At 62.6% G+C, this 48611-nt stretch carries 43 protein-coding genes, 1 tRNA gene and 1 pseudogene; 27 read left to right on the top strand and 18 right to left on the bottom strand.

Going from position 1 to position 48611, the window contains the following annotated elements; all coding sequences use genetic code 11:
- From glnA to B7Y49_RS07195, 5 genes and pseudogenes are all read left to right on the top strand, one after another.
- Window positions 1-309: pseudogene (gene glnA / locus B7Y49_RS07215) on the top strand (glutamine synthetase); the annotation flags it as partial.
- Window positions 310-422: 113 nt separating this feature from the next.
- Window positions 423-1535 (top strand): AraC family transcriptional regulator, encoded by a 1113-nt coding sequence (locus tag B7Y49_RS07210; RefSeq protein ID WP_374126902.1) that lies wholly within the window; start codon window positions 423-425, stop codon window positions 1533-1535.
- Between the two features lie 59 nt (window positions 1536-1594).
- A complete protein-coding gene (locus B7Y49_RS07205) occupies window positions 1595-3058 on the top strand; it encodes a S41 family peptidase (protein WP_374126901.1) in 1464 nt (487 codons plus the stop codon).
- Window positions 3059-3424: 366 nt separating this feature from the next.
- On the top strand, window positions 3425-4849 hold the full coding sequence (locus tag B7Y49_RS07200; protein ID WP_374126900.1) for an aldehyde dehydrogenase family protein: 1425 nt from the start codon (window positions 3425-3427) through the stop codon (window positions 4847-4849).
- Window positions 4850-4856: 7 nt separating this feature from the next.
- Window positions 4857-5720, top strand: coding sequence for a RimK family alpha-L-glutamate ligase (locus tag B7Y49_RS07195; protein ID WP_374126899.1), 864 nt, complete (start codon window positions 4857-4859; stop codon window positions 5718-5720).
- Window positions 5721-5882: 162 nt separating this feature from the next.
- Here B7Y49_RS07195 and B7Y49_RS07190 read toward each other — a convergent pair whose 3' ends face one another.
- The 3 genes from B7Y49_RS07190 to B7Y49_RS07180 form a co-directional block, all read right to left on the bottom strand.
- Window positions 5883-10049, bottom strand: coding sequence for a translocation/assembly module TamB domain-containing protein (locus B7Y49_RS07190; RefSeq protein WP_374126898.1), 4167 nt, complete (start codon window positions 10047-10049; stop codon window positions 5883-5885).
- The gene (locus tag B7Y49_RS07185; RefSeq protein ID WP_374126897.1) at window positions 10046-12004 is read right to left on the bottom strand and encodes an autotransporter assembly complex family protein; all 1959 of its coding nucleotides are present in this window, start codon (window positions 12002-12004) and stop codon (window positions 10046-10048) included. The genes B7Y49_RS07190 and B7Y49_RS07185 overlap by 4 nt, the downstream gene beginning before the upstream one ends.
- A gap of 144 nt (window positions 12005-12148) precedes the next feature.
- Complete coding sequence (locus tag B7Y49_RS07180) at window positions 12149-12397, bottom strand: hypothetical protein (RefSeq protein WP_374126905.1); 249 nt, start codon at window positions 12395-12397, stop codon at window positions 12149-12151.
- A gap of 130 nt (window positions 12398-12527) precedes the next feature.
- Here B7Y49_RS07180 and B7Y49_RS07175 point away from each other — a divergent pair, with 130 nt between their 5' ends.
- The gene (locus tag B7Y49_RS07175; RefSeq protein ID WP_374126896.1) at window positions 12528-12701 is read left to right on the top strand and encodes a hypothetical protein; all 174 of its coding nucleotides are present in this window, start codon (window positions 12528-12530) and stop codon (window positions 12699-12701) included.
- Between the two features lie 3 nt (window positions 12702-12704).
- On the opposite strand, the gene B7Y49_RS07170 is transcribed toward B7Y49_RS07175, so the two are convergent.
- Window positions 12705-13346, bottom strand: coding sequence for a helix-turn-helix transcriptional regulator (locus B7Y49_RS07170; protein ID WP_374126895.1), 642 nt, complete (start codon window positions 13344-13346; stop codon window positions 12705-12707).
- A gap of 88 nt (window positions 13347-13434) precedes the next feature.
- Here B7Y49_RS07170 and B7Y49_RS07165 point away from each other — a divergent pair, with 88 nt between their 5' ends.
- Both B7Y49_RS07165 and B7Y49_RS07160 read left to right on the top strand, forming a co-directional pair.
- Window positions 13435-13623, top strand: a complete 189-nt coding sequence (locus B7Y49_RS07165) for a hypothetical protein (protein WP_374126894.1) — start codon at window positions 13435-13437, stop codon at window positions 13621-13623.
- Complete coding sequence (locus B7Y49_RS07160; protein WP_374126893.1) at window positions 13620-13934, top strand: hypothetical protein; 315 nt, start codon at window positions 13620-13622, stop codon at window positions 13932-13934. The genes B7Y49_RS07165 and B7Y49_RS07160 overlap by 4 nt, the downstream gene beginning before the upstream one ends.
- On the opposite strand, the gene B7Y49_RS07155 is transcribed toward B7Y49_RS07160, so the two are convergent.
- Together B7Y49_RS07155 and B7Y49_RS07150 are read right to left on the bottom strand one after the other, a co-directional pair.
- On the bottom strand, window positions 13935-14867 hold the full coding sequence (locus tag B7Y49_RS07155; RefSeq protein WP_374126892.1) for a hypothetical protein: 933 nt from the start codon (window positions 14865-14867) through the stop codon (window positions 13935-13937).
- A complete protein-coding gene (locus B7Y49_RS07150; protein ID WP_374126891.1) occupies window positions 14837-16078 on the bottom strand; it encodes a TIGR04063 family PEP-CTERM/XrtA system glycosyltransferase in 1242 nt (413 codons plus the stop codon). Before B7Y49_RS07150 ends, B7Y49_RS07155 begins: the two co-directional genes overlap by 31 nt.
- 76 nt (window positions 16079-16154) lie before the next feature.
- On the opposite strand from B7Y49_RS07150, the gene B7Y49_RS07145 reads away from it, so the two are divergent.
- On the top strand, window positions 16155-16313 hold the full coding sequence (locus B7Y49_RS07145) for a hypothetical protein (protein ID WP_374126890.1): 159 nt from the start codon (window positions 16155-16157) through the stop codon (window positions 16311-16313).
- Window positions 16306-17703 (top strand): putative O-glycosylation ligase, exosortase A system-associated, encoded by a 1398-nt coding sequence (locus tag B7Y49_RS07140; RefSeq protein WP_374126889.1) that lies wholly within the window; start codon window positions 16306-16308, stop codon window positions 17701-17703. Before B7Y49_RS07145 ends, B7Y49_RS07140 begins: the two co-directional genes overlap by 8 nt.
- On the opposite strand, the gene B7Y49_RS07135 is transcribed toward B7Y49_RS07140, so the two are convergent.
- Complete coding sequence (locus B7Y49_RS07135) at window positions 17696-18241, bottom strand: type 1 glutamine amidotransferase domain-containing protein (protein WP_374126888.1); 546 nt, start codon at window positions 18239-18241, stop codon at window positions 17696-17698. The two genes, B7Y49_RS07140 and B7Y49_RS07135, sit on opposite strands and share 8 nt — an antisense overlap.
- A gap of 286 nt (window positions 18242-18527) precedes the next feature.
- On the opposite strand from B7Y49_RS07135, the gene B7Y49_RS07130 reads away from it, so the two are divergent.
- Window positions 18528-19685, top strand: a complete 1158-nt coding sequence (locus B7Y49_RS07130) for a mechanosensitive ion channel family protein (protein WP_374126887.1) — start codon at window positions 18528-18530, stop codon at window positions 19683-19685.
- On the opposite strand, the gene putA is transcribed toward B7Y49_RS07130, so the two are convergent.
- A complete protein-coding gene (gene putA / locus B7Y49_RS07125; protein ID WP_374126886.1) occupies window positions 19682-22690 on the bottom strand; it encodes a bifunctional proline dehydrogenase/L-glutamate gamma-semialdehyde dehydrogenase PutA in 3009 nt (1002 codons plus the stop codon). The two genes, B7Y49_RS07130 and putA, sit on opposite strands and share 4 nt — an antisense overlap.
- Before the next feature lie 120 nt (window positions 22691-22810).
- Here putA and B7Y49_RS07120 point away from each other — a divergent pair, with 120 nt between their 5' ends.
- From B7Y49_RS07120 to B7Y49_RS07110, 3 genes are read left to right on the top strand one after another with little or no spacing between them, the layout of a single operon-like run.
- The gene (locus tag B7Y49_RS07120; protein ID WP_374126904.1) at window positions 22811-23245 is read left to right on the top strand and encodes a MaoC family dehydratase; all 435 of its coding nucleotides are present in this window, start codon (window positions 22811-22813) and stop codon (window positions 23243-23245) included.
- An 11-nt stretch (window positions 23246-23256) separates the two neighbouring features.
- A complete protein-coding gene (locus tag B7Y49_RS07115) occupies window positions 23257-23811 on the top strand; it encodes a carboxymuconolactone decarboxylase family protein (RefSeq protein ID WP_374126885.1) in 555 nt (184 codons plus the stop codon).
- A 3-nt stretch (window positions 23812-23814) separates the two neighbouring features.
- A complete protein-coding gene (locus tag B7Y49_RS07110; protein WP_374126884.1) occupies window positions 23815-24993 on the top strand; it encodes an acetyl-CoA C-acyltransferase in 1179 nt (392 codons plus the stop codon).
- Between the two features lie 253 nt (window positions 24994-25246).
- Here the strand turns inward: B7Y49_RS07110 and soxR are convergent, their stop codons facing one another.
- Window positions 25247-25723 (bottom strand): redox-sensitive transcriptional activator SoxR, encoded by a 477-nt coding sequence (soxR, locus tag B7Y49_RS07105; protein WP_374126883.1) that lies wholly within the window; start codon window positions 25721-25723, stop codon window positions 25247-25249.
- Window positions 25724-25802: 79 nt separating this feature from the next.
- Between soxR and B7Y49_RS07100 the strand changes: the two genes are divergently transcribed.
- Together B7Y49_RS07100 and B7Y49_RS07095 are read left to right on the top strand one after the other, a co-directional pair.
- Window positions 25803-26204, top strand: a complete 402-nt coding sequence (locus tag B7Y49_RS07100) for a VOC family protein (protein ID WP_374126882.1) — start codon at window positions 25803-25805, stop codon at window positions 26202-26204.
- Complete coding sequence (locus B7Y49_RS07095; RefSeq protein ID WP_374126881.1) at window positions 26201-26728, top strand: hypothetical protein; 528 nt, start codon at window positions 26201-26203, stop codon at window positions 26726-26728. Before B7Y49_RS07100 ends, B7Y49_RS07095 begins: the two co-directional genes overlap by 4 nt.
- 24 nt (window positions 26729-26752) lie before the next feature.
- On the opposite strand, the gene B7Y49_RS07090 is transcribed toward B7Y49_RS07095, so the two are convergent.
- Window positions 26753-27985, bottom strand: a complete 1233-nt coding sequence (locus B7Y49_RS07090) for a polyhydroxyalkanoate depolymerase (protein WP_374126880.1) — start codon at window positions 27983-27985, stop codon at window positions 26753-26755.
- A 168-nt stretch (window positions 27986-28153) separates the two neighbouring features.
- Here B7Y49_RS07090 and B7Y49_RS07085 point away from each other — a divergent pair, with 168 nt between their 5' ends.
- Together B7Y49_RS07085 and B7Y49_RS07080 are read left to right on the top strand one after the other, a co-directional pair.
- Window positions 28154-29947 (top strand): ABC transporter transmembrane domain-containing protein, encoded by a 1794-nt coding sequence (locus tag B7Y49_RS07085; RefSeq protein WP_374126879.1) that lies wholly within the window; start codon window positions 28154-28156, stop codon window positions 29945-29947.
- Between the two features lie 49 nt (window positions 29948-29996).
- Window positions 29997-31166 carry a trans-acting enoyl reductase family protein gene (locus B7Y49_RS07080; protein ID WP_374126878.1) on the top strand — a complete coding sequence of 390 codons (1170 nt, stop codon included), beginning with the start codon at window positions 29997-29999 and terminating at the stop codon, window positions 31164-31166.
- Window positions 31167-31231: 65 nt separating this feature from the next.
- On the opposite strand, the gene B7Y49_RS07075 is transcribed toward B7Y49_RS07080, so the two are convergent.
- The 3 genes from B7Y49_RS07075 to B7Y49_RS07065 form a co-directional block, all read right to left on the bottom strand.
- A complete protein-coding gene (locus tag B7Y49_RS07075; RefSeq protein WP_374126877.1) occupies window positions 31232-31564 on the bottom strand; it encodes a hypothetical protein in 333 nt (110 codons plus the stop codon).
- A gap of 3 nt (window positions 31565-31567) precedes the next feature.
- A complete protein-coding gene (locus tag B7Y49_RS07070; RefSeq protein ID WP_374126876.1) occupies window positions 31568-31864 on the bottom strand; it encodes a hypothetical protein in 297 nt (98 codons plus the stop codon).
- 106 nt (window positions 31865-31970) lie between these two features.
- On the bottom strand, window positions 31971-34238 hold the full coding sequence (locus tag B7Y49_RS07065; RefSeq protein ID WP_374126875.1) for a ribonuclease R family protein: 2268 nt from the start codon (window positions 34236-34238) through the stop codon (window positions 31971-31973).
- A 93-nt stretch (window positions 34239-34331) separates the two neighbouring features.
- Between B7Y49_RS07065 and glpD the strand changes: the two genes are divergently transcribed.
- The 4 genes from glpD to B7Y49_RS07045 are packed head-to-tail and all read left to right on the top strand — an operon-like array spanning window position 34332 to window position 37280.
- On the top strand, window positions 34332-35792 hold the full coding sequence (gene glpD / locus B7Y49_RS07060) for a glycerol-3-phosphate dehydrogenase (RefSeq protein ID WP_374126874.1): 1461 nt from the start codon (window positions 34332-34334) through the stop codon (window positions 35790-35792).
- Window positions 35789-36715, top strand: a complete 927-nt coding sequence (locus B7Y49_RS07055) for a rhodanese domain-containing protein (protein ID WP_374126903.1) — start codon at window positions 35789-35791, stop codon at window positions 36713-36715. Before glpD ends, B7Y49_RS07055 begins: the two co-directional genes overlap by 4 nt.
- A complete protein-coding gene (locus B7Y49_RS07050; protein ID WP_374126873.1) occupies window positions 36712-37128 on the top strand; it encodes a DoxX family protein in 417 nt (138 codons plus the stop codon). Before B7Y49_RS07055 ends, B7Y49_RS07050 begins: the two co-directional genes overlap by 4 nt.
- Window positions 37125-37280: a hypothetical protein gene (locus B7Y49_RS07045; RefSeq protein ID WP_374126872.1), complete on the top strand. Its 156-nt coding sequence runs from the start codon at window positions 37125-37127 to the stop codon at window positions 37278-37280. Before B7Y49_RS07050 ends, B7Y49_RS07045 begins: the two co-directional genes overlap by 4 nt.
- Before the next feature lie 6 nt (window positions 37281-37286).
- Here B7Y49_RS07045 and B7Y49_RS07040 read toward each other — a convergent pair whose 3' ends face one another.
- On the bottom strand, window positions 37287-38255 hold the full coding sequence (locus tag B7Y49_RS07040; protein ID WP_374126871.1) for a hypothetical protein: 969 nt from the start codon (window positions 38253-38255) through the stop codon (window positions 37287-37289).
- 95 nt (window positions 38256-38350) lie between these two features.
- Window positions 38351-39613, bottom strand: coding sequence for a Coenzyme F420 hydrogenase/dehydrogenase, beta subunit C-terminal domain (locus B7Y49_RS07035; protein ID WP_374126870.1), 1263 nt, complete (start codon window positions 39611-39613; stop codon window positions 38351-38353).
- 157 nt (window positions 39614-39770) lie between these two features.
- On the opposite strand from B7Y49_RS07035, the gene B7Y49_RS07030 reads away from it, so the two are divergent.
- From B7Y49_RS07030 to B7Y49_RS07015, 4 genes are all read left to right on the top strand, one after another.
- On the top strand, window positions 39771-40709 hold the full coding sequence (locus tag B7Y49_RS07030; RefSeq protein ID WP_374126869.1) for a tetratricopeptide repeat protein: 939 nt from the start codon (window positions 39771-39773) through the stop codon (window positions 40707-40709).
- Window positions 40710-40775: 66 nt separating this feature from the next.
- Window positions 40776-42539 carry a DHH family phosphoesterase gene (recJ, locus tag B7Y49_RS07025; RefSeq protein ID WP_374126868.1) on the top strand — a complete coding sequence of 588 codons (1764 nt, stop codon included), beginning with the start codon at window positions 40776-40778 and terminating at the stop codon, window positions 42537-42539.
- Between the two features lie 9 nt (window positions 42540-42548).
- Window positions 42549-42935 carry a VOC family protein gene (locus B7Y49_RS07020; RefSeq protein WP_374126867.1) on the top strand — a complete coding sequence of 129 codons (387 nt, stop codon included), beginning with the start codon at window positions 42549-42551 and terminating at the stop codon, window positions 42933-42935.
- A 66-nt stretch (window positions 42936-43001) separates the two neighbouring features.
- A tRNA-Glu gene (locus B7Y49_RS07015) sits at window positions 43002-43076 on the top strand.
- A 250-nt stretch (window positions 43077-43326) separates the two neighbouring features.
- Here B7Y49_RS07015 and glsA read toward each other — a convergent pair.
- Window positions 43327-45198 carry a glutaminase A gene (glsA, locus tag B7Y49_RS07010; protein WP_374126866.1) on the bottom strand — a complete coding sequence of 624 codons (1872 nt, stop codon included), beginning with the start codon at window positions 45196-45198 and terminating at the stop codon, window positions 43327-43329.
- 517 nt (window positions 45199-45715) lie between these two features.
- Here glsA and B7Y49_RS07005 point away from each other — a divergent pair.
- On the top strand, window positions 45716-46420 hold the full coding sequence (locus tag B7Y49_RS07005; RefSeq protein WP_374126865.1) for a class I SAM-dependent methyltransferase: 705 nt from the start codon (window positions 45716-45718) through the stop codon (window positions 46418-46420).
- Between the two features lie 80 nt (window positions 46421-46500).
- Here B7Y49_RS07005 and B7Y49_RS07000 read toward each other — a convergent pair whose 3' ends face one another.
- Window positions 46501-47235 carry a hypothetical protein gene (locus tag B7Y49_RS07000; RefSeq protein ID WP_374126864.1) on the bottom strand — a complete coding sequence of 245 codons (735 nt, stop codon included), beginning with the start codon at window positions 47233-47235 and terminating at the stop codon, window positions 46501-46503.
- Between the two features lie 382 nt (window positions 47236-47617).
- Window positions 47618-48463 carry a hypothetical protein gene (locus tag B7Y49_RS06995; RefSeq protein ID WP_374126863.1) on the bottom strand — a complete coding sequence of 282 codons (846 nt, stop codon included), beginning with the start codon at window positions 48461-48463 and terminating at the stop codon, window positions 47618-47620.
- Window positions 48464-48611 lie beyond the last annotated feature (148 nt).

Raw genomic sequence — 48611 nt, 5'->3', positions numbered from 1 at the left:
CCGTATCTCGCTTATGCCGCGTTGTTCATGGCCGGCATCGACGGCATCCAGAACCGCATCCACCCGGGTGAGGCGATGGACAAGAACCTGTACGATCTGCCCCCCGCCGAACTCGCCGAAGTGCCCACCGTTTGTGGTTCGCTCCGCGAAGCGCTCGAAAGCCTGGCCGCCGATCATGATTATCTGCTGAAGGGCGATGTGTTCAGCAAGGACCAGATCGAAAGCTATATCGAACTGAAAATGAACGACGTCGCCCGCTGGGAAATGACGCCCAGCCCGGTCGAGTTCGACATGTATTACAGCTCATAAGGCTGACATCGGGACAGAAAAAGGGGGCGTCCGGCACGGGTCGGGCGCCCCCTTTTTTCATCCGGCGTGATCCGTCTTGCCATCCCGCCACGATCCCCGGCACAGCAGCGGTCATGCTCGATGATCTTTCCTTTGGCTGGCGATCTGCCGTGCTGGTGGTCGCTGAGGTGCAGCTGTTGATTGTGGCGGCGGCCCTGGCGCGCGCCATGGCCAATCGCACCGCCAACCGAACGCTCGCGCTGTTGCTGCTCGTGCTCGTCGGCATCGTGACGCCCTGGATGATCGGCTTTGCGGGCTTTTACGACAAATGGCGCTGGCTGAGTTTCGCGCCATTTCAGATCACGCTCGGTGTGGCACCACTCTTCTATTTCTATGTTCACGCGCTGGTGACCGGCACTTGGCCCGTGCCCGCCTGGCGCCACCTCGCCCCTCCGACGCTGCAATTCGCCTTCCTGACCGGCAGTTTTTTGCTGCCGATGCCCGCCAAAAATGCCTGGTCGGCGATCATCACGACGCCGTATGATATTGTTACCGGCATTGGAGCGATTGCGGGCATGCTGTTTTATGGCCGCGAGGCACTGGCGCTTTTGCACCGGTATCGCGGCTTGCTTGCGACGCAGCGCAGTGACGATCATCGCTTCGCTGCTACCTGGATCAGCCGGGCGATCGCCGCCGGTGCCGCATTGCTCGCGGTGTGGACGGTGTATGCGGTGTGGGATGCACTTTCGCCGCTGGGCTATACCGGCTTGATGGGGCTCTATGTGGCGATTGCCATCTTCGCGCTCTTCATCGCGATTGAGGGGTGGCGGCATGCGGCACTGCCCTTTCCGACAATCGAGTCGCTGGCCATCCCGGCTGATCCCACCCCGCCACCGCGCGATTGGCGTGCGCTTGGCGAAGCCTGGGCGGCGCAGGTCCGTGCCGAGCACTGGGCGCGCGATCCCGATTTGTCGCTTGCGACACTGGCGCGACGACTGGGCACCAACACCGGCCATTTGTCTCGCGCATTGAACGAGGGGCTCGGTGTGAACTTTTCGACCTTCATCAACCGGCTGCGTTGCGATGCGGTGGCTGAAGCAATCGCCGCCGGTAGCACCGCCGACTTGCTCGATCTCGCGCTTGATGCGGGGTTCAGTTCTAAGGCTAGCTTCAACCGGGCCTTCCAGGCCGCCTATGGCATGGCACCGTCAAGCTATCGCCGCGCCCACGGCTCAAAAGCCGAATAATCGCAGCGTTGCGCGAAAATGAGGCGCATGCCCCGCGCAAATCCGTCAGGCATTGCGCCATGAACCGCCGCCAGACCCTGTCCGCATTGGGCACCGCCGCCCTCACACCAATCGCGATGCCGTTTGCCGCACGCGCAGCCGATGCCCCCACCCCTGCCGATCTGAAAGGCGACATCGCGATCCTGCGAGAGGCGCTATCGCTGCATCCGGGCCTTCACCGCTATTCGACGCCCGCCCAAATCAGCGCGCGGATCGATCTGCTCCAGCGCGATTGGCTCGCGGCAACCGCGCTCGATACGCGTTATCTCGCGCTTGCCCGGTTTCTCGCGACCATCCGCTGCGGGCACAGCTACCCCAACTTTTTCAACCAGAAAAAGGCGGTAAAAGCCGATCTGTTCGATCGCCCCACCCGCCTGCCCTTCACCTTTCGCTGGATCGACGGAAAGATGATCGTGCTCGCCGATCAGCGCGACACAGCGACATTACAGCCCGGCACCGAAGTCCGCGCGATCAACGGCGTGCCGGCGCGCGCGATGCTGCAGCGCCTGATCGGCTATGTCCGCGCCGATGGGCATAATGATGCCAAACGAACCGCGCTGCTTGGCGTTTCGGGCAATGACTCGATCGAGACGTTCGATGTGTTTCACGGCCTTGTCTACGGCGCCCCGCCGGGCGGCATGCACCGCTTGCTGATCCGCACGCCAGATGGTCGCGATGCATCGATCAACATGGCCCCGATCAGCCTTGCCACCCGTCAGGCCAAATTGCCGCCGCAGCCCGAGGGTGACGGTGCGGTGTGGGACTGGACGATGCGACCTGACAGTGTCGCCGTGCTGACTATGCCCGGTTGGGCGCTGTACAACAGCAAATGGAACTGGCGTGGTTGGTTGAATGATCGGCTGGCGTCACTTGCTGGCGCGCGCGGGCTGATCATCGATCTGCGCGAGAATGAAGGCGGGGAGGATTGCGGCGATCCGATCCTCGCGCGACTGATCGATGCCCCGCTCAGCCCGCCGGGCTATATCCAGAAACTGCGGTTCGAACGCACGCCGCCATCGATCGATCGTTATCTCGACACATGGGATAATAGTTTTCGAACGATGGGCGTGGGCGGCAAGCCGCTTGGAGACGGTTTCATCGAACGCCCGGGCGGCGATGCCATTCTGACGATCGCGCCGGCGGGACCTCTTCTTACCCTGCCCGTCGCCACGCTGATCGGCCCGACCAACAGCTCGGCCACATTCCAGTTCGCGACGATGGCGCGCGCAAGCGGCAAGGTGCGGCTGTTCGGCGAAACGACCGGCGGCAACCGGCGCGGCATCAACGGCGGCGCCTTCTTCTTCGTGCGCCTGCCCGCCACCGGCCTCGAGTTCGATCTGCCGCCGGTCGGCTATTTCGCGCGCGCGCCGCAGCCCGATGCCGGGCTGGATCCTGACGTGCGGGTGGCGGCGCGTGCGGCCGACATCGCCGCAGGCCGCGATCCGGTACTGGCGAGGGCGATTGAGTGGATCGACCGGGGGTAGCTTGCACAAGCTAACGTAGCCAGGAAGCCCCGCTCGGTTCCTGCCGAGCATTGCTTATGTTCTTGTTTTGTACTAGTGTATTGCGATGCAAATGTTCGCCCAATGCTTCGCAAACAGCCCAGCCACCCCTATTTCCGGGCGCGCTCAAGTCCAAATGATCATCACCTTCCGCACCGTCACCGCAATTTTTGCGCCGGTTGCAGCAAACCGATGGAGACCCGCAACTTCCGCAACTTTACCCCGCAACTTCACCCCGCATCGCGCCCGCCCCGTCCGTTTCACCTTGCAACCCGTACGGGGCGCTGGCATCCCTCCCGGCCATATCCCAGCCTCGAATACCGGGCGGCCAATGATGGAGAGCAAGCCATGAACAGCTATCTGAAGCAGTATATCAACGGTGCCTGGGTCGAGAGCGAAGGCGGGACGGTCCATCATGTCATCAACCCCGCGACCGAAGCACCGTGCACCGAAATCACGCTGGGGTCGCAGGCCGATGTCGACAAGGCGGTCGCCGCCGCGCGCACCGCGTTTGACAGCTGGTCGCAGTCGAGCATTGCCGATCGCGCCGCCCTGCTCGGCCGCATTATCGAGGAATATAAGGCGCGCATGCCCGATCTCGCCAAGGCGGTGAGCGAGGAAATGGGCGCACCGATCGGTTTTGCGAGCGCCGCGCAGGTGCCCGCCGGGCTCGGCCATTTCATCTCGACGCTTAAGGCGCTGAACGACTTTCCGTTCGAGGAACGGCTCGGCCGCGCCCGCGTGGTGCATGAGCCTTTGGGCGTCGTCGCGATGATCACGCCGTGGAACTGGCCGCTCAACCAGATCACCGCCAAGGTCGCACCCGCGCTCGCCGCCGGTGACACGATCATCCTGAAGCCATCCGAAGAAGCGCCGAGCTGCGCGGTGATCCTTGCTGAAATCCTCGACAAGGCGGGCGTGCCGGCAGGTGTGTTCAACCTCGTCAATGGCGATGGCCCCGGCGTTGGTTCGGCGCTGTCGAGCCACCGCGATGTCGATATGGTGAGCTTCACCGGTTCGACCCGCGCGGGCATTGCCGTCGCACAGGCGGCGGCCGCCACCGTCAAGCGCGTGCATCAGGAACTGGGCGGCAAGGCGCCGAATCTGGTACTCGAAGGCGCTGATCTCGGCGCGGTGCTGCCGCCGACGCTGATGGGCGTGATCGCCAATTCGGGGCAAAGCTGCATCGCCCCTACCCGGTTGCTCGTGCACAAGAGCCAGGTCGGCGATGCCACCGCGATCGCCAAGACGATCATGGAATCGGTCGTCGTCGGCGATCCGGCGGAAATGGGCGCGCATATCGGCCCGGTCGTCAACAAGGCGCAGTTCGAGAAGATTCAGGGCCTGATCCAGTCGGCGATCGACGAAGGCGCGACCTTGGTGACGGGCGGCGTCGGTCGCCCCGATGGCCGCAATTCGGGCTATTACATTCGCCCCACCCTGTTCGCTGACGTGACGCCCGACATGAAGATCGCGCAGGAGGAAACCTTCGGTCCCGTCGCGACGATCACCAGCTATGACACGCTGGAAGACGGCATCCGGATCGCCAATGATACGCCCTATGGCCTGTCCGCGACGATCTCCGGCGATCCGGCGGCGGCGGCAAAAGTCGCACCGCGGCTGCGCGCAGGTCTGGTGACGATCAACAGCTGGAGCCCCGATGGCGCAGCGCCGTTCGGCGGCTACAAACAATCCGGCAATGGCCGCGAAAACGGCAAGTTCGGCCTGGTCGATTTCATGGAAGTGAAGACAATCGTCGGCGAACCGGCCTGAACCAGTCATGCCGGTATTCATCGATGTCCTGATGCCGGCAACGGGCGATGATTATGCCGATATGGCGGCGGATGAGCTTGAGCCCTATCACCAGCCCTTTGCACAAGCGGGGCTGGTGATCAGGCCTCGGCCCTGGGATTTGGGGCCGGGAGACGCGGACGCAACGCTCGCGTTTTTCGCCTGGGGGTATCACACACAGGTCGATCGCTGGCTGGAAATGCTGGCGGCGTGGCCGACCGATAGACTGCTGCTCAATCCGCCCGCCTTGCTCGCTTGGAACACCCGCAAGACCTATCTCGCCGAGCTGGCGGCGCAGGGGATCCCCATCGTCCCGAGCCGGTTCGGCGATGCAGATCAAGCCAGCGTCGACGCGGCCTTCGATCAATTTGGCGTCGATACGCTGGTCGTAAAGCCGCAAATCTCAGCGGGCAGCTATCAGACCATCCGAGTGTCGCGCGGCGACCGGGTAGAGCCGCTCGCAGCGGCAATCATCCAGCCGTTCATCGCCTCGGTGGGGGATGAGGGCGAGCTGTCGCTCTTCTTCATCGACGGTGCTTTCAGCCATGCCGCGCGCAAGGTAGCAAAGGCGGGCGACTTTCGCGTCCAGCCGCAATTTGGCGGGGTGTTCACACCGCTCGACCCCGCCCCCGAAGCAGTGGCACTCGCCGAACGCGCGGTAAACGCCCTGCCCGTCGCCCCGCTCTACGCACGGGTCGATCTGCTCCGGCTCGCTGAGGGGACATTGGCGCTGATCGAAGTGGAGGCAATCGAGCCTGATCTTTACCCCGATATCGACCCCGGCGTCCCCGCCCGGTTAGCAGCGGCGGTGCTGGTGGCGATTGCTGCGCGTTCGGATTATCGCCGACGTTAGTTGTCTCAATCCTCCCCCAATCCGTTCGCCCTGAGCGAAGTCGAAGCCTGTCCTGAGCGACTGCCGCAGGCAGGCAGTCGAAGGGGGCATGCGCAGCGCTTGGGCTTCGACTTCGCTCAGCCCGAACGGAAGATGGGGGGGCTTCTGTAAACAGAAAGCGGATCAATAATCCTTCGACACCCGCACGTTAACGCTCTGCCGCCCGAGCGTTGAAATCGTCGACAGGATCGACAGCCAGCGCGTCACTTGGAACTCAACCTGCGTCGCCGAATAGCCCTGCCCGTCGCTGATGATCTCAGCATAGAGTTTGCGAGTGATGAACTTGCCCGCCGCGACGGACGTGGTGCGGCCAACACTGGTATCGGCGGGCAGGATGCGCAGCCGGTCAAGCCCCGCCACGCGGCGCAGCGCGTTGATGGGATTCAGGCCAAAGCCGCCATCTTTTTGCAGCGAGGCGACGGCGGCGGCCAGCTGCAACGCTTCGGCTGCCGACAGGTTTGTGATCGAGGTGCCGAACAGCAACCGCGACAGCAACTCGTCCTGCGGTAGGCTTGGCACGCTGGCGAAGCCGATTTGCGGGCGCGTCGCCGGACCAGTGACGCGGATGGTGGCAGACAGGCCGGTGGTGTCGGCATTGGCGGCAATGTCGATCGCGGGGTTGGCAGGCGTTTCGCCAGCAAAGCGGATGATGCCGCGGTCGATTTCAAACTCGCGCCCAGAAAACTCGTAATAGCCGCGGATGATGTCGGCGCGGCCCGTTATCGCCGGATTGTCGGGCGCGCCGCCGATCTGCAGGTCGGCAGACCATTCGCTGGTGAGCCCCAGCCCGGTTACCCGCACGCCGCTCGCCGCGCGTGCCCGCACGTCGAGCCGCCAGGGGGTGGCGTGGCGATCATCGCCGTCATCCATACCGTCACGCAAGTTGATCTCCCGGATGTTGAGCACGGGAACCGCATTCGCCGCCACTGCCTGGCCGAGCCGGTAACGGCTGGCGTTGAGCACGACATCGCCACCAATCACACCGCCCGCCCCATCCGACCGAATCGTCAGCGGGCCAGTGACGGTAGCGCCAATATCGTCGCGGTTGATCATCACGGCCTTGTCGGCCTGCAGCTTCAAATCAATGCCATAGCCATTGACCGCTGCGAAATCGAAGCTGCCGCTGCCCGTCACCCGCCCGCCCTTCCCGGCGTCGGCGGAAAAGCTGCTGAAGCTCAGCTGCGATCCATTGAAGGTGCCCGCCGCTTCGACCCCGGTCAGCACTGTACCAGTCGATGCACTTTCCAGCCGAGCGCCCTTGGCGCGCAGCACACCGCGAATGCGCGGATCGTTCACTTTGCCGCCCAGATCGGCGGCGATAGCAACCGGGCCGGACAGGTCGAACAGCTCAAGGCCGGTTAGCCGCCAAAGCGTATCGGCGGGGCCGTCATAGCGAAGCTGCCCAAACAGCTGGGCATTGGCCAGGCGCGCGCGCAAGCTGCCGCTGCCAAGCGGCGCGAGCCGGGCCTGGGCGCGACCGATCGTCTTGCCGCCGCTTGCCATCACTGCGCGCATCGCGGCCTTGTCAGGTTGGAGCACACCGACCAGCCCGACATCGATCGGCCGCGATGATAGCACCAGCCCCGATCGGCTGAGGCCCCGGATCGTCATGTCGATTTTCCCGACTGGCGCTGCCCCCGCCCCTTCGGCAAAGCTCAGCTTGCCCGATGCGCTGCCTGCCAAGCCAAGGCCGGGATAGGCGATATCAAGAATCGTCAGCGGCATCCGCGTCATATCGGCATCGATCGCAGCAGAATCGCTGGTGAAGCGCCCGCCGAGTTCGGCATTGCCACCTGCAAAATCGAGCTTTGTCGGCTCCAGCCGCCAGCCATCGCCCGCGCGTGTGACGATCGCGGGTTCGAGCAGCTTGATCGGCTTGCGATCGATCGTGCCCGCGGCCGTAATACGGTAGCGATCAGGCGTCACATCGGCTTCGCCGCGAATGTCGAATGCGCGGCCACGAGAACCGGCGATCGATCCCTTGATTGTGCCCACCCCGCCGCGCAGCGACGCCATGCCTTCAAGTCGTGCCAGACCCAGCGAGCCTTGCCGCAGGCCCGCCCCCCTCGCGGTCCCTTCTACCGAGGCACCTTGGGGATAGAGCATCGTCACCAGATCGAGCTTGCCACGCCGCAGCACTGCATCGCCGAACACGCGGGCATTGGAAGCATCGAGATGCACCTCGATCCGCTGTACGCCGTTCACCGGGGCAAAGCCGATCGCGCCACTTACGCCTCCGCCGCCACCGACAGTCAACGTCCCGTCAAAGCCGCCCTCGGCTGCAAGCAGCGATCCGCTGCCCTTGATTCCGCCCACGTCGAGTGCCGCGATCACCACCGTCGCCTGCCCGCCCTTGGGCAACAGGATCCGTCCGTTGCCCACGAAATCGCCGAGCGTCGAGCCGCCGTTCGCGGTGAAGCTGTAGCCCTCCGGCGTCGGATCAAGATGCGCGCGCACCTTGTTTACGCCAAGCGCTTCATTGGGCCGCGCAAAGGTGAGGTCGAGCATTGGCCGTTCGAGCCGCCCGACCAGCTTGAGCGTCAACGGGCCATAGGTGCGCTGCGTGCCGCTGCCTTCGAAGGTGACGCTACCGTTGCGCTGCCGGAAGCCCGACCCCGTGATCCGAATATCGGGCGCGGTGAGCACCAGATTGCGCAAGTGAAGAATACCATCGGTCGATTGTTCGAGGTTACTCGTCAGACGCGGCAAGCCGCCGGCAAGCGTTCGAAAGAAACTATTGTCGAGCCGGACGAACTGCGCGGTCGCCGTGCCGATGATCCGCGCACCTTTGCCGCCCGGCGCGGGCACCACCTGCAGTTTCGACATGACATCAACGATGCCGAGCCCCGGGATAAGATACCGCGCCAGCCCGCCATTCAGGCCAACATCGAAGCGACCATTTTTCAAGTCGACAAGCAGGTTGAAGCTGCCCTTCAGCTTGTCAGACTGAAACTTCAGATCAGCGCCGGTAATGAACGCTGACGTGACCCGCAACGTACCCTCCAAAAGAAGGTTGCGCAGGATCGCTCCCGCTACGGCATCGACGCCCGTCACCCGCGAAACGCTGAGTTGCAGCGGAACGATGATCGGTTGCGGCGACAAGCGACCTCGCCCGCCAGCGCGGACATTCTCGAAGCCTTCCTTACCGAACGACGCGAAATCGGCGCTCAGCCGGTACTCGAACGCAGCGGCATCGAACGCGCCGTCAAGGATCGCGCGCAACTCGACTTTGCGCCCCACCATCTTCGTGACCAGCGCTTTGGGCTGCAGCAATTGCGTGCGGATGCGCAGATCGCGAAACGCGCTCTTCGCCAGATCGAGCCCGCCCATGGTCTCGATCGCCAGCGCCGATGATCGCAGCGATAGTCGCCCATCGAGCTGCCGCGCCACCAATGTTGCAGCACCATTGATCGACAGCCGGGGCATCGCCAGCCGGACGATCTTGTCGGTCGACATCCGCGACGGGGTCAGGCTGCCCAGCAGCGTATAGGCACCCGAGACGTTGCCGAGTGACAGATCGACCACCTGGGCACCGCCGACATCGGCGCGCGCGGTGCCGCGCCAGCGCGTCCAGCTGCCCTTGCCTTCGACCACGGCACTGACCGCCTTGTTCACACGGACCAGCTTCGCAAGCACGCCCTTGGCCACGCCCACCGCACGCAGATCGATATCGAATCGGTTGCGGTCGGGCTCGGCATCGAGCTTCAGGAGCAGTCGGTCGCTTCCTGCCACCACTGCGCGCAGATCGACGAGCGCCCGCCCGTCATGGATATCCGCCTTACCTGCCAGGCTGCCGACCCGGGTGGTGCCCGTCACGACGCGATCGATGACCAGCCGATCGACCGTCAATTCGCCGATCAGAATATCGAAGCTCGGCAGCGCAGGGCTTGGTTTGCCGGTCCTCACGGTTTCCGGCAGTTTGGCGAGCCGCGCCTGCGGGATGGCGAGGCGCTTGATCTCCAGCCGGTTCGCAATCCATGCCAGCGGCGACCAGCGCAGAGTTGCGCGCGGCACTTCGAGCACCAGCCCCTTCGGATCACTCACCCGAACGTCGATCAGGATCATCTCGCCATAGATTGATCCGTTAATCCGCCCGACCGTATACCGCAGCCCGTTCGAGGGGCGGAGAGCAGCGACCTGGTCTGCGATGAAGCGGTGGCCGAAGCTGGAATCTGCGAGGAGCAGCGCGGCGAGGACGAAGGCCACAAACCCGCCCAGCCCGATGGCGACCCAGCGGTGCCAGCGCCGCTGCCGAAGCTTGGGCGCAGCAACGGGCTCGCCCTTGCTCAAAACGCTTGCCCCAGCGACACATAGACGGCCACCCGCGGATCACCCGGCTGCGGGTTGATCGGCGTGCCGACATCGATCCGGATCGGACCGAAATTCGAATAATAACGCAGGCCGACACCCGCGCCATATTGCAGCCCCGTAAACTTCGGCAGCGCCGATGTGTAGATGTTGCCGGCATCGAAAAAGGGCACCAGGCCGAACGGCCCGAACAGCTTCAACCGCGCCTCGACCGCAAATTCGGTCAAACTGCGCCCGCCGATCGGATCATTGTTTGGATCGCGCGGGCCGATATCCTGAAAGCCATAACCGCGCACCGATGCACCACCACCGGCATAGAAGCGTCGTGATGGCGCAATGGCATCTCGCGGCGCCCCGGCGATCGTCCCCAGCCGCACGCGCGCCGCCAACGTGATGCGATCCCCGAATGACCGATAAGCGCTGCCATCGATCTGGATGCGCGCATAGCCAAAGGCCGCACCCTGCAACGATAGTTCAGGCGAAACGCGGCCGCCCAGCCGGAACCCCTTGGTGGGATTAAGCAGATCGTCCGATCCGTCATAATTCAGGCTGGTCGGCAATGCGGCGATGAAGAAGGTTCGCCGCCGGGGATCGCCGGTCGATACGATCACGTCGCGCTCGTCCGATGCAGAGAGCTCGGTACCGAGCGACCAGGTCCAGGCTTTCTGAAAGAAGATTGTTGTCTGGCGTTCGAGCGAGCCGCTGAGCGTGAACGTCGTCGCCTGGAACGCGGCACGATTGACGTTAGAGGCGGTTGCCTGCGCGATCAGCACCCGATCGCGACCTTCGAAATTGTTGCGCCGAAAAATGAGACCGCCCGATTGCTCCTGCGTACCGGCCACCGCGCGCACGGTGAGCGCGCCTTCCGGCGGGAACAGGTTGCGGTGCGTCCAGCTGAGCGCAGCGCGCACGCCTTCGCCTGTGCCATAGCCCAGTTCGGCGGCGACGGTGCGCGGCGGCGCCGGCAGTAGCGCGACATCGATGTCGACGGTGCCCGGTAGCTTGCCCTCGACCGGCTTTACTTCGGCCGATGAGACGATTCCGGTCTGGATCAATGCCCGACGAAGATCATCAAGCGCACTTTCATCAAAGCGATCGCCAGCCTTGAATCGAGCGATTTTTTCGATGTGGCGCGCCCCCATCAGCCGATTGGGCGCAGTGATCACCCGACCAAAAACGCGCGCACCACCGGGCGTTACCGGCAATTCGAGCGTGGCCGTCTGGGTGGCATGATCGATCACGACGGTCGACTGGCCAACCGTGGCAAAGGGGAAACCCTGTTCGGTGATCTGGGTTCGCAGTTCGGCCTCACCGATGGCGATCGCATCGGCGTTGACGGGATCGTTCGCCGCCACACCAAACGCCTTACGCAACGGCGCTTCCTTGTCGCCCGCTGCCGCAAGCCCGGGCAATTCAACGCCTTCCAGCTTATACTGCACGCCTGGTTCAACCGTGAGCACAACGAGCGGGCTGGCGGCACTCGTCTCGACGCTGCTGCTGATCTGCGCGTCATAATAGCCCGCGCCGCGCATCAGCGTCTGGAGCAGCGCACCATCCTCGCGTGCACGCCGTTCGATCTGCGCAGCATTCGATGGCTCGCCGCGATGCATGCGAAGTGCGGAAAGGCTGTCGAACCGCGCTTTGAATACGGCATCTGCAACCGCATCAATCCCATCGATCCGGTAATCATAGCTGGTCAGTTCGGCGAGGTCGGCCTTTGGCGCATCAGGATCGGCACTGTCGGGCATCGTCGCCAGATCGGGCCAGGCGACGCCGAGATCGGGCAAGTCTGCCATTGGCGAATCGGGATCGAGGTCATCGGATAACGGCCGATCGGCTGGAGCCTCAGGTGGGGGTATGCGTTGATCGTTGGGCGTAACGACCGGCGCATTCTGGGCGTGTGCGTCGATCGGTGCAGCAGCCACCAGCAAAACCATCGCAATGGCAATCAAGCTGCTGCTGAAAATGAAACGCCGAACCATCGCCCCGCTCTAGCGTCGACGGTTGGATAGGGACAGCACCAGCTTTGCAGCAAGGCAGAGAATCACCGTGGCAATGGATCGGTTCGCCGAACAATCATTCTAGTGAATCGTGCCGAAAGGCCGCCCGGTACTGAGTATCACAATCAACCGTTCGATCTGGCGCCAGCGGCAAAAGCCGATCGCATTGCCCAGGTTGCGGCTGCGTTCGGCCAGGGCCGCCGCTTCAAAACCGGCGTCGTCGCCAAAGCGCGCAATCAAGCCGGCAGCATCATCAAATGCAGCGCGATCATGCAGATAGGGAGGTTGCGGCGCGGCATCTTCAGCCGGGTCATCAAATGCAAAGGACATGGCAGGTGGATAGCGAGCAAAGCTGGCGCGACGATTACGGGCAATGGTAAACATGATGGGGACAATTGCGTTGGCAGCAGGGAACCAGGAACACTGGCGGTGCGCACCATCCCGTGGCAGGGCATAGCGGATGAATGATACGCCTCCCCGTAATCCTGCCGCCGGCGGCTTCCTGATCGCGATGGGCGCGATTGCTGGCGCGTTTGGCGGCGTTTTCTTTGGCGAATCGACCCGCGGCCTGATTGGCGGCTTGATTCTCGGCTGTCTGCTCGCGCTGCTTATCTGGTGGCGCGATCGCCACTGACGGTTACTTCAACAACCGCGTGATCCGAACGACCCGGCCGATAACATCCAGTGCAGCATCGTCTGGTGTGACTGTGATGATGGGAAATGCGGGATTGTCACTGATCACATCGATCGACCCGCCGCGCGTCATGAGCCGCTTGACCACCAGCACGCCCTGCAACCGCAATACATAGATCCCGCCGCGCGCGCCGACGCGCTGGTCGCCGCGATCGACCAGCATGTCGTCACCATCGGCAATTGTCGGCAACATCGATTCGCCCTGCGCGGTGATAATCGACAGTTCGGCTGGGCGCACGCCCCATTGCCGCAGTAACGCCGGATCGATTGCCTCGCCCTGGATCGCCCGGTCATCCGCCAGCACTCCGCCTGGCCCTGCGGATGCAACGGCGTCGATGCGGGGCACATACACCAAGCGGGACGGCGGCCCTGCAGCGTCAGGCGCCCCCAGATCATGCTCTGACATGCCGAGATAGTCCGACAGGATCCGTCGCTCGCGTTCGCCAAGCGCCCGCGGCGATCCTCGCTTCACGAATTGCTGGAGATAAGCTTCGTTGCGTCCGAGCAGTCGCGACAGCGCGGCCAGGCTCTCGCCCCGGCGCGCGGCCATGTCGGTCAGATTGGCGCAAACGCGAGCATGATCCATTTCCCACCAATAGCCATAGGATTTTTCCTAGACAAGTTGGAAATGACGGAACAAAAATAGAACATTAGCAGCGAATCAGGAGCGATTCATGTCAGTTCTATGCAAGGTTGAACGGTTTCTGCGGCAAACATCGATGCCGGCGACCAAATTCGGGCGCTTGTCGCTGAACGACCCCCGCCTGGTCGAGGATTTGCGACGCGGTCGCGAACCCCGGCCCCGCACTGCCGCACTGATCGAGGCGAAGATCGCCGAACTTGACCGCGAGATCAGACCATGAGCGGTGGGCCCGATATTGGCACGCTGCTGACGCGCGCACTTGAGCATCAGGCTCGCCATGCCGGTTGCCCGATCGAAATCAACGGCGCTGATTGGGATCGCTGGGCGAGCGCTACATTTACAGGGGCGCGGCACCGTATCGCCATCTCAACGCTCCCCTGCCCCGCAACCGAGGCGTGGCTGGCGGGATTGAGTGAGGCCGACTTCGATCTGCGTGGCCATCTGGTTGCTGATCTGGCGGTGGGGTCGGTGCGGCGGACGGCCACAAACGTAACGGCTGAACTGGAAGTCCTGACTGTCGAGATCCGCTAGTTACCCGCGCGTCGCCATTCGGCGCAATGTGCCGAGCGTATCCTGCAGGCCATCCTGTGATTCCGTGTCGCGCTTGACAGCGGGCGCTGGTGGGCGGCCATGACGATCGGTAACGCCACGTTCGAGCCGTTCGAGCAGGGCAGTGATCGTCGCCTGGGTATCGCGGGGGTCGCGCGGTTCGCGACGCGGTTCGGGCGGCGATACGGGCTCTGCGCGCACCATCGGCGTCAATTCAAATGTCTCGAACCGCTCGCTTGGCTCAAAAATCTGCTGGCGTGATGGCGACGAAACGAGTGAAGGGGCAACAAGCGGCTGCGCTTGGTGCTGAGACAATGGTTCAGGGACGAACGGCATGGCCTGCCCGATCGCCGCAGGATCATAGGCAGACAATGGCATGTCCAGATCGACCGGCAAGTCGATCGGCCCATCCGCAATGGGCGGCGTCATCGGCACAGATGACATCGGCAGCGCCTGACGGGCGGTTTGTTCATTGTCGCTGGGATGCCGCGCACGGACTTCCAGAAACGGCGTACCAAGATCGCGATTGGCAAATACCGGTCGGCGTGACGGCGCATCGGGATGAGCATCGGCACGGCGCAGCACAGGTGCCGCTTCGCCGGTTTCGAGATCACTCTGTGCTGCCGTCTCGCGACCGAACATCAGGGTGCGCGAACCAAGGACAAGGAACACCGCAAACCAGCCGAGCAAGGCAATCGTCCCACCACCCAACAGCGCGAGCGCAATCCGCGCCGTCATGCCCAATGGCGGCTCGGCGGCGGCGATCACCGCGGGAATGCCACTACGCAGGATGATGCGACCTAGGATATCACCGGGCACCAGCGCAAAACCAATCGCCGTCACCAGCCCCATTGCCGCGCCGCCAAGTGGTGCGACCGGCAGGATCAGGCGTTGACGGCGGGGCTCTTCAACCATGGCGATAGTCTATCGGTGGATTCGATTAGTTTTTGGTAAACAGGAACATAACGCGCGACATTATTGGCCCAGTTGCGTTCCGCCTCGACAAAAGCACGGGCTCGCGCCCGGCGTGCGGGCCAGGTCTCGCGATCGGCGAATAATGACGAGATGGCACGCGCCATCGCCTTGGGATCATCGGGCGCGAACAAGGTACCGGTATCGCCATCGCGAATCAGTTCCCGATGGCCGCCAACATCGGACGCCGCCACAAGCCGCCCCTGGGCCATTGCCTCCAATGGCTTGAGCGGCGTGACAAGATCAGTGAGCCGCATCCGCTTGCGCGGGTAAACCAGCACGTCGATGACGCTGTAGTAGCGCTCAACCTGTTGATGCGGCACACGGCCGACGAAATGGATATGTTCGGCCACCGCGCTTTCGGCCGCTTGCGCGCGGAGCGCTTCCTCGCACGGTCCACCGCCGACGAGCACCAGCTTTATCCGTGGACGGGCGGACACCAGCCGGGGCATCGCCGCGATCAGGTCCGCCAGCCCTTCATAGGCATAAAAGCTGCCGATAAAGCCAATGACTTCATCGCCGACAATACCCAACTGCTGGGCGAGCATCGCATCATAGGCCATCGGCGCGCCGAACAAGGTCATGTCGACACCATTGGGGGAAACCATGATCTGCCCCGGATTGATCCCCCGCGCCACCAGATCGCTCTTCAACCCCTCGCAGATCACAGCAACGCCATCGACCTTTCGCACCATCCGGGTTTCGAGCGCGCGGGTTGCGCGGTAGCGCCAGGAACCTTCGGTGCCCGTTTCGTTGCCGACGGCGGCATCCTCCCAAAATGCCCGGATTTCATAGAGTAGCGGCACTTTGTAGCGGCGGCTCGCGCGGCGCGCGGCAATCGCGTCGAGCACTGGTGAATGGGCGTGGAGAACATCAGGCTCAAAATCACGGACCACTTGTTTGATTCGGCGCGAAAAGGCGCTGATCTCACGCAACTCGCCGAACGGGCTGGCCAATGGTTTCGGCGGTTCGGTCCGATAGAAATCGATGCCGTCGACGGTTTCGCGTTCGGCATCGAACCCGCCGTGCCGAGGCCCGGTAACCGCCGCCACCGCAAAGCCGCGCGCCATCTGCGCCTTCAAGATGGCGCGGGTGCGAAAGGTATAGCCGCTCTGCAAAGGCAGGCCGTGATCGAGGATATGAAGAATACGCATCGTGGCACCGTTGATGCCACGGCAGTGTTTAACGCCGCGTCAACTGGACCCGGCGTATCGCGAATTTGCAAAGGGCATGATTTCCGGCCCGGCAGAAAGGGAACGCGGGATGATAGACAATTTTGCGCTCCTGCTGTCGCACGGGCTGATGATTCTTGCCGCTTTACTGCTGTTGCGCCGCCCCGATCTAGATCGCGAGCCAACCAACCGCCCCGAGGATGAGCCGGGTGCGTGATCTGGCGTTTATCGCTTTCCTGATCGCATTGTTCGGGCTGGGATTCCGGCGACCGTTCGTGTTCGTGCTGGCTTATGTTTATATCGACATCGTCTCGCCCCAGCGGCTGACCTATCTGCTGTTGAACAGCGTACCGATTTCATTGATTGCCGTTGTGGCCGCCGTGGGGACCTGGTTCGCTTTTGACGACAAGCGCGACACGCGGGTTGCGCCGCGCCAGTTCCTGCTGCTGCTGCTGCTGATTTACTGCGCGATCACCACCAGGAATGCCGATTTTCCGGTGGAGGCGCTGGGCAAATGGGATTGGGTATGGAAGGCGCTGGCCTTTGCGATCTTTCTGCCGCTGACGCTTCGCACCAAATTGCGGATCGAATCGCTGCTGCTGTTCATGGTGCTTTCGGCATCGTCGATCATCATCGTCGGCGGCATCAAAACGCTGGCATCGGGCGGTGGCTATGGTTCGCTCAACCTGATGGTCGCCAACAATAGCGGCCTGTATGAAGGCAGCATCATTTCCACCGTCGCCGTGGCCATCGTGCCGCTGGTGCTGTGGTTCAGCAAGCACGGTACGATTTTCCCGCCCGACTGGAAGGTGAAGGGGTTTTGCTACGCCCTTGCCTTTGCGTGCCTGCTGATCCCGGTTGGCACTTCGGCGCGGACCGGGCTGGTATGCATCGGCCTGCTGGCGCTGCTGATGCTGCGTGATGCGAAGCGGCGCTTGATGTACCTGGCGCTGATGGCGGCGGTGCCCGTGGTGTCGCTGCCGTTCCTGCCTGAGTCCTTCCTCGAACGGATGCAAACGATTCAGAACCACCAAAGCGATACGTCTGCGTCCACGCGCGTTGCGGTGTGGAAATGGACGATGGAATACGCCAAAACGCATCCGTTCGGCGGTGGGTTCGACGCATATTTGCAAAACGAACTACGCTTCGAAACGGTGAAGGTAGAGGGCAGCGGCAGCAATATCTCGATCCAGCGCACGCCGGAACAGGATCGCGCCCGCGCCTATCACAGCAGCTATTTCGAAATGCTCGGCGAACAGGGCTATCCTGGCCTGGCGCTATGGCTGATCATCAATCTTGGCGGCATTTTCCGGATGGAGGTGCTGCGCCAGCGCTATCGCAGAGCTGGCCCAGACGAAGCGTGGATCGCCCCGCTCGCCAGCGCGCTGCAAAGCGCCCATATCGTCTATCTGCTCGGCGCGGCCTTTGTCGGCATCGCGTTCCAGCCGTTCATCTACATGCTGATCGGCGCACAGATCGGGCTGGACACCTATGTCGGGCGCAGGCGTGCCGAGGCAGGATGGCGTCCGTTTCGCAAGGCGAGCGCCGCCCCCCGGACAACCATCCCGCCGCTAGCGGCCGCAAAGGCGACTATGCCGCCTAGCTAACCTGCGTGCTGATCATCTCGATCAGCGCGGCATTGAAGGCGGGCAGATCATCAGGTTTGCGACTGGTGATAAGGTTGCCGTCGATTACCACCTCCTTATCGACATAATCGGCACCGGCATTTTCCAGATCAGTGCGCAGCGACGGCCAGCTGGTGATTTGTCGACCATCGAGAACGTCGGCCTCAACCAACAGCCACGGGGCGTGGCAGATCGCCGCAACGGTCTTGTCAGCATCGAAAAATGCCTGGATCAACGCGATCGCCTGCGGCTCCAGCCGCAACGCATCAGGATTGGCAAGCCCGCCCGGCAACACCAGCGCATCGAAATCATCGGCATCGACCTGATCGATCGTTGTGTCCGGGGTGATCGTCAGACCCTTCTCGGCGTGAAGCATCCCCTGGATCGGTTCAAGAGCGATCGAGGCAAGGGTCACTTGAGCACCGGCATCCATCAGCGCCTCTCGCGGGCTGAAAAGTTCTGATTGTTCGAAACCATCGGTGGCGAGGATCAGGACACGGGCTTGGGTAATGTCGGGCATCGGAAATCTCCTCCAGAAACTCCAACACCAACCCCTGAGCCTACCCCCGCGTTCCGGAACGAAGCGATGCGATGCGCATTACTACCGACGAACGGAATGCTAGCGCCCCCGGGACTCGTTTTTCGCTTTAGGAACCGTTCCCCCGCACATGCGCGGGTCCAGAACCGCAAGCGCTGCGCTCGGTTACCCTCGACCCCCGCGTTCGCGGGGGAACGACGGATCTGAAAATCACCAAGGGCTGGCCTTGCACGCCCGAGTGCGGCATCGGAGCCCACAAGGAGCAACCATGACGACCGCCAACCAGGCTGCGCCGATCATCGGCACCCCGCGCTACGACATCGATCTTGTCACCTTCTATACGGACAGCGTGATGTGGCTGCAGAGCCACTGGGCGCGAATCCTGATTGCGGCGGCGATTGCGGGCGTCGTTATCGTGCTGTTGCATCTGCTGCGCAGCTTCAGCGTCAAGCTGTGCGAGCGCGAACGCCCGGGCAAGATTGGCTGGTGGAAGGTCGCCGGACGCACATTGGGGCGTACCGGCAGCCTGTTCATCATCATTGCGGCGATCCGACTGGTCGCGGACCTGGCCGATCCGCCGCTGATCGTGATCACCACAATCCGCACGCTGTTCACCGTCGCGGCGGTTTTTCAGGGTGCCATCTGGCTGCGCGAACTCGTGCTCGGCGCGGTCGAGCAGCATACCGGCACCGGGCGCGCGAGCGGCGAGGCGCTGAGCAGTGCGCTGGGCATCATCCGGCTGCTGGTTACCTTTGCGGTTTTCGCCGTCGCGCTGATCGTGGTGCTCGACAATCTGGGCGTGAACATCACGGGGCTGGTCGCGGGCCTTGGCGTGGGCGGCATCGCGATCGGCCTGGCAGCGCAGGGCATTTTTGCCGATCTGTTTGCAGCACTCGCGATCATCTTCGATCGGCCATTCCGGCGTGGCGACGTGATCGCTTATGATACCACGACGGGCACGGTCGAGGACATCGGCCTGAAATCGACGCGCATCCGCTCCGGCACGGGCGAGGAACGCATCATCGCCAACAAGCAATTGCTCGACAAGGAAATCCAGAACATTACCCAGCGCAGCTATCGCCGGGTGAGCTTCACGCTGTCGATTGCGGCCTACACCCCCGCCGATCGGTTGCGCGCCATTCCCGCCATGATGCAAGTAGTGATTGAACAGGGTGGGCATCATTTCGTGCATGCAGGCTTTTCGACCTTTGCGGCCAGCAGCTTCGATTTCCTCGTCGAATTCGACTCGCTCTCCCCCGATCTCGCGCCGTTTTTCGAGGCCCGCCATGCCATCGGCATCACCATCATCGAAAAACTCGCCGCGGAAGGAATCGCCCTCGCCTACCCCACGCAGCTCGCCTTCACCGCTGCGCCGGATGGCAGTTATGTGATGCCCTATCCAGATGCGGCAGGCGCGAAGGACTAAGCCGCACCCTCATCAAGGCTCAACAACGTCGCATTGCCGCCCGCGCTGGTCGTGTCCACCGACACCGCACGTTCGACGCAAAAGCGCTGGAGGTAATGCGGGCCGCCGGCCTTGGGGCCGGTGCCGGACAACCCTTCACCGCCAAAGGGCTGGCTGCCCACCACCGCGCCGATCATCGACCGATTGATGTAGAGATTGCCGACCTTCGCGGTCGCTTCGACCAACTCGCCGGCGCGGGCGATGCGGCTGTGGAGACCCATCGTGAGGCCATAGCCCTTTGCGTTGACTGCCGCGATCGTCTCGGCGAGCTTGCCGGCGGGCCAGGTTGCGACGTGAAGGATGGGGCCAAACCATTCGCGATCAAGTGCATCGAGAGCACCAAGTCGCACCAAAGTCGGCGGCACGAATAGCCCGGTGTCGGGCACCGGCAGGGTCTTCAGGATCGCGCTGCCGAGCCCGCCGCGATACGCCATCAGCCGATCATAGGCCGCCTGATCGATCACGGGGCCGACATCGGTGCGCGGATCGGCGGGGTCGCCAACGATCAATAGGTCCATCGCGCCTTTCAGCATCTCGATCACGCCGTCAGCGATCTCCTCCTGCAGCAGCAGCAGCCGGAGCGCCGAGCAACGCTGTCCGGCCGAACGAAACGCACTGGTGACGACATCGGCGACGACCTGTTCGGGCAATGCGGTCGAATCGACGATCATCGCGTTGATGCCGCCGGTTTCGGCGATCAGCGGGACGATCGGGCGGTTGTCGTCCTCGAGCAGGCTGCGCGCGATCTTGCGCGCGGTAGCGGTCGAGCCGGTAAAGGCGACACCCATGATCCGCGGATCGGCGGTGAGCGCGGCGCCAACTTCGGGGCCACCGGGGACGAGGACCAGCGCGTCTTTGGGCACCCCGGCGTCATGCGCCAAGCGGACAGCGAATTCGGCGATGCGCGGGGTCTGTGGGGCTGGCTTGGCGACAACAGTGTTGCCCGCGACCAAGGCGGCGACGGTTTGGCCAAGAAAAATCGCCAGCGGGAAGTTCCACGGCGCGATGGTTGCCCACACCCCGCGCCCTTCAAACCGCAGGGTGTTGCGCTCACCCGTGGGGCCGGGGAGGTCGATGGGGTGCAGGCCATCGCGCGTCTGTTGGGCATAGTAACGGCAAAAATCGACCGCCTCACGCACCTCGCCGAGCGCATCGGGAATGGTTTTGAAGGCCTCGGCTACGCAAATCGCCATCAGCTCCTCGCGGTTTTCCTCCAATAGGTCGGCAAGGGCATCGAGGCTCGCGGCGCGGGTGTCGACCGGCGTGGCTGACCATGCCGGAAAGGCGGCGGCGGCACGGGTGATTGCCCCGGTAACTTCCGTACCCCCGCGCACGCGGGGGTCCAGGGCCACGGGCGGTAACGATTGTGACGCTGGACTCCCGCTTTCGCGGGAGCACTGGGTGGCGGTTTGCAGCAATATCTCCCGATCCGCCAAATCCAGCCCGCTCGAATTCCGCCGAGCCGCGCCGAACAAATCCACCGGCAGCGGAATATTCGGATGCCGTGTGCCTCCGACGCTCGCGATCTTCACCACCGGATCGGCGAGGATTTCCTCCTCGCTCAGCCGCTCATCAGCGAGTTGGTGCACGAACGACGAGTTCGCGCCATTTTCCAGCAATCGCCGCACCAGATAGGCCAGCAGGTCGCGGTGCCCGCCGACGGGGGCATAGATGCGGCAATGATAGCCATGCTCGCGCACCAGCCGTTCGTATAGCCCGTCCCCCATGCCGTGGAGGCGCTGAAATTCGAAGTCTCGGGCATTGCCCGCCCACTCCACGATCGTCGCGACGGTCAACGCATTATGGCTGGCAAAGGCCGGGCGGATATGCGGCGCATCGAGCATGTCGCGCGCGCAGGCGAGGTAGGATACGTCGGTCGCCGCCTTGCGGGTGAACAGCGGATAGTCACTGAGCCCCTCGACCTGGGTGCGCTTGATCTCGCTGTCCCAATAGGCACCCTTGACGAGGCGGACGTTCATCTCACGACCCAGCGCGCCCGCCCAGGCGATCACGGGTCGCGCGCGCTTGCCATAGGCCTGCACTGCCATGCCGAACCCGTCCCAGCCCTTCAGCGCTGGCAACCCGGCGACGGTGCCGATGATGTCGAGGCTCATCTCCAGCCGCTCGCTCTCCTCGGCATCGACTGTCAACGCGATGCCCTTGCCCGCCGCTTGTACCGCCAGCGCCTCCAGCATTTCGGTGAGTGCGGGTACGCAGTCATCCCATTGCGCCACTTCGTAGCGCGCGTGGAGCGCGGAGAGCTTGACGGAGATAGAGTGTCCGGCTGCTGGATCGGCCCCCACTGCATCGATCGCGTCGACATAAGCACGGAAATAACGGTCAGCATCCGCTTTGGTGCGCGCAGCCTCGCCCAGCATGTCGAAGCTGGCAGTAAAGCCCTCATGCTCGGGCTTTTTCATGCGGCGCGCGGCTTCGTCGATGGTTCGGCCCATGACGAAGATTTCGCCCATCATCCGCATCGCCGCCCCAACCGCCTGACGGACGAACGGCTCACCCGCGCGTGAGATCAAGCGTCGAAGTGCGCTAGGCTGCTCGCCTTCGCCCACCAAGGCGCGGCCAACAACCAGCCCCCAAGTCGCAGAGTTGACCAGCGTTGAGTTGGATTTGCCCGTGTGCGCCCGCCAATCGGCATCGCCCAATTTGTCGGCAATCAGCAGATCGGCGGTTTCCGGATCGGGAACGCGAAGAAACGCCTCGGCCAGCGAGAGCAGCGCGACACCTTCGGACGAGTTAAGCCGATATTCCTGCAGGAACTGGTTTACCCAGCCTTTGCCCTGGGCGGCCCGCAAATCCGCGAGCAGTGTGAGCGACTCCGACATGATCCGATCGCGCGACTCGCGCGACACCGTTGCCCGCTCCAATAGCGGTTTTAGAACATCGGGTTCGGGCGCGCGGTGCAGGGCAGCCATGGATTTGCGGGCTTGCGACGCTACGTCAGGTGTCATCTTCCGGTTTCCGGTCTAGTTGGGCTTGGCAAGGGGCACCCCCAAGGCCTATTTGAGGCCCGCGCTATGCGACGATTTGGACCGGAGGGAAATGCCGTGACGACAATCACCATCCAGGAAATGGCGACGCGAGTCGGCACCGAGCAGGTTTCTGACTGGGTCGAAGTGAGCCAGGAGATGATCAACAAGTTCGCGGACGCGACCGGTGATCACCAGTTCATCCATATCAACCCGGAAATGGCGGCGATGACGCCGTTCGGCGGCACGATCGCACATGGTTTTCTGACTTTGTCGCTGATGCCGCTGCTATCGTCAAAGATCGTGGACGCGCCCAAGATCGAGGGAGTGAAGATGGGCGTCAATTACGGTGGCAACAAAGTCCGCTTCTTGCAGCCGGTCCGCTCGGGCAAGCGCGTGCGCGGGCGGTTCAAGCTCATGGAGCTGGTCGAAAAGCGCCCCGGCCAGTGGCAGCAGACCAATGAATTCTCGGTCGAAATCGAAGGCGAGGATAAGCCCGCGATGATCGCCGAATGGATCAGCCAGATCTTCGTTTGAGGACGGCAGCCATGCCTCGCATCACCCCCTTCGCCAAACCCTATCCGCCCGAATTCGACGCGCGGATGAAGGTGCTGATGCGCGGTGCCGAGCCGCTCGTGTTGTTCACCACGCTGGCCACCAACGACCGCGCCTGGACCAAGTTCAGCGGCGGCTCCCTGCTCGACAAGGCTAGCCCGCTGTCGATGCGGCATCGCGAAATCGTGATCGACCGCACCTGTGCGAAATGCGGCAACGAATATGAGTGGGGCGTCCATATCGCCGGGTTCGCGCCACATATCGGCATGAACGACGCGCAGATTTACGCGACCGTCCACGGCGAGGCGACCGACCCGGTCTGGTCACCCGAAGAAGCGACGCTCATCGCTACCGTCGATGCGCTGATTGATCACAAAAAGTTGACCGATGCCGAATGGACGTCGCTCAAGACCCATTTTGACGAACCACAGGCGCTGGAGATCATCCAGCTTGTCGGATTTTATCACGGCGTGTCGCTGATCTGCGGCGCGCTCGACCTGCCCCTCGAAACCAATGCGGCGCGCTTTCCCGCCGCCAAAGGAGACTAAGCCATGCGTTCAGCCGTCATCGTATCCACCGCCCGCACCCCCATTGGCCGCGCTTATCGCGGCGGATTCAACAACCTGCCTTCGCCGACGCTCTCCAGCCACGCCATCAAGGCCGCCGTCGAGCGTGCCGGCATCGACGGGGCCGAAGTGCAGGACGTCGTCTGGGGCGCAGCGCTTCAGCAGGGCGTGCAGGGCGGCAATATCGCCCGCAACGCGTTGCTGCGCTCGGGCCTGCCGATCAGCGTGCCCGGCCAGTCGATCGATCGCCAGTGCGCCAGCGGCCTGATGGCAATCGCCACCGCCGCCAAGCAGATCATCGTCGACAATATGGACGTCACGATCGGCGGCGGCGTCGAATCGATCTCGATGGTGCAAACCCCCGAAATGCGCGTCGCCGGCGACAAGGAACTGCTGGCAATGCATCCCGACGTTTATATGTCGATGCTTCAGACTGCCGAGGTCGTGGCAAAGCGCTACAATGTCAGCCGCGAGGCGATGGACGAATATAGCTATCAGTCGCAGATGCGCACGGCAGCCGCTCAGGCCGCGGGCAAGTTCAACGATGAGATTGTGCCCGTGACGGCAACGATGGCGATGACCAACAAGGAAACCAAGGAAGTCACGCACCACGAAGTGACGGTGACGCAGGACGAAGGCAACCGCGCCGACACCACGCTGGTCGGACTCGACGGCCTGAAGCCGGTGCTGGGGCCGGACATGACGATCACGGCGGGCAATGCCAGCCAGCTGTCGGACGGCGCCTCAGCCAGCGTGCTGATGGAAGAAAAGCTTGCGGAGAAGCGCGGCCTCACCCCGCTCGGCCGGTATATCGGCATGGCAGCGGCCGGCACCAAGCCCGACGAGATGGGCATTGGCCCCGTTTATGCCATCCCCGCGCTGCTCGAGCGCTTCAATCTGAAGATGGACGATATCGGCCTGTGGGAGCTGAACGAGGCGTTTGCAGTGCAGGTGCTGTATTGCCGCGATCAGCTCGGCATTCCGAACGAGTTGCTCAACGTAAACGGCGGCGCGATCTCGATCGGCCATCCTTACGGCATGTCTGGTGCACGGATGACCGGCCACGCGCTGATCGAAGGCAAGCGTCGCGGCGCGAAGTATGTCGTCGTGACGATGTGCGTCGGCGGCGGCATGGGCGCAGCCGGGTTGTTCGAGGTGTTGTGAGGTTGTGTTTTTTGCCGCAATTCTTAATTTAGCGGCTGCGAATGACATTGTGACTTTCGATGTGAGCCTCGACCGTTGCCGCGGTCGGGGCTCAATTCATTTGGGAATGCTATCCAACAACCTTGAACTGACTTGCCCCACCACCGTTCGCCCTGAGCGAAGTCGAAGGGCAAGCGCAGCGCTTGGGCTTCGACTTCGCTCAGCCCGAACGGGTGGGGGATGAGTTTTGACGGGTTGAGCAGCGCTCTTCGATTCAGGTCACGCCGTTCTCCACCGCATCTCCCAGCACATATCTCGGCCCCACCCCGCGTTTTGCGGCCCGGTCGCCCGGATTGTACAGCGCGCAGCGATCGAGCGACAAACACCCGCAGCCGATGCATCCGTCGAGCAGATCGCGAGTGCGCGTGAGTGTCGCGATCTTGTCGTCAATCAGCGTGCGGATCTCGGCGCTCATCCGGGTCCAGTCCTTTGCGGTTGGGGTTCGCCCACCGGGCAGCTTCGCCAGTTCGGCTCGGATCGCTTCAATCGACAGCCCCAGTTGCTGCGCGATTAGGATGAACGACAGCCGTCGGATATCCGATCGCAGGAACCGCCGCTGGCCGCCGCTGTTGCGAAACGGCGTCAACAAACCCCGCGCCTCATAAAACCGGATCGACGATACCGATACGCCCGCGCGTGCCGCCAGATCGCCGATGGCAATCACATCACTCGCCTTCACACGCGCCCTCACAAATAGCTTGACCTCACCTTAAGTTGAGGTTGCAAAAGTCTCGACGTCAACCCGAATCGGCAAGCAGGAGGCCAGTTTCATGACGTCGGCAATCATCGAACATATCAACATTAACGTCAGCAATCCGGAGCGCGCTGCTGCCACGGCCGCAACATTGTTCGGCTGGGCCGAGCGGTGGCGCGGCATCGGCATGGATGGCCGACTGACGATCCATGTCGGCAGCGCCGCGCACTATATCGCCTATCACCAAAGGCGCGACACCGGCCCCGCCGGACGCTTCGAAAAGGGCGTGCCGTTCAATCATGTCGGCGTGCAGGTCGACGATCTCGACGCCGTCGAAGCTGGTGTCGTTGCGCTGGGCCTTACCCCCTTCTCTCAAGACGACTACGAACCAGGGCGGCGCTTTTACTTTTTCGATGATGACGGGATCGAATATGAGATCGTCAGCTACGCGCCTCAGCGTCAACGTCGCTCAGCATGAACGCGGTGATCAGGATTGGCGGAGGTGCCGCTCTGATCGGCGGGTTGCTGCGGTTCTGCGCTGCCTTCGTACCATATGCGCCCAACTCCCCATGGCTCGAAGCATTCTATGCCGTCATCGACGCCAATCTGCTCGTGGGCCTGATCGGTATCTTCATGGCGTGGTGCGACAGGGCTAGGGGGTGGGGTCTGGCGGGGTTTGTGATTGCCCTAATCGGCCAGGGATCGATCATCGGCCCCGATGCTACGCAATTCGGAATCGATTTCTATGTCGTCGGATCGCTTATCCTGTTGGCAGGGCTCACGCTGATGTCGATCGACATGATGCGGGCGGAAGTTATGTGGCCGGTCGCCGCACTGTGGCTGGTTGCCGTCGGCATGGCCGGGGCATCGCCAATTGCTGGAGAAACAGCCATTTTTGCGGCAGGCGCCGCATTTGGTGCGGCTTTCTTTTATGCTGGTGCGATCATGCTCGCTCGACCATCGGCCGGTATCCAGGACCCGGCGACATCGATCGCCGACTAAACGGCGATCAATACTGCCGATCTATCACTGATGTGCTGAAATCCATTGTTCAACGACCGGGGCGATCTTGTTGCGCCATTTGCTGCCGTTGAAAATGCCGTAATGCCCGGCACCTTCAGCCATCAGGTACTTCTTCTTGGCCGGTGCAAGCTTGCTCGCCAGCTTGAGCGCGGCCTTGGTTTGCCCCAGCCCGGAAATATCATCGCGTTCGCCCTCAATCGCGAGCAGCGCAATATCGGTGATGGCCGCCGGATCAACCGGACGGCCGCGATGCGTATAGGTGCCGTTGGCGATGGCGTGCTTCTGGAACACCACTTCGATCGTCTGCAGGTAGAATTCGGAGGTCATGTCGCAGACGGAGCGATACTCCTCATAGAAATCCTTGGTCAGATCGGCGCTATCGTCGTCGCCCTGGACGAGATGCTTGAACATTTCCCAATGCGAAATCATGTGGTTACCAAGGTTCATCGACATGAAACCGGCAAGTTGCAGAAAGCCCGGGTACACGGTGCGGCCAGCACCCGGATAGGTCATTGGCACGGTTGCGATTACGTTCTGGCTGAACCAGCTGTGCGGCCGTTCGGTCGCCAGTGTGTTGACCGCGGTTGGCGCTTCGCGCGTGTCGATCGGCCCGCCCATCAGCGTAAGCGTCTTAGGGCGGCAGGGGTGCTTGTCCGCGCTCATCAGGCAGGCAGCAGCATAGCAGGGCACCGATGGCTGACAAACGGCGAGCATGTGCGTGCCCCCCTGCCCCTCATTCGCGCCAATCACTTCCATGAATTCAATGATATAATCGATGTAATCGTCGAGATCGAACTTGCCATCTGCCAGCGGTACCAGCTTCGCATCGCGCCAATCGGTAATGTAGACATCGGCGAAGGGCAGCATTCGCTCAACGGTGCCGCGCAGTAGCGTGGCATAATGGCCCGACATCGGCGCGACGATTAGCAGCTTGGGGCCGCCGGTGACACCCTCGCGCGCAAACCGCTTGAGCTGACCGAACGGCTTGCGAAGGACCACCTGCTCATCGATCGCGACCGTCTTGCCGTCGATCACGGTCGAATCGAGCCCAAATTCCGGCTTACCGCGCGGGGCGGCGGCATGCGCAAACACCTCCAGCGCCGAACCGAGCACCGGTCCGCCACCGAAATATGCGAACGGATTAGCGGGGTTCTGCAGCATGCTCGCGCCAAAATCGGCCATGGCGCTGGCTCCGGCGAGCATCGAGCGCTGCATTTCATAGGCGTTGTACAGCATGAACGTCCCTTATCCCTTAACCGGTTACCGTACCGTCAAGCATCGGCGCATTAGCATGCTGCACTGCAGTAGCAAATGCCCTGTAGCCAAAGTGACGGCACGTGCAGTGCCAAATCGAGCGCGATTGCCGTTGAGGGTCAGGGATGTGCCTGCTAGACGCCTGCGATCATGACCGAGCCGAACCCCACCCCGCCCGCCGCCGCCACCGAGCCGCGTCGCAAACTTTCCAGCCTGGTGATGGTGTGGGGATTCGCCTCAAAATATCCCGTCCAGATCGCCATCGCGGTAGTCGCGCTGATCTTCGCCGCCGGGGCGACGCTTTACATTCCGGCGACGTTCAAGCTGGTCGTCGATAACGGGTTCAGCGGCAACGGCGATGCCAAGTCGATCGCGCCCTATTTTCAAGGGCTCGGGGTTGTCGTGATCGTGCTCGCGATCTCCACGGCAGTGCGGTTTTATTTCGTGTCTTGGCTGGGTGAACGCACCGTGGCCGATGTGCGAGTCGCGGTGCACCGCAATCTACTGCGGCTCGATCCGAAATGGTTCGAGGAAAATCGGCCGTCCGAAATAGCCTCTCGCCTGACGGCTGATACCGCCATCATCGAACAGATCGTCGGCACGACCGTGTCTGTCGCGCTGCGTAACGCTGTGATCGGCGTTGGCGGCGTGATTTACCTGTTCGCGCTCGCGCCAAAGCTGGCCGCATCGCTGCTGATCGGCATTCCCGTCGTTATCCTCCCGATCGTGTTCCTCGGTCGCCGCGTGCGGCAATATTCGCGGACTAGCCAGGACCGGGTGGCGGATATTGGCTCGATCGCCGTTGAAACGCTCGGGGCGATGAAGATCGTTCAAGCGTTTGGACAGGAACAGCGCGAGGGCGACCGGTTCGAAAAGGCCGTGGGCAACAGCTTCGCGACCGCCAAGCGCCGCTTCCGCCTCCGCGCGATCATGACGGCCGCCGTCATCGGCCTGTTGTTCGGCGCGATCGTACTGATCATGTGGGATGCGGTTCGGGACGTCGCCAATGGCACGCTGACGGGCGGATCGATCACCGCCTTCGTGCTCACCGGTGGCTTCGTGGCCGGAGCCTTCGGGGCGCTGACCGAGGTGTATGGCGATTTGCTGCGCGCGTCTGGCGCCGCGGCACGTCTGAACGAACTGCTCGCCGAAGAACCGGAGATCCGCGCACCGCAGCATCCTGTTGCCTTACCGGTGCCGCCGCTGGGCGAAGTGGCGTTTGAAAACGTCACCTTCCGTTATCCGACCCGTCAGGAAGTGTCCGCGCTCGACAATTTCTCGCTAACGGTCGCGCCTGGCGAGACCGTGGCGATTGTCGGCCCATCGGGCGCGGGCAAATCGACCTTATTCCAGCTGATCCAGCGTTTCTACGATCCCGATTCAGGCATGGTCCGTATCGACGGTGTCGGCTTGCCGAGCGCGGACCCGGCCGAAATCCGCAAGCGCATCGCCATGGTGCCGCAGGATACGGTGATTTTCGGGTCGAGCGCGCGAGACAATCTGCGCTACGGTGACTGGTCGGCAAGCGACGACGCGCTTTGGGCGGCTGCTGAGGCCGCCAATGCCGCCGAATTCCTCCGTAAGCTACCCGAGGGCCTCGATACCTTCCTTGGCGAAGGCGGGGCGCGCTTGTCGGGCGGCCAACGCCAGCGGGTGGCCATTGCCCGCGCGCTGCTCCGCAATGCGCCGATCTTGCTGCTCGACGAGGCGACGAGCGCGCTCGATGCCGAAAGCGAACGGCTGGTGCAGCAGGCGCTGGAGCGGCTGATGGAAGATCGCACCACCTTGGTGATCGCCCACCGGCTCGCCACGGTGCGTTCAGCGTCACGGATTATCGTGATGGACGACGGCCGCATCGTCGAGACCGGCACGCATAGCCAGTTGATCGGCCAGAACGGGCTGTATGCGCGGCTCGCGAGCCTGCAATTCAGCCAGGCGGCTTAAAAGATACACCTCTCCCTGAACGGAGAGGAAGGATTTGGGAGAGACGATCATGCCATGCGAGTTCGACATCATCATTTATGGCGCTACCGGCTATACCGGGCGTCTGGTCGCCGAATATCTCGTCCAGGCCTATGCAGGCGCTGACAAGCCGAGCTGGGCGATGGCCGGGCGGTCGCTCGCCAAGCTGGAGGAAGTTCGCGACCTGATCGGCGCGCCATCGGATACGCCCCTCGTCGTCGCCGACGCCGAAGACCCCGCCAGCATCCGCGCGATGTGTGACCGGGCGACCGTGATCCTCACCACCGTTGGGCCCTACCAGCTTTACGGAAGCGATTTGGTCGCGGCATGCGCCGAAACTGGCACCGCCTATGTCGATCTGTGCGGCGAACCCGGCTGGATGAACGAGATGATCGCCGCCCACCACGAAACCGCGCAGAAAACCGGCGCGCGGATCGTGTTTTCGTGCGGGTTCGATTCGATTCCGTTCGATCTGGGCGTGCTAACGCTGCAGGAAGCGGCCAAGGCGAAGTTCGGCATGCCCGCCCCGCGGGTGAAGTGCCGGGTGCGTACGATGAAGGGTACCTTCTCCGGCGGCACCGCCGCCAGCCTGAAAGCAACGATGGCCGCCGCCGCGCGCAACCCGATGCTGATCGGCGTGCTGACCGATCCCTTCGCGCTGACCCCTGGCTTCAAGGGCCCAAGCCAGCCCAAGGGAATGCTGCCTGAATATGACAAGGCGATCGACAGCTGGGTCGCGCCGTTCATCATGGCGGCGATCAACACCAAGAATGTCCACCGCACCAATTTCCTGCTGGGTCAGGCCTATGGTGCCGATTTCGTTTATGACGAAATGGTCGTCGCGGGTCTCGGCGAGATGGGCAAGGCCGCAGCCGAAGCACTTGCCAAGATGAACCCGTTTTCGGGCGACAAAGGGCCCAAGCCCGGCGAAGGCCCGTCAAAGGAAGAGCGGGAGGCCGGCCATTATGACGTGCTGTTCATCGGCGAGATGGCCGATGGCCAGCGGATCGATGCTGTGGTGACGGGAGATCGCGATCCCGGCTATGGCTCCACCAGCAAGATGATCGCCGAGAGTGCGCTGTGCCTGGTGCGTGACGTGCCCGATGCGAAGGGTGGCATTTGGACGCCGGGCGCAATCATGGGCCCACCGCTGCGTCAGCGCTTGATCGACAAGGCGGGGCTGACTTTCGCGGCCGAGTGAATCCCCCAATGTGGTCGGCATTGATCGTCGCACGGCGCTGATAGCGGTTGGGCGGTATAAGTCGCTTAAACGTAGAACACGGTGGCCAGAAAGGCGACGGTCAGGGCGAGCACGATCGTAATCACGGCGTTCAGTCGCTGCCGACGGTTGATCTGCGAGTGATAGGCCTGAAGATCGAGAAAGTAGCGGTTCCGCCCCGCGTGGCAAACCATGCCCGTACGGATCATCCGCGCGAATATTTTTTCATCGGCATCGGTCGTGGTGCTGAAGGGGATCGCATCCTCGGCAGACAGCGCATGATTGGCCATGAACACCTGTGCCAAGCGGCGACGGGTTCGATCAAGCGCAGCGGTTTCGATCGTTGAGCGCCGCGTACCGGACATCGGGGCCATGGCCATCGCTTACCCCAAGATCCCGACAGCAACACCGCCCGCCAGCGCCAGTAACGCCATCGCCACACCGACGTTGCGTTTGCGGTTGTTGCGATAGGCATCATAGGTCGGCACATCGATGTAATAGGCGGACGTCGATGTCGGTACGATTACGCCTGCACGGATATAGCGGTCGAGAATGCGGCGTTCGATGCTGCGCGACGGGGTGAAACTAACCGCCTTTTCAGTCGAAACAGCGTTGCAGGACATGAAATGCGAGATGACATTGCGCCGCGCCCGCGCGACCATCGCTGCTGCTGCTCCCACACCACCCTCCAAGGCTCTTTTTTTGTTTATGGCACGCGTTGGTTTGCGCGTCATGCGCGAATACGTATCATTTGGTTGCTGATCGGCAATGGGGCCAAAGCCCATATCAGCGCTTTTTCCCCTGATGCCGGATATTGGCGGGACGACCGCGATGCTTGATGATGCGCTTGGGGCGATCGCCAGTCGGCCGCGCATCGCCGCCGCCAATGCCCTTCCCGTCGACCATTTCGAACCGCAGCGCGCCCGATACCGGGTTGGCCTCCGCCAGCCGCAATTGCAGCCGCATCCCGCTGGAGTAGGTTTCGCCGCTATGCTCGCCGATCAGCGCCTTGGCGGCTTCGTCATAGCGGAAATATTCGCGGCCAATATCGCGCACCGGCATCAGGCCATCGCCGCCGATCCCCTCTACGGTCGCGAAGAACCCGAAATTCTGCACGCCCGTGATCCTCACATCGACCACCTCGCCCACGCGCTCGCCGAGATAGGCGGCGACATAGCGATCGATCGTATCGCGCTCCGCCTCCATCGCGCGGCGTTCGAGCATCGAGATGCTCTCGCCGATCTTGTCCATCGACGCGGCCTCGCCCTCGGTGAGCCCGCCGTGGCCGAGCTTGTACGCCGCGACGAGCGAACGGTGGACGACCAAGTCGGCGTAACGGCGGATCGGCGACGTGAAGTGCGCGTAGCTGCCGAGCGCCAATCCGAAATGACCGTGATTGCCGGGCGCGTAATAGGCTTGGGTCTGGGTACGCAGGATCTGCTCCATCACTTGCGGTCGGAAATCGCTCTCGCCGATCCTGTCGATCACGTGATTGAACGTGGATGGTTTCACCACCTGCCCCAGCGCAAATTCGACCCCGAACGTCTTGAGATAATCCTTGAGCGCGACCAGCTTTTCGCGCGCTGGCGGTTCGTGATCGCGGTACATGACTGGCGCCTTCTTCTTCTCCAACGCTTTCGCCGCCGCGACATTGGCGGCGATCATATATTCCTCGATCAGCTTGTGCGCATCGAGCCGCTCGCGCGGCGCGACTGACATGATCCGTCCCTTCTCGTCGAGCACGACGCGGCGTTCGGGCAGATCGAGATCGAGCGGCGCGCGTTTGGCGCGGGCATCGGCCAGCGCGCGCCAGCAGAACCAAAGGGGCAGAAGCGCGCTCTCGACCAATCCGTCATCCCAGCGAAGACCCAGCGGAGGCGCTTTTTGGGTATGCGCGTCGATCGCCGCCTGTGCCTCTTCATACGCGATGTTCGCCGCAATCCGCACCACCGCGCGGGTGAAGTGCCAGCTTTTGAGCGCGCCGCCTTTGCTGATCTGCAGGTGGCAGACGAGTGCAGCCCGGTCTTCGCCCGATTTCAGCGAGCACACATCGGCCGAGAGCAATTCGGGCAGCATCGGCACGACACGATCAGGGAAATAGACGCTGTTGCCGCGCCGTCGCGCTTCCTTGTCGATCGCCGAACCCGGTCGGACATAAAAACTCACATCGGCAATCGCGACAATCGCGCGCCAACCGCCGGCATTGTCGGGATCATCATCGGGCGTCGCCCAGACGGCATCGTCATGGTCGCGCGCATCCTCGGGATCGATCGCGACGATCGGCAGGTGGCGCAAATCCTCGCGGCCGTCGCCCAGCGCTTGGCGGGCCACGTCGCCCGCTTCCTCGATCGCCTCGGGCGCGAACTCGTTTGGGATGCCGAGCTTGTGGATCGCGATCATCGAAAAGCTGCGCGGCGCGAACGGATCACCCAGCACCTGCGTCACCCGCGCGGTGATACGCGGCGGGCGGCCTGCCTTTTCGGCCAGCACCAGATCGCCAGGGTTCGCGCCGCCTGCGTCGGATACCTGATGTTCCCGCCGCTCGCGCTTGTCGACGCCGATCAGCCACAGCTTGCCGCCCTCCTCGCGCAGCACGCCCAAGATCAGCTCCTCACCCTTGGCGAGCGATTTCAGCGGATGCGCGATCCAGCCATTCCCGGCTTCCTCAGTGCGCGCCAATATCCGGTCGCCGATGCCGAGCGCGCCACGCCGCCCCTTCTCCCGCACGCGCAATCGCGGTGCGGGGGTATCGGCCTGCCAGCTTTCCGGCACCGCCCAGCATTGCCCGTCATCGCCGACATCGGTGATGCGCAGCACAGTCACCTTCGGCACGCCACCCATCTGGTGGAACGCGCGGCCGGGGGAACTGTCGATCAGGCCTTCATCGGCCATGTCCTTCAGCAGCGCCTTGAGCGCGATCTTCTCTGCGCCATGCAGGCCGAATGCCTTGGCGATCTCGCGCTTGCCGACCGAGGTTTCGGCGGTGGCGATGAAATCGAGAATTTGCTTGGGGGTCGGCAGGCCGCCGGTCGGCTTGGGGGTAAATTTGGGCATCGCCCAAGGGATAGGCGGTTGCGCGCAATCTACCAAATTTCTTCTGGCAAATTCCTTCTGTGCGAAGCCGGACCGTCACGCTATCGGACAACGGTGACATATGACCTTCTCATCATCGGCGGTGGCATCAACGGCGCGGCGATTGCGCGTGAGGCGGCGCTGAACGGGCTGAAGGTGGTGCTGGTCGAGAAGGGCGATCTGGCCGGCGCGACGTCGTCGGCGTCGACCAAGCTGATCCATGGCGGGCTGCGCTACCTGGAGTATTACGAGTTCAAGCTGGTAGCGGAGGCGCTGCGCGAGCGCGAGCGGCTGGTGAAGGCGGCACCGCACATCATCTATCCGCTGCAATTCGTGCTGCCGCATGAAAATGCAGTTCGGCCCTGGTTTCTGGTGCGGCTGGGGCTGCTGCTGTATGATTTTCTGGGTGGGCGCATGTCCCTCCCCCGGTCGCGCGGGCTGCGGGCCAGCGACACGGCGTTCACCGCGCCGCTGAAAGGTGGGAGCAAGGGTTTCGTCTATTCGGATGCATGGGTCGACGATGCGCGGCTGACGGTGCTGAATGCGGTTGATGCCGCCGCGAATGGCGCGGAGATCATCGTCCAAACCGCGATCGTTTCTGCCCGGCGCGAAGGCGATGCGTGGCGGGCGATCCTTTCCGACGGGCGCGAACTGACCACGCGGGCGATGGTCAATGCGGCAGGGCCGTGGGTGCATCAGATGCTCGGCAAACTGGGGGTCAACGCAGCCAGCGGCATTCGACTGATCAAGGGCAGCCACATCGTCGTGCCGACACTCTTCGACGGCGATCAGGCCTATATCCTGCAACAGCCCGACCGGCGGATCGTGTTCGCCATCCCCTATGAAAACGGCTCGACCGAAATCGGCACGACCGATGTGCCCGTCGACGCGCCCGAGGACGCAGTGATCGATGCGGACGAAATCGCCTATCTGTGCGACGCGGTGAACCGGCATTTCGTCCGCCAGGTGACGCCGGCCGACGTCACCTCGACCTGGTCCGGCGTGCGCCCGCTGTACGATGACGGTGCGAGCGAGGCGAAGGCAGTGACGCGGGACTATGTGCTCGAACTCGACACGCATGGCCCGGCTTTGCTGTCGATCTTCGGCGGCAAGATCACCACCGCGCGCCATCTGGCCGAGGAAGCGGTGGGCAAGCTGGCGCGCCCGATGGGATTCACAGCGCGTGCCACCACGCGAACCCGACCATTTCCGGGTGGCGATATCGGCGATTTCACCGCGTTCCTCGCCAAGGTTCGTGCGACATGGCCGTTTCTGGGGGAAGCGCGTTCATACCGTATGGCCCGCGCTTATGGATCGATGCTGCACCAGATGCTCGAGGGCGTCGATAGCGAAGCGGCGATGGGCGCCGATCTGGGCGGCGGGCTGACCGAGATCGAAGCGCGCTGGATGCACGACCGCGAATGGGCACGCACCCCCGAGGATGCGCTGCTGCGGCGGTCGAAGATCGGGCTGCATTTGTCGCCCGACCAACGCCTGGCGTTTGATGCGTGGTGGGCAGCGAGCTTTCCGCGATGATCGCCGTTGCCGCCCTTTACCGTTTTGCCCGGTTCGACGATCCGGCCGCTTTGCGCGCCCCCCTGCTCGCCGCGTGCGAAGCTCAGGACATCAAGGGCACGTTGTTGCTCGCTCGTGAGGGTATCAATGGTACGATTGCGGGCAGTGGTGAAGCGATCGCAGCGGTGCTGGGCCATATCCGCGCTCTGCCCGATTGCGCCGATATCGATGTGAAATACGCCACCGCCGATGCAATGCCCTTCCACCGCATGAAAGTCCGCCTGAAGCGCGAGATCGTGACGATGGGGCAGCCCGATATCGATCCGCTCGACGTGGGCCATTATGTCGCGCCCGCCGAGTGGAACGCGCTGATCGATTCGCCCGACACGATCGTGATCGACACGCGCAATGCCTATGAGGTGAAAGTCGGCACATTCAACGGTGCCATCGATCCCGAAACCAGCAGCTTCAGCGAATTCCCCGACTGGTTCCGCGCCAACCGCGAAGCCCTTGCCGACAAAAAAGTCGCGATGTTCTGCACCGGCGGCATTCGATGCGAAAAGGCGACGGCATTCCTGAAGGCCGAAGGGATAACCGATGTTTTTCACCTGAAGGGCGGCATCCTGAAATATCTTGAGGAGGTGCCACCCGCCGAGAGCCGCTGGCAGGGCGAATGCTTCGTGTTCGATGAGCGGGTCGCCGTCGGCCATGGGCTTACACCCGGCAGCCACGGGCTGTGCCGCGCTTGCCGCATGCCCGTGAGCACTGAGGACCGCCAGTCGCCCCATTACGAAGAGGGGGTGAGTTGCCCCGCCTGCCATGCCACGCGCGACGAAGAACAGCGCGCAGGGTATGCCGAACGCCACCGGCAAGTGATGCTCGCCCAGGCGCGCGGTGAGGTGCATGTCGGCGCCATACAGGCCAACGCGGACGAGCGCGTATGAGCGGCCTCGAGCGCACCCGCACCGTGCTGCGCTGGGTAATCGCGGCGGCCTATCTGTTCGTCGGCATCGTCCATTTGCGATCGCCCAACGGGTTCATGCCGATCGTGCCCGATTGGGTGCCCTATCCGCTGGAGACGATTCTGCTGACCGGGGTGTGCGAGATTGCCGGGGCGATCGGCCTGATGACCAAACGATTCCGCCGCGCCGCTGCCTGGGGCCTCGCCGCCTATGCCGTCTGCGTGTTTCCGGCGAACATCAAACATGCGGTCGAGGGCGTGATCATCGGTGGAACGCAGCTTGGCTGGGGTTATCATGCGCCGCGCCTAGCGTTCCAACCGGTACTGGTCTGGTGGGCACTGTTCGCCGGTGGCATTACTAGCTGGCCATTTGGACGGAAAGGACCTGCACGATGAGCGATACGCTCGACGATCAGATCATCGAGACCCCAGATGGCCCGATGACCTGGGCCGCGTGGAAAAAGAAGAACCCCGTGCAAGTGCCGTCGCGCCGCACCAAGGGCAAGGACCTGCCCGTCAAGGTCAAGCGCTTCACCGACAAGAAGTGAAGCTGCTCAGCGCCGCCGTGGTGGTTTCAACGTAAGCCCCGGCACCGCGCCGCACTGCTCCATTACCAGATCGATCATTGCCACCAGCCGATCGCGCGCCTGGGCGATGCCGGTGTCACTCGATCCGCGTTCCTCGGTCTCAACGTTCAGATAGGCCAACCCGTGTTGCGCGGCGTAGTTCGATAGCGATCCGTCGCTTACCGCGACGCGTTCGAACACCAGATTGGCATTAGTGGCTGCCAAGACGGGCGCACACGGTGCCGACCGCCGCTGACGGCCATCGAGGTGCGGCATCAGCACGAGACTGTCGGCATCATCGAACGGCCATGCCCGCACACGGGCGGGGCGGGGTTGATAGCGGGTGCTGCAAAGCTCGACCGAAATCGCCCCGCGCCCCGGCCGAATGGCGGGACAGTCCGACAGGCGCGGATCGAAATCGGGCGCGTTGGTGTGCAGCGCGACGATCAAACGTGGCGGCGCCCCCAGATCGGCCAGCATCCGCGCCACATAGGCCGGGTTGGCGTCGCTGAAATGGCGATTGGGATCGATCGGCGTGCCGACCACTTCGCTGTTGAAGCGGGCATTGTACCGCGTATCGACGGGGCCGGTATCGACCACCATTGCCACGCCGCCCCAGCTTTTTACTGCCGTCAGTGCCGCCGCAAAAGTCGCATTCTCATTATCGTGCGTGACGACCCATAATGGCCCGTCAGGGTTTGCCAGATTGCTGATCCGCCAGAACCGCCACGTCGCTTCCGCCTCAGTAAAGGCAATCCGCTCCACCAAAAGCCCGCGCCAGATCGCTGGATCGCGCTGCCGGGCGAAATCATCGTCGGCGACCGTCAACGGATCGATCGGTAAAATCAGCGTCTGGCTCGACCCAACGCCGGTGATCGCCAGTAAGCCAAGCAATATCGCCCACCGACCGGCGGCGCGGCGCAGGGCCGATATTTTCGATTCGCCCCGCGCCAACATGCGATATGGTTAACGCACCGCGGATGGTACGAATAGCTATCCGTTGATCGCGTTTTGCCCGGGTGACCTGAATCAGGACGCGGGAGCTACCCGCGCTAGCGCTGCACGTCACTTTTAGCAGCCGGCAATTCCCCCTCGCCCGGCACCAGATCATAGGGCGCGACAAGCGCCCAGATATGCGCGGGGATCATCGTCTTCATTCGCCGTGGCCGTTCGCGCCGCAAATGTACCACGGTCTCGGCCGCCTTCATCTCGACCCGGGTGCGGGCAAATTCCAGCCCGCGCGGGCCGAAACGCGGCATCAGCCAGCCGACGATCGGCCGTACCCATTCGGGCATCCGGCGCAGTGGCAAGCCGCCCGCGGCGCGCTCGACATTGATGATGAAGCCCTTCACCGCGCTCGCGCGCTTGCCGGCATTGCCGGGCGGTGCCAGCTTTACCTCGTCGCCCAGCAACGCCAGCAGCTCCGCGCCGCGTTCATTGCGGATGACGAGCCACTGCTCGCCTTCGCCCGCCATATAACCCACCGTCACATCGGCGAGCACATTGGTGTAATCCACACAGGTGCGGCAGGTGAGCGGGAAGAAATCGGGCGGCAGCTTCGAAATCGGCAGCTGCAGGAACGGGATCGCCTTCACCCGGCCATCGGTGAAGCGCAGCTCGACATGATAATCGGCGCGGAACTCCAGATAGGTAATGCTGTCGGGATCATCGGCGAGCAGCGCGAGAAAATCGTGGAAGCGTTCGGTGGTGGTGTTGTCCGAACAGGGCGTGCCGATCACGTACAGCCGCTCGAACCCCAGGCTCGCCTCGATCTTGCGGAGCGCATGGACCTGGCACGGTATGCCGATCACCGCGATCCGCTTATACCCGGCATCGCGCGCGGGCTGGAGCAGCGCCAGCAGCGGCGCATAGCCCATCCGCATGCCGCGCACCTGCGCCATCCCCTCGGCACGTGTTACCAGCACCGGCACCGGCTTCCAGCGATCATCGGGATCAGGTGCCATCGTCAGCACGGCATCGACCGCGCCGGTTTCGAGCAGTTTTTCGCCCAGTCTGGTCGTAATCCCCGTCCACTGCGCGCCCGCCAGCGCCGTACCCAACTTTGCCCGGTACATCTGGCGATAGGGCCCGAAAAATAGCTCATCGCCTTTGGCGGGATCGCGCGGGCGGCCGTGCACCTGCGCCTCCATCGCCGGATAATCGGGCTTGATGAACTGGCAGGCCGTGCCGCACCGCTTATGCTCGGGCGTGCGCGAAATGCCGCAATCGGTGCACAGATCACGCGGCACGGCGGCGGCGAGCGGCGGCGCCCAAAGTGCGGCAGAATCGGCAGGGCTGGTTGGCAGTGCGGGCAAGGTGGCAATCTCGAGTCATCACCGGTCGAGTGCGCCGGCGCGCCAAGGTTTCAGCGATGCGCGCGGCAAAGTCCACAGGTGGGTGGCCCCGGCGGCGGCGCCTTGCCCGACACAGGCGCTTGATTTAGAAGAGTTCATTCTGGCGGGGGCGTCATCCATGCGCAAAATTATCTCGGGATTGGGCATCATCAGCGGCATTGTGTGTGCCGCCGGGGCCTCCGCCGAAAGCGTGACGCTGACCGGTGATTTCCCCGCAGCCTACCGTGAAGCCAGCTTCCTGACCCGCATGGCGATTGACCGTTTCGATGGCGGCGATGGCCCTGCCCTGTCGATTGCCCTCGAACGGGCGCTTTCAGGGAATGGCGGGGCGGCGCATTTCGCGGTCATGTCGATGGCACGGCGATCGGGCATGGGGCCGGTCGACGCTGATGGTGTGCTATCAGGTGTCGTGTCGACAGAGGTCAACGAAAATCGCGACGTGCAGAAACGCGAGGAATGCGCCGAAAAAGTCGACAACAAGTGCACTAAGAAGCAACAGGTCGAGATCATCTGTCGCAAGCGGACGATCGACGTGATCGCCGATCTGCGGATTGTGCGGGCACGTGACCGATCGGTCGCCTATTCATCGCGCAAATCTCGGCACGACGAAGTCACATGGTGCCCCAACGCCAGCGCGCCCGGCGCAGTGGAGGGAACAATCCGCGGTATGATCGACAGCGTCGCTGCCGAGACCGCGCGCGAAATCGCACCGTATACCGAACGCTATGTGCTGCGCTTCTACGAAAACCGCACGGGCATGCCCAAAGACATAAGCAATGAATTCAAGGCGGCGATCAGGCTGACCCAACAGAATCTGCCGGAGGCCTGCCGCGCCTTTGCAGCGATCGATACAGCGCTCCCCGGACAGGTGAGCGTTACCTATGATTTGGGAATCTGTGCCGAAGCGCGCGGCGATTATGCAGAAGCGATGGCGCTGTATCAGCGCGCCGCCGCGATCCGGCCACGCGATCGGGCCGATTTCGACGCCGGCATTGATCGCACCCAGCGGCTGATCGTCGCCCGAAACGACGAACGCGAGCGTCAGCGCCGCCGCTGAGTACAGCCCCAGGCGGTTCGGGCAGGCATTGGCGACGCCAGTGCGACCAGCTACGGTCCGGCGCCCATGAACACCGTCCTCAACATCACCCAATCCATCCTTGGCCAACCGTGGCGATGGCGCGCGCTGAGTGCCGATGCGCGCGATCCTGATTACGCCCCCGACGACCTCGTCACCCAGCTGCTGATGGCGCGTGGATGCCCGCGTGAGGCGCTTGAAGCGCACAAGGCCCCCAGCATCCGGGGCTTCATGCCCGATCCGTCGATCTTTCGCGATATGGACCGCGCCGCAGAGCGGCTGGCCGCGGCCGTAATTGCGGGCGAGCAAGTGACAATCTTTGGCGATTACGACGTCGATGGTGCCACGTCGGCGGCGCTGATGATCCTGCTGCTTCGGGAATTGGGGCTTACCGCCAGCGCCTATATCCCCGACCGATTGATGGAAGGCTATGGCCCGTCGGGCGAAGCGCTGGTGAAGATCGCCGCTGGAGGTGCGACGCTGATCGTGACGGTCGATTGCGGCGCCCAGGCATTCGAGGCGCTGGAAATGGCGCGCGAAGCAGGGGTCGACGTGATCGTGGTCGATCATCACAAATGCGCCAGCGCGCTGCCGCTCGCTTATGCCATCGTGAACCCCAACCGGCTCGACGAGGGCGAAGGCGCGGCGCATGGCCATCTCGCGGCGGTCGGCGTGGCGTTTCTGCTCGGTGCGGCGCTAATCCGCACACTGCGTGCCCATGGCTACTTCGCCACCCGGCCCGAACCGAAACTGCTTGAGTTGCTCGATATCGTCGCGCTTGGCACGGTGGCCGATGTCGCGGCGCTGCGCGGGCTGAACCGCGCCTTTGTGTCGCAAGGACTGAAGGTGATGGCTGCCCGACGCAACATCGGCCTCAACGCGCTGATTGAGGCATCGCGACTCACGCGTGCGCCAACCGCGACCGATCTCGGCTTTGCGCTCGGGCCGCGGATCAACGCGGGCGGGCGCGTTGGCAAATCCGATCTTGGTGTGCGCCTGCTCACCACCAGCGATCCCGATGAAGCCCGCATGATCGCGACCGAACTTGACCGGTTGAACGAGGAACGCCGCGCGATCGAAGGCGATGTGCAGATCGCGGCCGAGGCGATGGCGGCATCACAGGCCAATCGGGCGGTGATCGTCGTGGCGGGCCAAGGCTGGCACCCCGGCGTGATTGGGATCGTGGCCGGGCGGCTGAAGGAAAAATTCGGACGGCCCGCGATTGTCATCGCGCTCGATGATGCCGGGATTGGCAAGGGATCGGGGCGATCAGTATCGGGCGTCGATCTGGGGCAAGCAGTGCTCGCCGCGAAGGAAAATGGCGTGCTTGTTGCGGGCGGTGGCCATGCGATGGCGGCAGGGCTCACGATCGACACCGATCAGATCAGCGCGTTCGGTGATTTTCTGGAAGGCCGCCTTGCGGAAGCTGTGGCGCGATCAACGGGCGACCGTGCCTTGCTCGTCGATGCGCTGGTGGCACCTGGTGGCGTCACCCCGGCCCTTGTGGCCGCGCTGGAGCAGGGCGGACCCTATGGCATGGGCTGGCCAGCGCCGCGCGTCGCCGCCGGGCCAGTGCGGGTGATCAAGGCCGATATCGTCGGCAACGGCCATGTCCGCGCGGTGATGGCGGGCGATGATGGCAAGAGCATCAAGACCGTGGCGTTCCGCCAGGCCGAATCACCCTTGGGTCTCGCGCTCCTGGGCGCAGCGCCCCATCGCCGCCTATGGATCGCAGGGCGCGCCAAGATCGATGACTGGTCATCAAGGCCAGCCGCCGAAATTCATCTCGATGACGCAGCATGGGCGGATTAGGAGCAGGCGATGTTCAGTCATGTCACCCTTGGCACCCAAAATCTGGATCGGGCGCGGCGATTTTACGAGCCAGTCATGGACACGCTCGGGATTTCGTCACCTTTTGAATTGCCAGGCACATTAGTGTTCGGCAGCTTGGTCGGCGCCAAGATCTTTATCGTCTCCCCGTTCGATGGGCAGCCTGCAAGCGTTGGAAACGGCAGCCATATAGCTCTTTCCGCGCTCAATCGCGCTGCCGTGGATGCCTTTCATTCTGCGGCACTCGCACACGGCGGCACCGATGAAGGCGCGCCGGGGCTGCGCCCGCATTATCACCCCAATTACTACGCTGCTTATGTTCGCGATCCGGATGGCAACAAGCTGCAGGCGGTTTGCCATCGTCCGATAGACGATTGACCGGGTTGACCGCGGGTCATCATTTCCCTAGGCGATTTTTCGACGCCAACCGGCACGCCCGGCCTTGGCCCCTTCGTCTAGCGGTTAGGACGCGGCCCTTTCACGGCTGAAGCACGGGTTCGATTCCCGTAGGGGTCACCAACATTTCCGCCAATTTTTGCGCGTGGCTGACGAAAATACCTAATCGATATCTAATAAGCGCGCTTGGGCCATCACCACAGCTGACACGGCGAATCTTGAAAAGCGGTCAAGAACGACCCGATGTCCGCGAATCGAGAATGTGTCTTTTGGAACTAGCATTCGGTGGCGGTAGATCGTCCCAATGGCTGCTATTGGGTGGATAGTGCTCGGGCGGCTTTTGGTTGCTCAGATGGCCTAAGCTGTCGTTCGTTCAGGCCGCGACATCGGTAAACGACCGGATTTCGCGGTTCGCCTTGCGCAGACGCTGCGAGAGCTCGCGACCGATATTGCGCAGCAACGCAGCGTGAACCGCCGGCGCGGTGAGCGACAGCGCATCGAGCCGATCGAGCGACAGGACATAGACCGATACGTCGGTGTCGGCGATGATGTCTGCCGAGCGCGGTGCGCCGTCGACCAGCGCCATTTCGCCAAAGGCGACGCCGGGATCGAGCGTCGTCAGGCGCACCCGGTGGCCGTCGCCCGTGTTCAGGCTGACCGTCACGGTGCCGCGCGCAAGGAAATAGAGATCGCTCGCCGGTTCGCCTTCCCGCACGATATGGCTACCGGCGGGCAGTTCATGCTTCTCCAGCGCCGTTGCTAGCGCATCGAGGAGGCTATCCTCGAGCCCGCGCAAGAGGTTCATCTCGGCAAGCTTCGCCCGTGGCTCACCATCGGATTGCGCATCCGCCTTGGCGAGCACATCATTTTCGGCCCATTCGAGTGCCTCATCGGCATCGGCAAATACCGTCGCGAAATCAACACCGGCGCGCGCCATCTCCTCGCCACAGGCGGAATCGCGCCACATGGCCAGCCGCACGATCCGACCGGCCTTGGCCTGCCCGGCCATCAGCTGGACGATCAGCAGTGCTGCCTGGGGCTCGACCATGTCTGATCGCGACAGATCAAGGATCAGATGGGAAACGCTGTCGGGCAGCGCCGCAGACAGCCGACTGATCTGCTCGATCGCGGCAAAGTGAATCCGCCCCCGTAGCTCAACAACCTTGATGGCCGCGCCGTGACGATCAAGTGCCGCGCGCTCGGTCTGCGACCGGGTCCGCTTCGAGCTGACCGTGGCTGCATCATAGCTGCGGCGGATCGACGAAATCGCCCCTTCGGCAACATCGAACATGTTGAGCCCGAACCGTTGCGACAGCGTTTCGCACACCTTGATGCCGCGATAGGAATTGCCGCGTTCGTCAAGCGGTGGTGAGAAAACGCCAATGCCCATCACCCCGGGCAGCACCGCGATGACACCGCCGGCAACGCCGCTCTTGGCCGGCAGACCGATGCGATATCCCCATTCGCCCGAATAATCATACATCCCGCAGAAGTTCATCACCGAGATGACGTTCTTCACATAGGCCGGATCAATCGCCTGCACGCCGGTGGCCGGGTTGAGGCCGCCATTGGCGAGCGTCGCCGCCATGCGCGCCAGATCGCGGGCGGTGACGAGCATCGAACATTGCTGGAAATACAGGTCGAGATGCTCGTCGATCGGCTCAACGAGCATGCCGAAGTTCAGCTCAAGATGGGCAATCGCGCGATTGCGATGGCCCGTCGCTTTTTCGGAAGCGAACACCGCTTCGTCCACGTCGACCGGGTGGCCGATATAGCGTTCGAACATATCGCGCACCCGCTGCACGCGTGGCGCCAGCGACGGGCCGGTGACGAGGCTGGAGGTTACGATTGCGCCTGCATTGACCATCGGGTTGAACGGGCGATTGGCGCGCTGATCGAACACGATCGAGTTGAAGGCGTCCCCGCTCGGTTCGACACCGACCCGGCGCAGCACCTCGTCCATGCCGTGGTCTTCAAGCGCCAGCCCGAAGGCGAACGGCTTTGAAATCGACTGGATCGTGAAGGGCACATCCGAATCGCCGACCGCGTAGATCGAGCCATCGACGGTCGCGATCACGATGCCGAACTGGTTAGGATCCGCCTTGGCGAGCTCGGGGATGTAATCGGGAAGGTGGCCGCCTTTTTCCTTCTTGATCGAGGCGTATAGCTCGCCGAGCACCTCATCGATCAGGCTGGCACTGATGCCCTTCTTCGTCGGTGTGCGCCGCTTCTTGCGGTCAGCCATTATTCCCCTCCCCCCAAGGATCGTTCCACCGTGGCAATGATGGTACGCGTCCGGAATAACGCAGTGGTCAGGCATTGCCTATGGGGCATTTCACAGTCCGACCGCCTGTCGGGTCATCCACAGATCGGTCGACACCGGCACCCACCACGCTCGTGTCGGACAAACGGGGCAGCTAATAGCGGACGCGAATGAGCTGCAAATCCAGAGCAAAACTCGCCTCGCCTTTTCGTTGTTTCAACTCGTCGCCCAAGGAAATCCGGCTTGTGGTGATGATGGATGTCCGCGTTGCACTCTCTCTGCGACATGTCGAGGACAGGCTGTTTTCGCGGTATCAACGTCTGCCATGAGACCGTGCGGATGTGGTGGAACAGATTTCGGCAAGTTTTCGTCGGCGAAATTCCGCGGCAGCAGTTCCGCGCATGGAAGTGTTGGTGAACGACCGGCAGCATTCGGGATCAGCTTCTGAGCACGGGAATGACGGAGACCGGGTTGGCAGCAGTCCCAGGAGTGCCGGTGGATGGCTGCTACCGCTGTTCGCTACAACCTTGGGTCACGGGTTGCGTCGAATCCTCCGAGGGCGGAAGATGGTGGCGCTATGAAACTTTATTCGGAGACCATCTTTCCTTGGTTCTTGGACCGCTCACTCGACACGCCGCAGATTCGCGCTCGTCGAAAGCGCTTGGTCGAAAGTGTAGAGGGCGACGTGCTTGAGATTGGTTTCGGCACAGGGGCGACACTGCCATTCTATAATCGGGATCTGGTTCGGTCGTTGTCGGTGGTGGAACCTTCCACCGGTATGAACAAACGTGCCGCAGAAATGATCGACAGACTGAACTGGTCGATCACCATCGATGCTCTTGCCGGTGAAGATCTGCCATTTGAGGATCAGACTTTCGATTGCGTTGTGTCCAGCCTGACGCTGTGCAGCGTTTCCGATCCAGTCCGTGTCCTAGCCGAAATCTGGCGTGTTCTTCGCCCCGGTGGGACATTGCGCTTCTTCGAACATGTAGCGAGCGAGGATCCCGAGCGGCGCAAATGGCAAGATCGGCTCAATCCCATCCAACGCGTGGTGGGGGTTGGCTGCAATCTGAACCGCGATACCGTTGGGTTGATGCGAGCGGCGGGTTTCGTCATCGGGTCGGTACCGCAGCAGATCGAACCCAGCTTTCCGTTCGCCGCTTATTTGCCCTTCGTCGAAGGTATCGCCGTGAAAGCCGAATGATCAAAGGCTTATCTGTATGAAATTGGGCCAAAGGGCGTAACGAGCGAGCCTCTCCCGTGACGGGACAGCGAGAGCGACAATCAACGAACGCTGATTGTCGATTGATGATAGCCTGAGTTCCCAGTCTTTGCGTTCTGGGCAAATACCACAAGTCGGTAGCGTCCGGGGCCGGGAGCGGGCATCTTGACCGAGAAACCACCAGGCGACGTTACGAAAGCAAGCGGTCTAGCGTTGACCTTACGCCGCCCCCGCCAGATCGAAGCCTCGACCCGATATTCAGCCGCATCCCAGAGTCCACCGGGCGTGATCGGACAGCCGCACATCAATTCGACATTCGCCTTGATCGAAAGGGTTTGACCTTCCTGCGTGCTGTCGGGCGTTATCGCCAATCCAGGCAGTTCAATCATCCAGCCATTGCCAAGATCGGTTGCTTGCCCCGGCATTATCCAACGCTCGGCGCTCGCGTGGATGATCGACCCCGGCCGGTTGAGCGGTCCCTCGACTTCGAGCTTGACCTTAGTCGGCTCGACGATGTCGATCGTGGTCGTGAACGAAGCTGCTTCCGGCGTTGCCCGGATGGGACTTCGGCCCCTGGAGTCCATGATCAGGCGCGTGTCGCCGGTGCCGCCCGCCGTTACGCCGGACGCCAGAATCTTGCGGCTGCGGGCATCGCGGAGGATCACGCGTGCTCCGCCCATTGCGTCGCCGACAAACTTGGCGTCCTGGCTGATGACCCTGACCGTGATCTTGGTGGGTTCGGCCTCGGCACGGCCAGCGATGAGAAGCAGCGCAATCCAGGGACTTTTTCTTATCATGGGCCTTTTAAAGCTCCATTTCGTTCAGCTGTCGAGAGTGGGGCCAAGTGTCCAGTCATCGGCGTTTACTCAAGCCTATCGGCGATATCCCGCCCGCAGAAGCCGAGCGACATTACTAATCCATGGTGGATGACCTTCCCATGGTCGCGCAGCGTAAATCATCTAGCCTCCCGCGACTGCGGCGCAGTTCCCGCGATTGGCATCTCGTCATGCCTGTTTCTCGCCCGATTTTTCGAAAATTCCCTGTTTTTATCCCACATAACGGGGAAAAGCAGTGACGGGTTAGCGACGCACTGCCCGGGTCAGCATCTCTCAAGCCAGCGCTAGAAATACCAAATATTTCAAGTCAATTGGACTGAGGCAGACCGCCGAAATCGCTTGGCTATCGACCTCGTTCCCAAACGTGCACGAAAGCTCGCCATTTGACGCGGATCGGTTGCCGTTCGTCGGACATCGTATCGACAAACTCGGCAAGGCGCTGCGATTTGGCGGCAATGTAAAAAGTGAAGAAAGTCATTGGAACGAGGGCAGCTACGAAATAGAGCGATTTTTGAACGAGCGACACCTGGGTCAAATCGATCAGGTTCATGCCCAGAAAACCAGTCACCAAGGTACCAATCAAGCCAAAAAAAGTAACGACCGTCAGCCGAACAACCGTGTTGGCCTGCTTTCGCAAACCGTCGCTGTCGAGATAGCTAATCATATCCAGTACTTCTTCGCGCACGTCGACAAATAGCCGCTCAGTGCCGAGATGGTGTGTCCATAGCTTAAACAGATCTTGTGCCGGACGCTGATTGGAAACCTCTTGGAACCAATATCGGTGGGTAAATCGTAGAAAATTTACGTGGCACAACCGACTTTCGCGCTTGAAGCGCTTTACCGTTGTGGCGGAATAATTTTGCAATTGGCTCATGGCCGTTGCGAGCCGATCCCTTACGATCAGGAGGGCGGCCTTGTGGAAATGGGCGATCAGCCCAAGCAGAAAATATTGGTGTCGGAACTGCGAAAGGATGCCCGTTTCTGCGTTGGTAAAGTGCGGATTATCGGCCTCGCCGACCATGATGAAGGCGCGCCCTGAACAAATCATGCGCGTCGCCGTCTGATCATGCCCGCGTTGCCCATCCCAGAACCGATCATAGCAATGCCGCGCTTCGAACCCTTCAAGAAACCCCGCCGCAAAGGGGGCAAGCCCCTTTGGCCCAGGCCGTGCCGCCAGCCCGAGCCGCATCCAGTCATCCCGACCGATGCGATAAGGATCATCGACGGCGAGATAAGCCATGACGTGCTCCCCTGAAACTCCGCCAGTCTGAGCTAGAGTCCTTCATGAAGGAGGACGACGATGAAGCGCAGCAGATTTACCGAGGAGCAGATCATAG

Origin of the sequence: Sphingomonas sp. 28-62-11, from assembly GCF_002278865.1 — a bacterium.
Lineage (GTDB): Bacteria > Pseudomonadota > Alphaproteobacteria > Sphingomonadales > Sphingomonadaceae > Sphingomonas.
Note: the sequence above shows the minus strand (reverse complement) of the source record. Positions and strands in the feature narration are given on the sequence as shown.

Coding starts and splice junctions, on each gene's coding strand:
- B7Y49_RS07210 (WP_374126902.1), top strand. CDS start 423: ATGCTCGATGATCTTTCCTTTGGCTGGCGATCTGCCGTGCTGGTGGTC.
- B7Y49_RS07205 (WP_374126901.1), top strand. CDS start 1,595: ATGAACCGCCGCCAGACCCTGTCCGCATTGGGCACCGCCGCCCTCACA.
- B7Y49_RS07200 (WP_374126900.1), top strand. CDS start 3,425: ATGAACAGCTATCTGAAGCAGTATATCAACGGTGCCTGGGTCGAGAGC.
- B7Y49_RS07195 (WP_374126899.1), top strand. CDS start 4,857: ATGCCGGTATTCATCGATGTCCTGATGCCGGCAACGGGCGATGATTAT.
- B7Y49_RS07185 (WP_374126897.1), bottom strand. CDS start 12,004: ATGGTTTTGCTGGTGGCTGCTGCACCGATCGACGCACACGCCCAGAAT.
- B7Y49_RS07180 (WP_374126905.1), bottom strand. CDS start 12,397: ATGTCCTTTGCATTTGATGACCCGGCTGAAGATGCCGCGCCGCAACCT.
- B7Y49_RS07175 (WP_374126896.1), top strand. CDS start 12,528: ATGAATGATACGCCTCCCCGTAATCCTGCCGCCGGCGGCTTCCTGATC.
- B7Y49_RS07170 (WP_374126895.1), bottom strand. CDS start 13,346: ATGGATCATGCTCGCGTTTGCGCCAATCTGACCGACATGGCCGCGCGC.
- B7Y49_RS07165 (WP_374126894.1), top strand. CDS start 13,435: ATGTCAGTTCTATGCAAGGTTGAACGGTTTCTGCGGCAAACATCGATG.
- B7Y49_RS07160 (WP_374126893.1), top strand. CDS start 13,620: ATGAGCGGTGGGCCCGATATTGGCACGCTGCTGACGCGCGCACTTGAG.
- B7Y49_RS07155 (WP_374126892.1), bottom strand. CDS start 14,867: ATGGTTGAAGAGCCCCGCCGTCAACGCCTGATCCTGCCGGTCGCACCA.
- B7Y49_RS07150 (WP_374126891.1), bottom strand. CDS start 16,078: ATGCGTATTCTTCATATCCTCGATCACGGCCTGCCTTTGCAGAGCGGC.
- B7Y49_RS07145 (WP_374126890.1), top strand. CDS start 16,155: ATGATTTCCGGCCCGGCAGAAAGGGAACGCGGGATGATAGACAATTTT.
- B7Y49_RS07135 (WP_374126888.1), bottom strand. CDS start 18,241: ATGCCCGACATTACCCAAGCCCGTGTCCTGATCCTCGCCACCGATGGT.
- B7Y49_RS07130 (WP_374126887.1), top strand. CDS start 18,528: ATGACGACCGCCAACCAGGCTGCGCCGATCATCGGCACCCCGCGCTAC.
- putA (WP_374126886.1), bottom strand. CDS start 22,690: ATGACACCTGACGTAGCGTCGCAAGCCCGCAAATCCATGGCTGCCCTG.
- B7Y49_RS07120 (WP_374126904.1), top strand. CDS start 22,811: ATGGCGACGCGAGTCGGCACCGAGCAGGTTTCTGACTGGGTCGAAGTG.
- B7Y49_RS07115 (WP_374126885.1), top strand. CDS start 23,257: ATGCCTCGCATCACCCCCTTCGCCAAACCCTATCCGCCCGAATTCGAC.
- B7Y49_RS07110 (WP_374126884.1), top strand. CDS start 23,815: ATGCGTTCAGCCGTCATCGTATCCACCGCCCGCACCCCCATTGGCCGC.
- B7Y49_RS07100 (WP_374126882.1), top strand. CDS start 25,803: ATGACGTCGGCAATCATCGAACATATCAACATTAACGTCAGCAATCCG.
- B7Y49_RS07095 (WP_374126881.1), top strand. CDS start 26,201: ATGAACGCGGTGATCAGGATTGGCGGAGGTGCCGCTCTGATCGGCGGG.
- B7Y49_RS07090 (WP_374126880.1), bottom strand. CDS start 27,985: ATGCTGTACAACGCCTATGAAATGCAGCGCTCGATGCTCGCCGGAGCC.
- B7Y49_RS07085 (WP_374126879.1), top strand. CDS start 28,154: ATGACCGAGCCGAACCCCACCCCGCCCGCCGCCGCCACCGAGCCGCGT.
- B7Y49_RS07080 (WP_374126878.1), top strand. CDS start 29,997: ATGCCATGCGAGTTCGACATCATCATTTATGGCGCTACCGGCTATACC.
- B7Y49_RS07075 (WP_374126877.1), bottom strand. CDS start 31,564: ATGGCCATGGCCCCGATGTCCGGTACGCGGCGCTCAACGATCGAAACC.
- B7Y49_RS07065 (WP_374126875.1), bottom strand. CDS start 34,238: ATGCCCAAATTTACCCCCAAGCCGACCGGCGGCCTGCCGACCCCCAAG.
- B7Y49_RS07055 (WP_374126903.1), top strand. CDS start 35,789: ATGATCGCCGTTGCCGCCCTTTACCGTTTTGCCCGGTTCGACGATCCG.
- B7Y49_RS07050 (WP_374126873.1), top strand. CDS start 36,712: ATGAGCGGCCTCGAGCGCACCCGCACCGTGCTGCGCTGGGTAATCGCG.
- B7Y49_RS07045 (WP_374126872.1), top strand. CDS start 37,125: ATGAGCGATACGCTCGACGATCAGATCATCGAGACCCCAGATGGCCCG.
- B7Y49_RS07040 (WP_374126871.1), bottom strand. CDS start 38,255: ATGTTGGCGCGGGGCGAATCGAAAATATCGGCCCTGCGCCGCGCCGCC.
- B7Y49_RS07030 (WP_374126869.1), top strand. CDS start 39,771: ATGCGCAAAATTATCTCGGGATTGGGCATCATCAGCGGCATTGTGTGT.
- recJ (WP_374126868.1), top strand. CDS start 40,776: ATGAACACCGTCCTCAACATCACCCAATCCATCCTTGGCCAACCGTGG.
- B7Y49_RS07020 (WP_374126867.1), top strand. CDS start 42,549: ATGTTCAGTCATGTCACCCTTGGCACCCAAAATCTGGATCGGGCGCGG.
- glsA (WP_374126866.1), bottom strand. CDS start 45,198: ATGGCTGACCGCAAGAAGCGGCGCACACCGACGAAGAAGGGCATCAGT.
- B7Y49_RS07005 (WP_374126865.1), top strand. CDS start 45,716: ATGGCTGCTACCGCTGTTCGCTACAACCTTGGGTCACGGGTTGCGTCG.
- B7Y49_RS07000 (WP_374126864.1), bottom strand. CDS start 47,235: ATGATAAGAAAAAGTCCCTGGATTGCGCTGCTTCTCATCGCTGGCCGT.
- B7Y49_RS06995 (WP_374126863.1), bottom strand. CDS start 48,463: ATGCGGCTCGGGCTGGCGGCACGGCCTGGGCCAAAGGGGCTTGCCCCC.